The sequence below is a fragment of the Kitasatospora sp. NPDC050543 genome, from assembly GCF_044457565.1.
Lineage (GTDB): Bacteria > Actinomycetota > Actinomycetes > Streptomycetales > Streptomycetaceae > Kitasatospora.
The window spans coordinates 1-55,449 of record NZ_JBITGZ010000004.1; the positions used below are offsets into that span (position 1 = coordinate 1).

At 71.9% G+C, this 55,449-nt stretch carries 54 protein-coding genes and 1 pseudogene (1 of these 55 only partly in view); 23 read left to right on the plus strand and 32 right to left on the minus strand.

Translation table 11 applies throughout. The features are described from left to right. The 3 genes and pseudogenes from ACIBH3_RS06010 to ACIBH3_RS06020 all read right to left on the minus strand — a co-directional run. Positions 1-221, minus strand: a pseudogene (locus tag ACIBH3_RS06010) (serine/threonine-protein phosphatase); the annotation flags it as partial. Between the two features lie 918 nt (positions 222-1,139). Then, positions 1,140-1,436, minus strand: a complete 297-nt coding sequence (locus ACIBH3_RS06015; RefSeq protein WP_396310675.1) for a hypothetical protein — start codon at positions 1,434-1,436, stop codon at positions 1,140-1,142. A 50-nt stretch (positions 1,437-1,486) separates the two neighbouring features. After that, complete coding sequence (locus tag ACIBH3_RS06020; protein WP_396310676.1) at positions 1,487-1,909, minus strand: transposase; 423 nt, start codon at positions 1,907-1,909, stop codon at positions 1,487-1,489. Positions 1,910-2,279: 370 nt separating this feature from the next. Here ACIBH3_RS06020 and ACIBH3_RS06025 point away from each other — a divergent pair, with 370 nt between their 5' ends. Continuing rightward, positions 2,280-2,420 (plus strand): hypothetical protein, encoded by a 141-nt coding sequence (locus tag ACIBH3_RS06025; protein ID WP_396310677.1) that lies wholly within the window; start codon positions 2,280-2,282, stop codon positions 2,418-2,420. A 112-nt stretch (positions 2,421-2,532) separates the two neighbouring features. Further along, complete coding sequence (locus tag ACIBH3_RS06030; protein WP_396310678.1) at positions 2,533-3,129, plus strand: dihydrofolate reductase family protein; 597 nt, start codon at positions 2,533-2,535, stop codon at positions 3,127-3,129. An 89-nt stretch (positions 3,130-3,218) separates the two neighbouring features. Here ACIBH3_RS06030 and ACIBH3_RS06035 read toward each other — a convergent pair whose 3' ends face one another. Continuing rightward, positions 3,219-3,974, minus strand: a complete 756-nt coding sequence (locus ACIBH3_RS06035; RefSeq protein ID WP_396310679.1) for a TetR/AcrR family transcriptional regulator C-terminal domain-containing protein — start codon at positions 3,972-3,974, stop codon at positions 3,219-3,221. A gap of 144 nt (positions 3,975-4,118) precedes the next feature. Here ACIBH3_RS06035 and ACIBH3_RS06040 point away from each other — a divergent pair, with 144 nt between their 5' ends. Then, entirely contained in the window at positions 4,119-4,847 is a 729-nt protein-coding gene (locus tag ACIBH3_RS06040; protein ID WP_396310680.1) for a DUF4386 domain-containing protein, read from the plus strand. A gap of 86 nt (positions 4,848-4,933) precedes the next feature. Here ACIBH3_RS06040 and ACIBH3_RS06045 read toward each other — a convergent pair whose 3' ends face one another. The 12 genes from ACIBH3_RS06045 to ACIBH3_RS06100 all read right to left on the minus strand — a co-directional run bounded on the left by ACIBH3_RS06045 (position 4,934) and on the right by ACIBH3_RS06100 (position 18,439). Next, on the minus strand, positions 4,934-6,211 hold the full coding sequence (locus tag ACIBH3_RS06045; protein WP_396310681.1) for a BTAD domain-containing putative transcriptional regulator: 1,278 nt from the start codon (positions 6,209-6,211) through the stop codon (positions 4,934-4,936). 261 nt (positions 6,212-6,472) lie between these two features. After that, positions 6,473-7,321, minus strand: coding sequence for an aldo/keto reductase (locus ACIBH3_RS06050; RefSeq protein ID WP_396310682.1), 849 nt, complete (start codon positions 7,319-7,321; stop codon positions 6,473-6,475). Positions 7,322-7,430: 109 nt separating this feature from the next. Then, complete coding sequence (locus ACIBH3_RS06055) at positions 7,431-8,225, minus strand: amidohydrolase family protein (protein WP_396310683.1); 795 nt, start codon at positions 8,223-8,225, stop codon at positions 7,431-7,433. Between the two features lie 158 nt (positions 8,226-8,383). Continuing rightward, positions 8,384-10,585, minus strand: a complete 2,202-nt coding sequence (locus ACIBH3_RS06060) for a prenyltransferase/squalene oxidase repeat-containing protein (protein ID WP_396310684.1) — start codon at positions 10,583-10,585, stop codon at positions 8,384-8,386. A gap of 106 nt (positions 10,586-10,691) precedes the next feature. Further along, positions 10,692-11,264: a hypothetical protein gene (locus ACIBH3_RS06065; RefSeq protein ID WP_396310685.1), complete on the minus strand. Its 573-nt coding sequence runs from the start codon at positions 11,262-11,264 to the stop codon at positions 10,692-10,694. A gap of 8 nt (positions 11,265-11,272) precedes the next feature. Continuing rightward, positions 11,273-12,574, minus strand: coding sequence for a hypothetical protein (locus tag ACIBH3_RS06070; protein WP_396310686.1), 1,302 nt, complete (start codon positions 12,572-12,574; stop codon positions 11,273-11,275). A 94-nt stretch (positions 12,575-12,668) separates the two neighbouring features. Further along, the gene (locus tag ACIBH3_RS06075; protein ID WP_396310687.1) at positions 12,669-13,712 is read right to left on the minus strand and encodes an acyltransferase; all 1,044 of its coding nucleotides are present in this window, start codon (positions 13,710-13,712) and stop codon (positions 12,669-12,671) included. Positions 13,713-13,763: 51 nt separating this feature from the next. Beyond that, on the minus strand, positions 13,764-14,633 hold the full coding sequence (gene rfbA / locus ACIBH3_RS06080) for a glucose-1-phosphate thymidylyltransferase RfbA (RefSeq protein WP_396310688.1): 870 nt from the start codon (positions 14,631-14,633) through the stop codon (positions 13,764-13,766). A 102-nt stretch (positions 14,634-14,735) separates the two neighbouring features. Continuing rightward, complete coding sequence (gene rfbB, locus ACIBH3_RS06085; RefSeq protein WP_396310689.1) at positions 14,736-15,710, minus strand: dTDP-glucose 4,6-dehydratase; 975 nt, start codon at positions 15,708-15,710, stop codon at positions 14,736-14,738. A 721-nt stretch (positions 15,711-16,431) separates the two neighbouring features. Then, the gene (locus ACIBH3_RS06090) at positions 16,432-16,674 is read right to left on the minus strand and encodes a chorismate mutase (protein WP_396310690.1); all 243 of its coding nucleotides are present in this window, start codon (positions 16,672-16,674) and stop codon (positions 16,432-16,434) included. Positions 16,675-16,704: 30 nt separating this feature from the next. Next, entirely contained in the window at positions 16,705-17,298 is a 594-nt protein-coding gene (locus ACIBH3_RS06095) for a nuclear transport factor 2 family protein (protein ID WP_396310691.1), read from the minus strand. A 556-nt stretch (positions 17,299-17,854) separates the two neighbouring features. Then, positions 17,855-18,439: a TetR family transcriptional regulator gene (locus ACIBH3_RS06100; protein WP_396310692.1), complete on the minus strand. Its 585-nt coding sequence runs from the start codon at positions 18,437-18,439 to the stop codon at positions 17,855-17,857. 288 nt (positions 18,440-18,727) lie between these two features. Here ACIBH3_RS06100 and ACIBH3_RS06105 point away from each other — a divergent pair, with 288 nt between their 5' ends. The 4 genes from ACIBH3_RS06105 (at position 18,728) to ACIBH3_RS06120 (ending at position 22,404) form a co-directional block, all read left to right on the plus strand. After that, entirely contained in the window at positions 18,728-19,966 is a 1,239-nt protein-coding gene (locus tag ACIBH3_RS06105; protein WP_396310693.1) for an MFS transporter, read from the plus strand. A 35-nt stretch (positions 19,967-20,001) separates the two neighbouring features. After that, complete coding sequence (locus ACIBH3_RS06110) at positions 20,002-20,475, plus strand: ArsR/SmtB family transcription factor (protein ID WP_396310694.1); 474 nt, start codon at positions 20,002-20,004, stop codon at positions 20,473-20,475. A gap of 193 nt (positions 20,476-20,668) precedes the next feature. Next, positions 20,669-21,061, plus strand: coding sequence for a nuclear transport factor 2 family protein (locus ACIBH3_RS06115; protein WP_396310695.1), 393 nt, complete (start codon positions 20,669-20,671; stop codon positions 21,059-21,061). Between the two features lie 305 nt (positions 21,062-21,366). After that, a complete protein-coding gene (locus tag ACIBH3_RS06120) occupies positions 21,367-22,404 on the plus strand; it encodes a zinc-dependent alcohol dehydrogenase family protein (protein ID WP_396310696.1) in 1,038 nt (345 codons plus the stop codon). 33 nt (positions 22,405-22,437) lie between these two features. Here ACIBH3_RS06120 and ACIBH3_RS06125 read toward each other — a convergent pair whose 3' ends face one another. Genes ACIBH3_RS06125 through ACIBH3_RS06135 form a run of 3 tightly spaced genes read right to left on the minus strand, consistent with a single transcriptional unit; the run spans position 22,438 to position 24,104 of the window. Continuing rightward, positions 22,438-23,409 carry an NAD(P)-dependent alcohol dehydrogenase gene (locus tag ACIBH3_RS06125; protein ID WP_396310697.1) on the minus strand — a complete coding sequence of 324 codons (972 nt, stop codon included), beginning with the start codon at positions 23,407-23,409 and terminating at the stop codon, positions 22,438-22,440. A 36-nt stretch (positions 23,410-23,445) separates the two neighbouring features. Beyond that, positions 23,446-23,679 carry a helix-turn-helix transcriptional regulator gene (locus ACIBH3_RS06130; RefSeq protein WP_396310970.1) on the minus strand — a complete coding sequence of 78 codons (234 nt, stop codon included), beginning with the start codon at positions 23,677-23,679 and terminating at the stop codon, positions 23,446-23,448. Continuing rightward, positions 23,676-24,104, minus strand: coding sequence for a hypothetical protein (locus ACIBH3_RS06135; RefSeq protein WP_396310698.1), 429 nt, complete (start codon positions 24,102-24,104; stop codon positions 23,676-23,678). The genes ACIBH3_RS06130 and ACIBH3_RS06135 overlap by 4 nt, the downstream gene beginning before the upstream one ends. A 233-nt stretch (positions 24,105-24,337) precedes the next feature. Here ACIBH3_RS06135 and ACIBH3_RS06140 point away from each other — a divergent pair, with 233 nt between their 5' ends. Beyond that, on the plus strand, positions 24,338-24,787 hold the full coding sequence (locus ACIBH3_RS06140; protein ID WP_396310699.1) for a DUF5954 family protein: 450 nt from the start codon (positions 24,338-24,340) through the stop codon (positions 24,785-24,787). 200 nt (positions 24,788-24,987) lie between these two features. Continuing rightward, the gene (locus ACIBH3_RS06145; RefSeq protein WP_396310700.1) at positions 24,988-26,067 is read left to right on the plus strand and encodes a CAP domain-containing protein; all 1,080 of its coding nucleotides are present in this window, start codon (positions 24,988-24,990) and stop codon (positions 26,065-26,067) included. Between the two features lie 246 nt (positions 26,068-26,313). Here ACIBH3_RS06145 and ACIBH3_RS06150 read toward each other — a convergent pair whose 3' ends face one another. The 5 genes from ACIBH3_RS06150 to ACIBH3_RS06170 all read right to left on the minus strand — a co-directional run bounded on the left by ACIBH3_RS06150 (position 26,314) and on the right by ACIBH3_RS06170 (position 32,847). Then, positions 26,314-28,155: a hypothetical protein gene (locus tag ACIBH3_RS06150; protein ID WP_396310701.1), complete on the minus strand. Its 1,842-nt coding sequence runs from the start codon at positions 28,153-28,155 to the stop codon at positions 26,314-26,316. Between the two features lie 323 nt (positions 28,156-28,478). Then, positions 28,479-29,342, minus strand: a complete 864-nt coding sequence (locus ACIBH3_RS06155) for a leishmanolysin-related zinc metalloendopeptidase (RefSeq protein ID WP_396310702.1) — start codon at positions 29,340-29,342, stop codon at positions 28,479-28,481. Positions 29,343-29,474: 132 nt separating this feature from the next. Continuing rightward, the gene (locus ACIBH3_RS06160; protein WP_396310703.1) at positions 29,475-30,197 is read right to left on the minus strand and encodes a hypothetical protein; all 723 of its coding nucleotides are present in this window, start codon (positions 30,195-30,197) and stop codon (positions 29,475-29,477) included. Next, positions 30,194-31,327, minus strand: a complete 1,134-nt coding sequence (locus ACIBH3_RS06165; RefSeq protein ID WP_396310704.1) for a hypothetical protein — start codon at positions 31,325-31,327, stop codon at positions 30,194-30,196. Before ACIBH3_RS06165 ends, ACIBH3_RS06160 begins: the two co-directional genes overlap by 4 nt. Positions 31,328-31,902: 575 nt before the next feature. Continuing rightward, a complete protein-coding gene (locus tag ACIBH3_RS06170) occupies positions 31,903-32,847 on the minus strand; it encodes a DUF5996 family protein (protein WP_396310705.1) in 945 nt (314 codons plus the stop codon). 505 nt (positions 32,848-33,352) lie between these two features. On the opposite strand from ACIBH3_RS06170, the gene ACIBH3_RS06175 reads away from it, so the two are divergent. The 3 genes from ACIBH3_RS06175 to ACIBH3_RS06185 all read left to right on the plus strand — a co-directional run bounded on the left by ACIBH3_RS06175 (position 33,353) and on the right by ACIBH3_RS06185 (position 38,674). Then, positions 33,353-34,258, plus strand: a complete 906-nt coding sequence (locus tag ACIBH3_RS06175; protein ID WP_396310706.1) for an EamA family transporter — start codon at positions 33,353-33,355, stop codon at positions 34,256-34,258. 30 nt (positions 34,259-34,288) lie between these two features. Next, positions 34,289-38,293 (plus strand): amino acid adenylation domain-containing protein, encoded by a 4,005-nt coding sequence (locus ACIBH3_RS06180; RefSeq protein WP_396310707.1) that lies wholly within the window; start codon positions 34,289-34,291, stop codon positions 38,291-38,293. Positions 38,294-38,440: 147 nt separating this feature from the next. Then, positions 38,441-38,674, plus strand: a complete 234-nt coding sequence (locus ACIBH3_RS06185) for a tautomerase family protein (RefSeq protein ID WP_396310708.1) — start codon at positions 38,441-38,443, stop codon at positions 38,672-38,674. Positions 38,675-38,730: 56 nt separating this feature from the next. On the opposite strand, the gene ACIBH3_RS06190 is transcribed toward ACIBH3_RS06185, so the two are convergent. Both ACIBH3_RS06190 and ACIBH3_RS06195 read right to left on the minus strand, forming a co-directional pair. Beyond that, positions 38,731-39,564 carry a ZIP family metal transporter gene (locus ACIBH3_RS06190; protein WP_396310709.1) on the minus strand — a complete coding sequence of 278 codons (834 nt, stop codon included), beginning with the start codon at positions 39,562-39,564 and terminating at the stop codon, positions 38,731-38,733. 223 nt (positions 39,565-39,787) lie between these two features. Further along, the gene (locus ACIBH3_RS06195) at positions 39,788-40,363 is read right to left on the minus strand and encodes a hypothetical protein (RefSeq protein ID WP_396310710.1); all 576 of its coding nucleotides are present in this window, start codon (positions 40,361-40,363) and stop codon (positions 39,788-39,790) included. A gap of 261 nt (positions 40,364-40,624) precedes the next feature. On the opposite strand from ACIBH3_RS06195, the gene ACIBH3_RS06200 reads away from it, so the two are divergent. Next, complete coding sequence (locus tag ACIBH3_RS06200; RefSeq protein WP_396310711.1) at positions 40,625-40,756, plus strand: hypothetical protein; 132 nt, start codon at positions 40,625-40,627, stop codon at positions 40,754-40,756. 168 nt (positions 40,757-40,924) lie between these two features. On the opposite strand, the gene ACIBH3_RS06205 is transcribed toward ACIBH3_RS06200, so the two are convergent. Beyond that, on the minus strand, positions 40,925-41,410 hold the full coding sequence (locus tag ACIBH3_RS06205) for a MarR family winged helix-turn-helix transcriptional regulator (protein ID WP_396310712.1): 486 nt from the start codon (positions 41,408-41,410) through the stop codon (positions 40,925-40,927). A 259-nt stretch (positions 41,411-41,669) separates the two neighbouring features. On the opposite strand from ACIBH3_RS06205, the gene ACIBH3_RS06210 reads away from it, so the two are divergent. The 6 genes from ACIBH3_RS06210 to ACIBH3_RS06235 all read left to right on the plus strand — a co-directional run bounded on the left by ACIBH3_RS06210 (position 41,670) and on the right by ACIBH3_RS06235 (position 46,798). Beyond that, positions 41,670-42,152 (plus strand): SgcJ/EcaC family oxidoreductase, encoded by a 483-nt coding sequence (locus tag ACIBH3_RS06210; protein WP_396310713.1) that lies wholly within the window; start codon positions 41,670-41,672, stop codon positions 42,150-42,152. Between the two features lie 203 nt (positions 42,153-42,355). After that, positions 42,356-43,003, plus strand: a complete 648-nt coding sequence (locus ACIBH3_RS06215; protein ID WP_396310714.1) for a hypothetical protein — start codon at positions 42,356-42,358, stop codon at positions 43,001-43,003. 273 nt (positions 43,004-43,276) lie between these two features. Beyond that, positions 43,277-43,981 carry a DUF6368 family protein gene (locus tag ACIBH3_RS06220; protein ID WP_396310715.1) on the plus strand — a complete coding sequence of 235 codons (705 nt, stop codon included), beginning with the start codon at positions 43,277-43,279 and terminating at the stop codon, positions 43,979-43,981. A 263-nt stretch (positions 43,982-44,244) separates the two neighbouring features. Next, on the plus strand, positions 44,245-45,351 hold the full coding sequence (locus ACIBH3_RS06225) for a M4 family metallopeptidase (protein WP_396310716.1): 1,107 nt from the start codon (positions 44,245-44,247) through the stop codon (positions 45,349-45,351). A 266-nt stretch (positions 45,352-45,617) separates the two neighbouring features. Continuing rightward, positions 45,618-46,472 (plus strand): IclR family transcriptional regulator, encoded by an 855-nt coding sequence (locus ACIBH3_RS06230; protein ID WP_396310717.1) that lies wholly within the window; start codon positions 45,618-45,620, stop codon positions 46,470-46,472. Beyond that, on the plus strand, positions 46,469-46,798 hold the full coding sequence (locus tag ACIBH3_RS06235; protein WP_396310718.1) for a putative quinol monooxygenase: 330 nt from the start codon (positions 46,469-46,471) through the stop codon (positions 46,796-46,798). Before ACIBH3_RS06230 ends, ACIBH3_RS06235 begins: the two co-directional genes overlap by 4 nt. A gap of 135 nt (positions 46,799-46,933) precedes the next feature. Here the strand turns inward: ACIBH3_RS06235 and ACIBH3_RS06240 are convergent, their stop codons facing one another. From ACIBH3_RS06240 to ACIBH3_RS06250, 3 genes are read right to left on the minus strand one after another with little or no spacing between them, the layout of a single operon-like run. Further along, the gene (locus ACIBH3_RS06240; protein ID WP_396310719.1) at positions 46,934-48,172 is read right to left on the minus strand and encodes a serine hydrolase domain-containing protein; all 1,239 of its coding nucleotides are present in this window, start codon (positions 48,170-48,172) and stop codon (positions 46,934-46,936) included. Then, positions 48,172-48,537 (minus strand): DUF1048 domain-containing protein, encoded by a 366-nt coding sequence (locus ACIBH3_RS06245; protein WP_396310720.1) that lies wholly within the window; start codon positions 48,535-48,537, stop codon positions 48,172-48,174. The genes ACIBH3_RS06240 and ACIBH3_RS06245 overlap by 1 nt, the downstream gene beginning before the upstream one ends. Before the next feature lie 2 nt (positions 48,538-48,539). Beyond that, positions 48,540-48,869: a PadR family transcriptional regulator gene (locus ACIBH3_RS06250; protein WP_396310721.1), complete on the minus strand. Its 330-nt coding sequence runs from the start codon at positions 48,867-48,869 to the stop codon at positions 48,540-48,542. A gap of 222 nt (positions 48,870-49,091) precedes the next feature. On the opposite strand from ACIBH3_RS06250, the gene ACIBH3_RS06255 reads away from it, so the two are divergent. The 4 genes from ACIBH3_RS06255 (at position 49,092) to ACIBH3_RS06270 (ending at position 54,563) form a co-directional block, all read left to right on the plus strand. Further along, positions 49,092-50,480 carry a TolB family protein gene (locus ACIBH3_RS06255; RefSeq protein WP_396310722.1) on the plus strand — a complete coding sequence of 463 codons (1,389 nt, stop codon included), beginning with the start codon at positions 49,092-49,094 and terminating at the stop codon, positions 50,478-50,480. A 359-nt stretch (positions 50,481-50,839) separates the two neighbouring features. Beyond that, a complete protein-coding gene (locus ACIBH3_RS06260) occupies positions 50,840-52,375 on the plus strand; it encodes a M20/M25/M40 family metallo-hydrolase (protein WP_396310723.1) in 1,536 nt (511 codons plus the stop codon). A gap of 668 nt (positions 52,376-53,043) precedes the next feature. After that, on the plus strand, positions 53,044-53,826 hold the full coding sequence (nagB, locus tag ACIBH3_RS06265) for a glucosamine-6-phosphate deaminase (RefSeq protein ID WP_396310724.1): 783 nt from the start codon (positions 53,044-53,046) through the stop codon (positions 53,824-53,826). A 170-nt stretch (positions 53,827-53,996) separates the two neighbouring features. Beyond that, entirely contained in the window at positions 53,997-54,563 is a 567-nt protein-coding gene (locus ACIBH3_RS06270) for a DUF2231 domain-containing protein (protein ID WP_396310725.1), read from the plus strand. 16 nt (positions 54,564-54,579) lie between these two features. On the opposite strand, the gene ACIBH3_RS06275 is transcribed toward ACIBH3_RS06270, so the two are convergent. Next, complete coding sequence (locus ACIBH3_RS06275) at positions 54,580-54,858, minus strand: DUF2087 domain-containing protein (protein ID WP_396310726.1); 279 nt, start codon at positions 54,856-54,858, stop codon at positions 54,580-54,582. 43 nt (positions 54,859-54,901) lie between these two features. After that, positions 54,902-55,449, minus strand: partial view of a xanthine dehydrogenase family protein molybdopterin-binding subunit gene (locus tag ACIBH3_RS06280; protein WP_396310727.1) — the end only. 1,624 nt of this gene lie beyond the right edge of the window; only the last 548 of its 2,172 coding nucleotides appear in the window; its start codon lies beyond the right edge, outside the window; it ends in the stop codon at positions 54,902-54,904.

The following is a 55,449-nucleotide window of genomic DNA, read 5'->3' on the forward strand; positions in this document are numbered from 1 at the left end:
CCCCTGCCCGGGAGGGGCACCAGCAGGAGTTGACCGTAGTCCTGAAGGAGGATCGAGACGTCCCGGCCACCGATCGTACGCACCTCCTCCGCCACGAGCGGGGCGATGAGCTGCGGCGGCATCTCGTGAGCCCGGTCCAGCAGCTGGCCCAGCAGCCGCTCACCGAAGCCCTCCGACCGGTCGGCCGCAGCCCTGCGGTTCTCCCGTGCGGACTCCGCCATGGGTACCTCGGTTCCCGCAGCAGCCCCTGTTCCTCTGAGGGCGCCTCGCCCCGGGCCCGCAAGGGTCCGCGAGCGCCTCAGCTGCGTCTTCTCCGTCCCAGGATCGCACCGGCCCGCGCCCTGCGATACCCGGAGCAGGACGGATCTCGTCAGTCGTCCGGCTACAGCCGCGGCGGACCATGCGGTGGTATTCGTGCGCCCGGCGGGCCCGAATACGATATTCGCGGAGTATCCTGGAATGTACCGGGACAAACTCCCGGGAAGGACGATCACGAGGAGGTACATATGCAGATCGGCGAAGCAGGAGCCCTGATTCTGCGAATCGTGATCGCGAAATTCTCTCCCCGCCTTTTCGGTAGGGAATGAAACGTGCCACGTAAGGGGTGGGGGCGCAGGTACAAATCCTGTTGTTCAGATCAGCGTTTACGCAGGGCGTAGGTCGTTTCCGCAGCAATGCGGAGGCGGCCTTTTTGTTGTTCCTTCGGCGCGCCGTGAGGCCCTTCGAGAGATCGACCACGGCGCACACTCCGCGGCCGGACGTCCAGGTGATTCCATCCTCGGGAACGGGTGGTCGGAGCGGTACGGGAGTTCCGTAGAAGCAGTCAGCGTCACCTTCGAGTACGACCTGCATCCGAGCGGAGCACTGCGGATCCTGCGTGTCTCGGAGAACGGCCCCCATGTCGAACGGTTCTTCGGGCCCGGAGCATGGCTTTCAGCTCGCGGGCGCGTACCGCCGAAAGCGGCTCCGAGTCCCGAGGCCCCGGCCGGGCGAACAGATGTCCGAAGCCCTCTCGTGAGAGCCGCCAACTCCTCGGCCCACTCGCCTATCTGCTCGGACGTCACATGAGCCAGCGTGACCACTCAACGACAGACCCGATCACACGTCACGCGATCTCAGGCTGTAGTACGAGCATGCCGCTACGGAGCCGAATTGTCGACGATCTCGGCGATCTCCACGAACTCGATGGCTGGCGCGACGCCGTACAGACCGGTCACTCGCTCGCGCAACTCCTCGGAGAAGAACTGTTCCGCCTGCTCTTTCGAGTCCCAGACGTAGAAGTTGACCACCTGCCGCTGCTTCTCATCGAAGGTAAAGAACTTGAACCGCAAGCCTGGCATGCCTTCGAACATGCCCCGGGCGTTCTCGGCCACATTGGTTATCCGTGAGCGATCGAAGTCGCCGGTGTAGGAGAAGGTGACGGTGGCGCCGATCATGGGTGCTCCCCGTGTCGATGGGTAAGATCACCTTGCCTCACCTAGAGACGCTACGCCCTTGCGCTCCGAACGGCCAGCTCGATCGGGTCTGTCGAGCCAACGTCACCGGTCACCCCGCAGTGCTGGTGGGCCATGCCCACCAACCTGGTCCCCTTCTTCTGTGCCTGGGTGTCGTCCAGTACCAGCGAGGACCGAGCGTCCCCGAGATGCTCGGCGACATACGCCCTGAGCTCGGACGACAGCTCCTCGACATCCCAGGACGCCTCACCCAGGAACCTCTGGATCCGGTGCGGGGTCGCATGGCCGGCCCGGGTCGACATCGTCCACGCGTTCTTGCGGCCCAGATCCGACAGCAGGCCCTCGGCCAGCTCGGCGAACACCTCCCGAGGCCCCGGCCGGGCGAACAGATGCCCGAGCCCTCTCGTGAGAGCCGCCAACTCCTCGGCCCACTCGCCTATCTGCTCGGACGTCACATCAACCAGCATGACCACTCAATGACAGACCCGATCACACGTCACGTGATCTGAGGCCGTAGTACGAGTACTGACTGCAGGGCGCGATGCCCACAGGTGCCCGGGCCGGCCGGATCCGGCGCGCTCTACTCCAGGCACCGCCGGAGCTGACCACCCGCGCCGCCCGGGGCGTGGCGGTGCTGTCCCCGCCGCCATGCCCCGGCGCTCCGGACGGTCGGGTGGCGCGGACGGGGGCGGATCCGCCGGGTCGGCGTGCCCGTTCGGCCGTACGGTCGTTGGACCGGATGTGCTCACGACTTCCCAGGCCGTGATCGGCCTCCCCGCGCCCCGGTCCCATGCGGAAACGGTTCCGCCGACGCTGCATCCACCGTTGTACGCCGAGCTGGTCCGGGACTGGCAGGCGTTCGGCCGCACCGCGCCCGGTGTGCCCGACCCGGAGTGGGATGCCCTGACCGGCACCCCGCAGGGTCGCAGTCCCGACACCGTGCGGCCCGCCGCGCACCGGACCTGAACCGCATTGTCGGTACCGGGCTCTATGTTCTCCTCCATCACCACCGCGGGGCGGTGACAGGTCCTCAGGGCCATGGCCGTGCTGCCGGAACGACGAAGAGGAACAGATCCCCATGCGCATCGTAGTCAGCGAGTTCATCAGCCTGGACGGCGTCGTACAGGCACCGGGCGGGCCGGAGGAGGACACCGACGGTGGCTTCGCGCACGGTGGCTGGTCGCACCCCTTCTTCGATCCCGAGGTGGTGGGCGGTGCCTTCAACGAGGCGATGACGAAGGCCGAGGCGCTGCTGTTCGGGCGCCGCACCTGGCAGACGATGGCCGCTGCCTGGCCCGAGCGGGCGGGGGACCCGTTCGCCGACCGGATGAACGCCATCCCGAAGTACGTCGTGTCCCGGACCTTGGGTGATGACGAGCTGGCATGGGACAACACCACGCGCATCCCCGGCGACGAGGCCGTCGCCCGTATCCGCGGCCTGCGCGAGAGCGACGGCGGCGACCTGCTGGTGATGGGGAGCCCCACGCTGGTGCGCGGCCTCCTCGGCGAGGGCCTGGTCGACGAACTCCGGCTCATCGTCATGCCGGTGCTGCTCGGCGGCGGCAAGACGATCTTCCCGGAGGACGGTGCGCTGCGCACGCTCGAACTGGTCTCGGTGGTCACCGGCAGCACGGGCGCGCAGGTGTGCACCTACCGGCCGGTCGCCAAGGGGTAGGCCGGGCAGGCACCGGGCCGGCGTGCCCTGCGCATGGTTCGAGTGACGATCCCGACGGCCGGCCAGGGCGGTGGCGGCGGAGCGTCAGGTCAGGCTGACGCCCGGGGAGGCCGGTCCGTGGACGACCACCCCTGTTGCCGGAGCCGCTCGAAGCCGTCCAGGAGCAGGTCCAGCGCGAACTCGAACTCGAACTGGTCGTCGCAGCTGCGGCCCACCGTGGACTCCTGGTCGTGGGCCGCGGACAGGGCCAGCTCCGCGATGTGGGGGTACCTCGCGGCCATCTGACGGAGCATGGCGGCCTCGGCGTCCGGGACGGCTTCGGCGTCCGGGTCGGCGTCACGGTCGGCCTCGGCTGTGCCGGGGCTCGGTGAGTCGTCGAACAGTTCCTGGGTGAACCCCAGCAGTCGGCTGCCCAGGGCATGCATGACGTGATGCGTGAGGTCGACGGAGAGCCCGCCGGCCCGGAACGCTCCGATCATCGAGTCCAGGTACTCCAGTACGGCCGGCGTGGGGCTGGTCCGCGACTCGATCACCTGGGATGCCCAGCGGTGACGAAGGAGCACCTGCCGGGCCGAGAGGATCCGCCGACGTACGACGCCGTGCCAGTCGCTGTCGCGTACCGGAGGATCGATCTCACCGATGACGACGTCCACCATGCCGTCCAGGAGTTCTTCCTTGTTGGCCACGTGCTTGTAGAGCGCCATCGGCACGACGCCCAGCTCCTGGGCGAGCCTGCGCATACTGAGCGACTCGATGCCGCCCGCGTCGGCGAGCTCCACGGCCGCCCGCAGCACCCGCTCCCTGTTCAGGGGGATCCGGCGCGCGGCCTCCACCTGCCGAGTCATCTCGCTCCTCTCCTGCCGGTCCCCGTGATCAGGCGACGACTGCGCTCCCACCTTGACGAGTGTACGGCGTACGCCTAGGGTAGCCGCAAGGTGTACGCCGTACACCTTGCGTGTGGGTGCGGGTGGGGTCGAGAGGATCCGAGGATGAGTTCGGAGAGAAGGACCGCGATCGTCGCGGGCGTGTTGTTCCTGGTGACCGAGATCGCGGCGATCGCCGGGCTCGCTCTCTACCGCCCCGTGCTCGGCGGGGCGGTGGGCGTCCTTGCTCCCGGCGCCGACAGTCGGGCGTTCCTGGGCGCGTTGTGCGAGGTCGTCCTGGCGGCCGCGGTCGCCGGTACCGGGGTGGCGCTGTACCCGGTCGTCAAGCGACAGGGCGAGGGGATCGCGCTCGGGTACGTCTGCGGGCGGCTGCTGGAAGCGGCCGTGATCGCGGTGGGCATCCTCAGCGTCCTGTCGGTCGTGACGCTGCGACAGGACCTGGCGGGAGCCGCGGGCGTCGACGCCGCCTCCTTCGCAGCCGCCGACCGGAGCCTGGTGGCCCTGCACGACTGGACGTTCCTGCTCGGCCCCAACATCGCCCTGGGCCTGAACACCGTGCTGCTGGCGTACCTGATGTACCGTTCGCGGCTGGTGCCGCGCTTCATCGCCGTGCTGGGTCTGGTCGGCGGGCCGCTGATCTGCGCTTCGGCGGTGGCCGTGATGTTCGGGCTCTACCGCCAGGTCTCCGTGCCGGGGTCGGCCGCGGCCCTTCCGGTGTTCGCGTGGGAGGTCTCGCTCGCCGTCTGGCTCCTGGCCAAGGGCTTCAAGCGGGCGCCGGCCGGCTCCGGAGCCGTCGCGCCGGCCGGTGGCCACCCCAGCCTCGCGGGGGCGTGACGATCCGGTGGGCCTGCCCCCCGCTGAGCTCGGCCCGGCGGTCCGGCGGCCCACGCCGCCGGCCCGCCGGGGGCTCCCGGGCTCCGTCACCAGTCGGGGCGGCTCTCACCCTGCGGGGGCGTGAGAATCACCACGCGCAGATCGCGGTTCCCGTTGGGGGTCAGGATGTGCGAGACCACCTGGACGGGCGCGGGGGTGATGTGGGGGAGATTCAGGATGTAATGATGACTCTCCCGGGATTCCACCTCGATAGCGTCCTCCAGCAGGATGGAGGACGCCGCCGAGCTTTCGTTGAACGACGCCAGAATCGGATTCAGCACCGAATCCCCGGGGTTCTTCGACAGGGCCATCTTCAGCATTCCGAGATACACCAGCGCGTGACTCTCCCAGTCGTGCAGGACGACCCGGGCGCTGGTGTCCGTCAGGGCCCACCGGAGCAGATTGGCGTCCTCGCCGAGGAGATCCGGGAACCAGCGCTCCATCGCGTGGTTGCGGGAGAGGATGTTCCAGCGGGAGTCCGTCACATAGGCGGGATTCGGCTCGTGCCCGCGCAGCAGTTCCCTGATCCACGCCGGTACGGCGGGGCGGGCACGGTCCGGCGGCCGGGGTGTGGCGGCGGAGCCGCGCGGCAGCGCCGGGGAGGCGGTGGTGCTGGTGGCTCTCGTCTCCAGTCTCCGGTAGAGCGCCTGCAGGTGTTCGGAGGGGCGCACCCCCAGCAGGTCGGAGAGGATCTTGCGGAGGTTGTTGTACTCGTCGAGGGCCTCCAGGATGCGGCCCGAGGAGGCGAGCGTGGTCATCAGGATCTCCCAGAGGCGCTCCTGCAGGGGGTTCTGCGAGAGCTCGCGGCGGAGTCTGACGATCACGGACGGCGTGCCGAGCTCCTTCACGGCCAGCCGGCACCAGGCTTCGAGCGCGGTGCCCCGTTCTTCCCGCAGGGAGACGGACTCGTTGGTGAAGGGGTGCCCTTCGAGTCCGTCCAGCGCCGGGCCCTGCCACAGGTCCAGCGCGGCGGAGAGGGTCTCCAGCGCGGCGTGTTCGTCGCCGTTCTGCAGCAGGGTGCGCGACTTGCCGATCGCGCTGCGCCAGGCCCCGAGATCGGTCTGCTGCGACCCCAAGATGATTCGATATCCTCCCGGCTCGGTGCGGATGAGGTCCTTTCCGCCCGGGAGCCCCTGGCGGAGTTTCGAGATGATCTTGCGGATCTGGTCGATCGCGCTCTCCGGTTCACTGCCGCCCCAGGTCGATTCGATCAGGCGGTGATTGGGAATCACGTGGGGGGAGGCGAGTACCAGGTGCACGAGGACGCGTCTGGTGGCCTCTCCCCGGACGTGCACCGGTTTCCCGTTGACCCAGATGCTCGGCACTCCGAGAAGTCTGACGTAGATCTTCGATGCCGCTGAAGGTGCGGTGTCGGCTTCTCTTGCGATCGATTCGATCACTTACCCCTGACCCTCCGAGTGGATGGTAATGCAGGCATATTGATCCCCTAGTGGTTGATTCATCTTGCCTGCAGCACCCGGGGCGAGGAAAGCGGATAACGAGAGGCTGAGAATTCCTCCACTGGCGGAGCATGTGGAACATTCGGAACTGGCGGAGCCGGCGGAGCGGGTGGAACCGGTGGATCGTCAGGCGAACAGGGCGGCGATCGCGTCCCGCTGGTCGGTGGTGAGCGGCGGTGCCGCGCCCGCGGCGACGTTGGCCGCCAGATGCGCGAGGTTCAGGGTGGCGGGAAGCGCGACCTGGACCCGCGTGTCGGACAGCGCCCAGCGGAGCAGCGCCTCGGGGGCGCTCGAACACCCCGTGGCGCGCAGTCTGCCCGGATCGGGGCTCCGGGAGAGCAGGCCGCCCTCGGCGAAGGGGCGCATCACCAGGACGCCGAGGCCCAACTCCTGGGCCAGCGGGAGGATGCGCGCCTCGACGGCGCGTTCGGCCGGGTTCAGCGGGATCTGGACGGTGTCGAGGACGCCGGTGCGCATGGCCGCCTCCAGGTCGGCGGCCGTGCCGCCGCCGAAGGCGTGATCGCGCCAGAAGGTGGCGCCGATCCGGCCGATCCGCCCGCGGTCGCGTTCGCGCCGGAGCCACTCCAGGTTGGCCCGCCAGCCGATCACATGGTGGAGCTGGAGGAGGTCGACCCGGCCGTCGAACAGGCGGAGTTGGGTCTCGAACTGGCGCCGTCCGCCGGAGGCGTCCTCGGACCAGATCTTCGTCGCGACGAAGGCGCGGGAGCGGTCGGCGCCGAGGGCGCGGCTGAGCACCGCCTCGGCGCGGCCGTACACGGGGGCGGTGTCGAAGACTCGGATCCCGCTCTCCAGGGCGAGTTGCACCACCTCGCGGGCGAGGTGCTCGCGCTGCGGTGGCAGGTCGAACCGGCGCCAGGTGCCAAGTCCGACGCACGGGAGTTCGGGGCCGGAGGTCCCGAGCTGGCGAGCATCTAAGCTTGTTGTGTGCTCCTGTGATGATTCGGTAAAGTCCATGGTCAAGTTCTACATCAACCGGTTAGTTTAATGCAACTGGTTGGTTTAGCGACGGGGGGCGGACGGGGTGACTCCCCGTCCGCCCCCTCGTCCGCCTCCTCGCGGTGCGTCAGCCGGCCAGCCCGAGCAGCTCGGCGAGGTTCTCGCCCATGACCCGGTCACGCGCCGCGCGGTCCGGCACCATCCGCTCGATCAGGACGCGGTTGCTGTACATGTCGGCGAACGGCGTGTTGGAGCCGAACAGGCAGCGCTCCGGGATCTCGGCGGCGGCCAGCCGCGGCGCCAGTGAGACGAACGACGAGGCCAGGTCGAGGTAGAGGTTGGGGATCTCCTTCACCAGCTCGATGGTCTCCAGCCAGTTCAGCCCGCCCAGGACGCCCACCACGACCGGCACCGACGGGAACCTGCGGGCCAGATCCGCCGTCACCCGGATGTCACCCGCGGTCTGCGGCGCGAAGCCGTGCACCAGCAGTGGCAGCGCCCGGGAGCCGACGGCCGCCTCGGCCACGGCACGGAAGACCGGCTCCAGCCCGGCCGCCTCGTCGGCGCCGAAGGTCAGCTCACCCACACCGGCGTAACCCGGGTCCAGTACCTCCTGCTGAAGTGCCTTCACCGTGTCCTCGTACGGCAGGCCCACCGGGACCTTGCCGAAGGCCACGAAGCGCTCGCCCCCCTCGGCGAGGGCCTCGCGCAGCTCCGCGGAGGGCTTCTCACGGCCGTCGGCCTCGCCCTGGAGCACCCGGCCCAGCACCGACATCTCCTGCTTGAACGAGGCGATGTCCCCGGCCCGCTCGATGTGCGGAAGGGTGGACAGCAGGACGGTCCGGTCGATACCGGCCTCGTCCATGGCGGCGATCTGGGCCGACGTCGGCAGGATGACGTGCTGGTGGCAGTCGAAGATCATGATGGCTCCTCAGAAGGGACAGCTGGATCACACGGGTCACACGGATCACGCGGATCAGGTGGATCGGATGGGACGGGTGGAACTGATGGGACGGACAGGACGGACAGGACGGAGGAGGCCGGCCGGCAGGGCCGCCCGGCCGGGGCCCGCCGCCCGGCTCACGTCATGATCACGGCCCAGTACGGGTTGAGCTTGCCTTCCAACATGTGCAGCGCCTGGATGGCGATGAACCCCTCGTCCGTGGTCTCGGACGGCCCGCCGGGCAGCCGCCCGAACCCGCCGTCCGAACTCTGCCGGGCCGCGATCCACGCACGGCACGCGGCGGCGTCGGCCGGCTCCGAACCCATCACGTAGAGCGAGGCGATGGCGTGGTACGAGCCGACGAAGCTCTCCGGGCCCGACTCCCGGTACCGGAAGCCGCCCGCCTCGGTCTGCAGCCCGCGCAGCCAGGCCGTGGTCTCCGCCAGCCGCGGGGGCTCCAGCCCGAGCGCGATGAGCGTGTCGACGACGCGGAAGGTCGCGAAGGTGTCCGACGGGTGCCCGGGCTGGTTGCCGTAGCCCCCGTCCGCGTTCTGGCAGCTGACCAGGTAGGAGACGAGGTCGCTCTCCCGGGCCGGCCGCCGCCCGAGGGCGAGCAGCGCCAGGGTGGCGAGGTTGGAGTGCCAGGCGTCGCCCGGGTAGCCGGGGGCGTTGCCGAACGCACCCTCGGTGTGCTGGCAGGCCTGGAGGAAGGCGACGCACTGCTCGGTGTCGTACCCCTCACCGCCGAGAACGGCGGCGGTCAACACGGCGCAGTAGGTGGTGAACGCCTCGGAGAGCAGGCCGGGCTGCTCCCCGAAGCCACCGTCCGGGTTCTGGGTGGCGTAGATGCCGGTGAGCACCCCCTCCCGGTTGGGGACCGGTTCGTTGAGCGCCATCAGGTCGGAGACCACGTGCAGCACCGAGAAGGTCTGCGCGGTGGCGTCCGAGCGCAGGCCCATCGGGGCGCGGTAGGGGGTCAGCCCGTAGCCGAGGCCGGAGGCGGTGGAGCGCAGCCAGGCCAGGTAGGCGGGCAGGTCGATGATCCCCTCGGAGAGCGGCTCCCGGGATACGTAGCTGAGGTCGTGCTCGATGGGCCGGGCCTTCAGCTCGGCCACCGCGGCGGGGGCGGCGGGAGCGGGCTGCTCGCGGTCGCCCAGCGCCAGCAGGGCCAGCAGCTGGGTCTCCGCGTGCTTCTCGTGGAACGGGACGTAGGCCGTGTTGCCGACCGAGAAGGCCCCGGCCGAGCGCGGCGGCACCATCACATGGCGGGCCAGCGGGACGGTCGGGTCGACCGGCGTGGAGAACCAGCTGCCCTGCCCCTGGAAGACGCCGCCGACCGCCGTGTCCGTGTAGCGCCGCAGCTCAGCCTCGGCGAGTGCCGACAGCTCCTTGGCCTGCACGTCGTCCGCCAGCGCGGCCACCCGGTCGGCGGCCAGGACGAGCAGTGCGTGATCACCCATCAGCTTGGCGGGGAAGGGCGAGTCCGGCCGGCCGTACTGCGCCGTCAGCGCGTCAACCCGCGGCTGGGAGTTGGCGTCCGCGCGGTCCCAGAAGCCGCGGCCCCGGGTGTGCCGGTGGGCGGCGACGTGGTGCAGGGCCTTGCGGGCGTGGTCGATGGCCGGGCCGCCCGCCACGTCCCCGGCCGGGCCGCGCTCGTGCAGGTCGGCCCAGGCCAGGGCGGCGAGCGCGCTGGCGCGCAGCCGGTAGCCGTGGAAGGTGTCCACCTCGCCCCGCGCGGTGAGCGCGGCGAACGCGCCGTCGGCGGACTCGAACCGCGCCAACTGGCGGGCGGCGGCGTCGAGGAAGGTGTCCCAGAAGCCGCTGCCGTCGTGCACGGCGCCGGCCGCCAGGGTCAGCACCGCGACCTGGCCGAGCAGGCTCGCGCCGTCCAGCACCGTGACGCCGTCCCGGTGGAAGCGGGCCGGCCAGCTCTCGGCGAGGACCGCCTCGGCCAGCGGGCGCAGCCCGGCCCGGGCCTGCCCGGTCAGCTCGGCGTCCTCCAGCAGGGTGCCGGCGCGGTGGTACGCCCACCAGGCGAGGGCCTGCGCCCCGGGGGTGCGGACGTCGCCGACCGGGTGCGGGGTGCCGGTGACGTCCAGGAGCTCGTGGAAGCCTGCGGCCTGCTGGTCGGCGAAGCCGCGCAGGGCCTCCAGCAGGGCGCGGGTGAGCGCGGCGTCACCGGCCTGCGGCACGGCCAGTAGGGCGAGGGCGGCGTCGCGCAGGGTGCGGTCCGGGGTGACCACGTCGCCGGCGTCCCGGCCGAGGACGGCGGCTGTGCGGTGGCCGTCGTCGAGGAAGTTGTCGGTGAAGAACGTGCGCAGGGACGGGGGGTGTGTCATCGGGACTCCATGGTGATCCGGGATTTCGGTGGTCGTGGGTACGCCGCAGTAGAGGTCGCTGCTACTGGAGCTGTTGGTGTTGGTGTTGCTCGCGCGCTCGCGGCGGTCAGCGGGCGGCCGCGTGGGCCGGGCCAGCCGCCGCCGTCGGGGCCGGTCGCGGGTGGACGCCCTGGCGCGGCGCCGGCACGTAGCAGGGGTTGAAGACCTCGTGCACGTACAGGCGCCCGCCGTCCTCGCAGTGGATGAGGTACTCCTTGTACGCGCACGGCTCCCCCTCGCCGTCCTCGTGCGCCCACCAGGTGGTGCCGCTGGAGAGGAGGGAACGGTGCTGCAGGGTGTGGGCGTCGCGCAGCCGGCGGCCCAGCGGGACGGTGTCCTCGGACGTCCCGGACCAGCCGCGCGGGGGAGCGGTGAAGACGACCGTGTTCCGGCTCACCACCTCCCCGGTGACGGTGACGAGCGCCGAGGCGCGGTCGACCACCCGGTGCTCGGGGTCGAGCCCCAGGGCCGCCAGGGCACGCGGGGGTGCCTCGGCCGCGGTGACGGTGCGCTGGGCGGCCACCCGGACCGTCAGCCGGCGGTCGAGCAGTGATTCGAGCAGGAGCGTGGTGGATCCGTCGCTCGCCAGCAGCATCCGGGTCGCCCCGGAGAGGTCGGCGGCGATCGAGAGCGGAGTCATGTTCGCTCTCACCGACCACCGCGGTGACCGGCGGCGGCGCCGCCCGCCGTCGCGCTGCGGGCCGCGGCCGCCAGCAGGTGCCGGGCGGCGAGGGCCGTACCGGCGCCGTCCGGGGCCACCGCGAGCTGCGCCGGTGTGGCCTGCCCGCCGTCCGGCCGCTGCCCGAGCATCGGCGCCAGCGAACCGGCGAGCTCCTCGGCGCTCGGCGCGACGAAGGTGGGGAAGCCGAGCAGTTCGAGCCTGCGGGCGGCCTCGACCTCGTGGTATTCGCTGAGGCTGCCCAGCACGAAGACGGTCGGGATCCGCATGGCGGCGACCTCGGTCACGGTGATCCACCCCGGCGCGGAGAGCAGGACGTCGGCCTCCTGGAGCAGGGGCATCCAGTCCGGCAGGTAGTCCAGCTGGATCACCTCCTCGGGAGCGTCGACCTGCTCCCGCCCGAGCAGGACGAACCGCAGGTCCGGCCGGGTCTCGCGGAGGATCCGGTACGCCTCCAGGTAGCAGTCGATGACCCGCTGCTTGTTCTCCAGGAACATCGTGGTGCCGCCGACCGAGCCGACCATCAGGGGACCGGCCGGGATCCCGAGCTCGGCCCGGATCTCGGCGCCGTCGCGCCGCTCCGGGAAGCGGCGCACCATCGGGCCGGTGAACACCGCGTGGCCGCCCTCGCCGAGGGCGCGGGCCACCGGCGTGCCCTCGTCGAGTTCCCCGACCGGCGGCTTGTCGGTGAGGACCACCTCGGCGCTGTTCACGATCCACTCGAAGCAGGCGTGCAGCGCGCCGCGGCCGCGCCGCAGGTCCTCCTTGTCGATGTCGAACCCGCCGGCGACGAGGGTCTCGTCGTCGAGCTGGCACAGCGTGAAGTCGTACCGCTCGGTGACCAGGGCGTGCGGGGTGCCCAGGATGCTCGCGGCCATGCTGGCGGACATGTTGTAGTCGCTGACCACCAGGTCGGGGCGGTGCTCCTGGATCAGGGCCAGGTAGTGCAGGATGCGCTCGCCGTTGACGAACGCGGGGGCGAGATAGCCGCCGATGTAGCCGGGCCAGTCCATTCGCCGGCCCAGGTTGCTTCTGGTGGCGTAGTCCACCGGCTTGCCGCCGGCCAGGTCCACCACCTTGACGCCGGCCTGGGTGAACAGCGGGGTGAACGTGGACTGCAGGGAGGCGAGGAGCACCGTGAGTTCGGCGTCCGGTTGCTGGGCGAGGATCTCCCGCGCCAGGGCGAGCACCCGCATGTTGTGTCCCGAGCCGGTGGCGGCGGGAGCGAGGAGGATCTTCATCCGCGTCATCCTGATTCGATCGTCGTTCATGAGTACTGGCTGGTTCGTTGCGCGACCCGTCGCAGCCCGCGGTGCGGTGCCGGCGGTCCGGCTGCGGGCGGTGCCCGGCCGTCAGGGGCGCTCGCTACGCCGTCGTGGCGAGGGTGGTGCGGCCGGGCAGGACACCGGCGGTGGTGTGGCCGGCCGGCACGTCGGCGACCACGACGGCCCCGTCGGTGACGACCGCCCCGTCCCCGATCCGGCAGGGGCCGACGATCGTCACGCCCCGGCCGATCCGGACCCGGGCGCCGACGCTCACCGTCCCCACCCGCCACGGCAGGGAGCGGCGGTTCAGGTCGTGGCCGCTGGAGAGGATCTGGACGTCCGGCCCGATGACGGTCCCGGCGCCGATGCCGATCCCGCCGCCGGCCTCCAGGATCGCCCGCTCACCGATCCGTACGCCGTCACCGATCCGTACGCCGCCCAGCGGTGAGGGCCCGTCCGGGCGGCCCAGCGCGATGAGCCCGGCGCCGATGACCACGCTGCGGCCGCCGGAGAACTCCGCGTCGGGCAGGCCGTCCGGACCCACCCGCCAGCCGTCGGGCAGCACCGCCGGGCGCGGGGCGCGACCCCGGACGATGGACACCACCGGGGCGATGTCCGGCAGCCCGTCCTCGACCGGCTCCCGGCGGCGCAGGATGCGCGCCGGGGCGCCCACCACGATGGCGTCGCGCGGAACGTCCGAGGTGACGTGCGCGCCGGCGGCCACCACGGCCCCGTCGCCCACCCGGACACCCGGGGCGACCACCGCCCGGGCCGCGACCCAGGCGCCGCGCCCGATGACCGTACGGGCGGCTCCCGGCTCACCGATCCGCGCCAGCGAGGCGATGAGCGTGCCCGCGCCGATCCGGGCGGCGAAGACCTGGCTGCGGAAGCCGACGAACACGCCGGGACCGAGGTCGCTGTCGGTGACCGTGACGCCCCGTCTGATCCAGCTGCCCGGGCCCACCCTGGACGCGATCGCCCGGGCGGTGGACTCGATCAGCGGCGGGATCCCGCCCTGCGGTGCGGCGCCGGCCGGCGGCGGGGCACCGTCGTCGGCGGTGTGCGAGGCGGCGGTGTGCGAGGCGGCGGACGGATTCGACGGGTGCGAGGTGTACGGCGGGTGCGGCGGGTTCGGCAGGCTCATGCGGTTCTCCAGGAATTCGGCTCAACTGCGCTGCGACGAAGGGCAGTCGGGTCAGGCGCTCGCGAGCTCCATCACATAGCGCCCGTAGCTCGACGAGTCGGACAACTCCTTGCCGATGAGCATGAGTTGCTCCCGGTCGATGAAGCCCATCCGGTACGCCACCTCCTCCAGGCAGGAGATCCGGATGCCCTGGCGCTTCTCCAGGAGCTGGACGAACATCGACGCCTCCAGCAGGCTGTCGTGCGTGCCCGTGTCGAACCAGGCGGAGCCGCGGCCGAGGTTGACCAGCCGGGCCCGGCCCTCCCGGGCGAAGGTGAGGTTGAGATCGGTGATCTCCAACTCGCCCCGGGGCGAGGGGGCCAGCCCGGCCGCCCGGTCGACGGCCTCGTTGTCGTACATGTACAGGCCGGTCACCGCCAGGTTGGACTTCGGCCGGCTGGGCTTCTCCTCCAGGCTGAGGATGTTGCCCGCCTCGTCCGTCTCCGCGACGCCGTACCGCTCGGGATCACTGACCGGGTAGCCGAACAGCGTGCAGCCGTCCAGGCGTTCGGCCTCCTCGCGGAGCATGTCGGGCAGCCGGTGCCCGTAGAAGATGTTGTCGCCCAGCACCAGGCAGACGCTCTCGGAGCCGATGAACTCGCGGCTGATTAGCAGTGCCTGGGCGAGCCCCTTGGGCTCGTCCTGGACGGCGTACGCAAGGGTGATGCCGAGCTTGCTGCCGTCCCCCAGGAGCTCCCGGTAGATGCCCAGGTGGTTCGGCGTGGAGATGACGAGGATCTCCCGGATTCCCGCCTGCATCAGCACGGCGAGCGGGTAGTAGACCATCGGCTTGTCGTAGACGGGGAGCAACTGCTTGGAGTGGACGCTGGTCAGCGGCCGGAGCCGGGTGCCGGAGCCACCGGCGAGGATGATGCCGCGCATGGTTTTCCTTCTGCTGAGAAGTCTTCGGCGGGCGTTGCCGTGCCGGGGCCGGTGTGGAGCGGCGTCACGGCAGGGTCTTGTTTGAGGGCCGGGCGGGCGGCGTCAGGCCGCGCTCTCCAGCAGCGGCTGCCACCAGGACGCGTTCTCCCGGTACCAGGCGACCGTCTGCCGGATGCCCTCCTCGAAGCTGACCTGGGGCCGGTAGCCGAGCCGGCGCAGCTTGGAGTCGTCGAGCGAGTAACGGCGGTCGTGCCCCTTGCGGTCGGCCACCGCGCGGACCGAGCTCCAGTCCGCGCCGAACGCCTCCAGCAGGACGGAGGTGAGCTCCCGGTTGGTGAGCTCGCGGCCACCGCCGATGTTGTACACCTCGCCGGGCTCGCCCTTGGCGAGCACCAGGTCGATACCCCGGCAGTGGTCGTCGACGTGCAGCCAGTCCCGCACGTTCAGGCCGTCGCCGTACAGCGGCACCGTGCCGCCGCGCATCAGCGAGGTGACGAACAGCGGAATGACCTTCTCGGGGAACTGGTACGGCCCGTAGTTGTTGCTGCACCGCGTGATGCTGACGTTCAGCCCGTGGGTCCGGGCGTACGAGCGCACCAGCAGGTCCGCTCCGGCCTTCGCGGCGGCGTACGGAGAGTTGGGTTCGAGCGGCCACTCCTCGGTCCAGGAGCCCTCCTCGATGGAGCCGTAGACCTCGTCCGTCGAGACGTGCACGAATCGTGGCGTCCCCTCCTGCTGCGCTGCCCGCAGCAGGTTGTGGGTCCCGACGATGTTGGTGTGTACGAACTCGGTGGAGTTCCCGATCGAGCGGTCCACGTGGGATTCGGCGGCGAAATTGACCACCGCGTCGACCTCGGACAGCAGTTTCGGCACCAGGGTCTCGTCCGCGATGTCCCCTCGGACGAAGCGCAGCCGGCTGTCGTCGGACACCGGAGCCAGATTCTCCAGGTTTCCGGCATAGGTCAGTTTGTCGAGCACGGTGACACCGGAGACCTCGGTGTCGAGCCCGCCGGTGAGCAGCCGACGGACGTAGTTGCTGCCGATGAAGCCGGCTCCGCCGGTCACCAGAACGTGCATGGAAAGCCCCTTACTTCCTGTTGCTTCCTGGGGGTCGCGAAGAGAGCAGCGACAGGACCGCGAGCGATTGCGCAGGTCACCGCCGGTGCGGGCCGGGGCAGAGCCGGTGGCGCTGCGCCCGGTGATCCCCGGGCGGGGCACCGAGGTGCCCGGCCTGCCGGGGTTCCGGAGGGGAACGAGTCCGTCGGGCACCGGCCACACTGCCGGTTCCGGCGGATCTCATGAGCTCGAACTCGGTGGCGGCCGTCCTACCGTGCGGACAGCCGGACCACGTTCGTGTGCTGCCGTCCGCTCAGCTGCCGTGTGGCGTCGAACGGACGGGAAGGCTTTGGCGGGCGAGCGGAACCACCGGCGCGGTGAAGGCCGCGCCCTCGATGATCCGTGGCTGAGTAGCCATGTCCCCCCGCTCGATCAGTCGCTCAAGGCGGATTCCATGACAACAGTCGAACATTCTTCTCCCCTACCTCACACCTACCGTCTGCGTACCAAGCGTCGGTTGCTCCGGCCGCGCTGCGGACGTGCCGTGGGCTCAATGGGTGTGGGCTGGGCGTGGGCTGCCGGGCCGCCGGCCGGAAGGCGATCGCGGCGGTGGCCGGACAGCGCAAAAGCTCCAGGCGGCACGGTGGCCGCCTGGAGCGAGGTGGGATGGCCCCGGGCGCGACTGGGGCCTGGACAGGGCTCTCGGGCGTCGGGTCGGGCCTCGTCGGGCGTCGGTCGGGCTTCAGCGCGGGTCGAGCAGGAGCAGGGCGAGATCGGCGCCCTGCCGGCCGAGCGCGCGGGAGTAGCGGAGCAGCATCTCGTTCTCGCGGGCAAGGTCCACCTGCGGGAGCCGCAGCGCGCGGCGGTGCTCCTGGAGACCGGCCAGCAGCCGGGTACGTTCGCGGACCAGGTCGATGATGGCGTTGTCGAGTTCCGCGATCCGGCCGTAGTGCTCGGCGAGACCGCCACGGGCCGTGTCCGGCACGGCATACCCCCTGACTGTCCGTCGGCCGCACTACCTGCCGTCGAGCTGGGCCTGGAGGACGGACTGGTTGAAGTAGGCCTTCGCCTCGCGGATCAGGCCGTGGGAGTCCAGCTGGTAGATGTTGATCCCGGACCAGTTGACGGGGCGGTTCGACCTGGTGACCGCAGCGGCCCGCCAGGAGACCGCGACCAGGTCGCCCACGGTGTGCGCCTCGATCGGGGTGATCCCGATGAAGGGCCGGAACTGGGGGAGGACCGACCTGAGGCGCGCCCTGATCGCCTCCCGTCCGTGCAGCGGCGGTTGGCCCACCGGGTCGTGGAAGACGGCGTTGACGGCGAAGCTCTCGGCCCACGCGTCGGCGTCCGCCCGCTGGGAGGCGGCGAAGAACTGGAGCACCGAGTTGGGCATCGCGGGGAACCCGGCGTACTCGTTGGGGCGGTGGTGGGCCGTCAGCGGTGCCGGTTCCTGCACCTGTTCGGTGGAAGTGGGAGTGGGAGTGGGAGCGGGGGCTGCGGCGGCCGGCGTTGCGGAGGCGAGCGGGCCGGCCAGCGCCCCGAAGCCCAGCGCCGCCCCGATACCGAGGGCCTGCCGGCGTCCGATGGATGGTTGCTGTGCCGTGGTCACGAGGTGCTCACTTGTCTCTCGGGCGCGCGGTGGCGGAGGTGGCTCGGGGGGAATGTGGCGGGCAGCGCCCGGCCGTCGGGGCCGGCCGTCGGGCCGGACACCGGCGGTAGCGACGGCCGCCGACGGCCGGCGAGGCGGACGCCGAAGGTGAGGGCGCGGACCTGCCCGACGTCGGACTGGATGCGGCCGACGCCCAGCCGTGGCGTGGCTGCGGGTGCGGCGCTGATCGTGCCGGGTGCCCGCCGGGCGGTCCCCGGGGCGCTGCGCCGCCGCGCCGTGCGGCGAACATTGATTCGAAGGCTGCGGAATCAACCTAGGATCGGCGTCCGGCCGGGTTCAACCTTTTCGATGAACTTGGAAACCGGCCCGCCGCCGGCCCGCTGCGGCCCGCAGCTGGCCGCTTGTACGGGCTCGCACCGGACGGGGCCGGGCCTCGTGCGCGCATGCCGACGCACCGCCGGGCGGTGTCTGCCCGGCGGTGGATGCGGGTGAGCCGAGGGGGTGGCCGGCCCCGACGGAGTGTCAGGCCCCGGTGCAGGAGCCGGAGCCGGGCCCGCTAACCCTCCGCGATGGCCACGGCGGCGGCGATGGTGGCCGCTTTGACCCGGTCGAGCGCATCCGCGTCATCGCCCATGATCATGCGGCGCACCTGCGGGACGGCCAGCGGCCACCCCACCAGGGCCGTGAAGAGCAGCAGCATCGCGGGAGCGTCGATCGCCTTGATCCGCTCGGAAGCGTCCGACCGCACGCTGTTCAGCGCGGCCGCCTTCTCCTGGTAATGGGCCTTGCGCAGTTCCTCGTCCGGGACGGTGCGGTCGCCGTACTCCAGGGCCTCCCAGAGCAGCAGGCGGGTCACCTCCGGGTGGTCCTGGTGGTAGGTGAAGAGCCGGTCGACGTAGTCGGTGACGTCGGCCGCGTCCGTCGGTGCCGGTACCGCTGCGGCGAGTTCGCCCAGGGTCTGCTCCAGCACGGTGGCGAAGAGCTTCTCCTTGTCGCCGAAGTACAGGTAGATCGCCTGCTTGTTGGCCTGTGCGGCCTGGGCGATCCGGTCCACCCGGGCGCCGGCGACGCCGTACTGGGCGAACTCCGCCAAGGCGGCCTGGTAGAGCCGGTTCCGGGTCTGTTCGGAGCGTGAGGTCATCGTGGCCAAGGCCTCCTGTGTAAGGGATCCCTGGACAGGCTAACAAGAGACTGGTTAGTTTAAACCGTCCAGTTGAATAAACCATCTGGTTGGTGTAGAACTTTGGAACGTCAAGCCAGCGCCCCCGATCCCCCGGGGGCGAGCCTCCGAGCCCGGCCGGGCAGGCGCCGGCAGCGCCGCCCGGATCCGATGAGTGAGCCCCGAGCGAGTCCCTGAGCGAGCCCCGCGACGACGAAACCCGGCTCCTCGCCCACCCCCTTCCGTGTGACCTGTGACCAAGGATCTGTCATGACAGACGCCCCGTCCCCGCTGGTTCTCCCCCGTTCGGATCCCAAACCCGACTCCCCGTCCGTACGTCCCGTGCTGTTCCTGGTGATGGCGGTGTGCAGCGGGGCCACCGTCGCCAACGTCTACCTGGCACAGCCACTGCTCAAGCTGTTCGCCGACGGCCTCGGGGTCCCGCACTCCTCGGCCGGCGCCGTGGTCACCTGCGCCCAGTTCGGCTACGCCGCGGGCATCCTCTTCCTGGTGCCGATGGGAGACGTCCGCCGGCGCCGGCCGCTGCTCGCCGCGATGCTCACCGCCACCGTCGTCATGCTGCTCGCCGCGGCCGCGGCCCCTGGCCTCGCCGTGCTCGCGGCGGCCACCGCACTGGTCGGCACGGCCACGGTCATCCCGCAGGTGCTCGTACCGCTGGCCTCCGAGCTGGCGGCGCCCGACAAGCGGGCCGCCGTGGTGGCGAACGTCCAGATCGGCCTGATGACCGGGATCGTCGGCTCCCGCGTGATCGGCGGTACGGTCGGCGAGCTGCTCGGCTGGCGCGCCGTCTACATCCTGGCCGCGACGCTGACCGCACTCACCGGCGCGCTCACCCTCTGGCTGCTCCCCGGGGAGGGCAGCCGGCCCGCGATGAGCTACGGCAGTCTGCTCGCCTCGCTGCCGAGAATGGTGCGCGACGAGCCGTCCGTCCGGCACGCCTGCGTCCTGCACGGCACCCTGTTCGGTGCCTACAGTGCCACCTGGACCACCCTCGTGCTCGTCCTGACCGGCGATCACTACGGCTACAGCAGCGCCGTGGCCGGGCTGTTCGGGGTGCTCGGGCTGGCCGGAGCGCTCACCGCGCCCTGGGCGGGACGCTTCATCGACCGCCGCGGCGCGCTGCCGATCATCTTCTCCGCCCTCCTCATGACGCTCGCCTCGGCCGGTGCGTACGCGCTCGGCGGCAGCTCGCTGAGCGCCATGATCGTGGCCATCGTGCTCGCCAACGTCGCGGTGCAGTGGAGTCAGATCGCCAACCAGGCCCGGATCTTCGGCTATCTGCCGCAGGCCCGCAGCCGCGCCAACACGGTCTACATGGTGGCCGTCTTCCTCAGCGGAGCCATCGCCGCGGCCGTCGCCAGCGCCTGCTACGGCACCTGGGGTTGGGGCGGGGTGTGCGCCGTCCAGGCGACGCTGGCCCTGATCGGCCTGCTCACCCTGCCGCTGATGCGGCGGCACGACCGCCGACACCCCCTGGCCACCCGCTGAGCAGCTCTCGCCGTCGTGCCACGAGGAGCCCGAACATGACACACGACGTCCGCACGGCCCCGCGCGCCACCTCGCGCACGGCCCCGCGCACCACCCCACGCCCCGCCTCCCGCACCACCTCTCGGCCTGCCGAGGAGCGACCCGGCCGCCGGCCGGACGATATCTCCGACGCGGCCCTGGAAGACCACCTGACCATGCTCTTCAAGGCGCTGAGCGACCCGATCCGGCTGGGGATCGTGCGCATCCTGCTGCGCCGCGAGAGCCGCGAGGCCTGTGTCGGAGAGCTGCTGATCTCCTTCCACCAGACCGGCTCGACCGTCAGCCACCACCTGAAGATCCTGCTCGGCGCGGGGCTGGTGACCCGCCGCCGCCAGGGCACCCGGCTCTTCTACCGCCTGCGGGCGGAGGAACTGCGCAACGTCGACCTGCTGCTCACCCAGCTCGGCGACGTGTCGCAGCCGCGCCAGCACCACACCCTTCCGGGCCGGCCGCTGACCACCCGCGGCTGATCCTCCCCGCGCCCATGCCCGCCGGGCGCCGAGCCCGGGCGGCGGGCCGTACCACCGAGAACTCCGGCGCACCGGACACACCGGACGCGTCGGACCCACCCGCCGGACAGCACGCTCCGGCACGTCCGTCGGACCTGCTCACCGGCCACATCCGCCGGACAGGTCGGTCGACCCAACAGAGAGAGGCACATCCATGCCGAGCCCCGCCATGCCCAAGTCCGTCCTGCAGTTCTTCACCGCCTCGCAGCAGGGGGACGCCGACGCCTGGGCCGACGCGTTCGCCGAGGACGCCCTGTTCCACGACCCGGTGGGCCAGAAGCCGATCGAGGGCCGCGAGGCGATCCGGGCCTTCATCAAGTCCGTCCTGCCCAACTTCGACCCCTTCCTCGGCCTGACGCCGCTGGAGGCCCACACCGTCGGTCAGTTCGTCGCCGTGTCCTGGCACGGCTCGGCGGTGTCGACCACCGGACGTCCGGTCAACTGGTCGGGGATCAACGTCTACGAGCTCGACAGCGAGGGCCTGATCCACGAGGCCAAGGCCTTCTTCAACCACGCGATCTTCGCGGCGCAGCTCGCCGACGCCTGATCCGGCCCCGGCCCCACGACAGCCACCGGAGCCGCCCCGGCCTTGGACAGCACGGGGCGGCTCCGGTGGCGCCGGCCCGCCCGCACCGCGGGCGGGGGGATTCCCCCGTCCCGTCCCGTCCCGTTCCCATCCGGAACCCGGCCGCGGAGACGGGCACCGCGGTCCGACGCGGCGGCTGCGGCCGTCGCTCGGCCTCGCCCCACCCGGCCCGTGCACGCGCGCCGATCACGGCGCACCCTGGAAGGGACCGGGGCAGCGGTGACTACCCCCGCGAGCCCACCGGCGCATGCGACGGGAGCGACGGCATGACGGCGAGCGAGCGGCCGACGCCGACACCGGACGGCACCACGGCCTGGGTCGTCGACCACACCGCCCCGGCGGCGGAGCACCCGCTGCGGCTGGTGGAACGCCCGCTGCCGACGCTCGGACCGTCCGAGCTGCTCGTCGAGGTCGCCGCCTGCGGCGTCTGCCGCACCGACCTGCACCTGGCCGAGGGCGACCTGGCCCCGCACCTGCCGCACTGCACCCCCGGCCACGAGATCGTCGGACGAGTCGTACGCGCCGCCGGCGCCGAAGGCTTCGCCCCCGGTGACCGGGTCGGTGCCGCCTGGCTCGCCGGCACCTGCGGGCAGTGCCGGTACTGCCGGTCCGGCCGGGAGAACCTCTGCCCGCGCTCGCGCTACACCGGCTGGGACGTGCACGGCGGCTACGCCCGGCACACGGTGGTCGACGCCCGGTTCGCCTACCGCCTGCCTGAGGGCCCGCCGGACGAGCAGCTGGCCCCGCTGCTGTGCGCCGGCATCATCGGTTACCGGGCGCTGGAACGCGCCGAGCTGCCGTCCGGCGGCCGGCTGGGTATCTACGGCTTCGGCGCCTCCGCGCACCTCACCGCCCAGCTCGCGCTCTCCCGCGGCGCCACCGTCCACGTCCTCACCCGCGGCGAGGGCGCCCGCCGACTGGCCCTGGAGCTCGGCGCGGCCTCGGCCAGGGGTGCGTACGACGCCCCGGCCGAGCCCCTGGACGCCGCGATCCTCTTCGCCCCCGTCGGCGACCTCGTGCCCGTGGCCCTGTCGGCCCTCGCCCGGGGCGGCACCCTCGCGGTGGCCGGCATCCACCTGACCGACATCCCCACCCTGGACTACCAGCGGCACCTCTTCCAGGAGCGCACCCTGCGCAGCGTCACCGCCAACACCCGCGCCGACGGCCTCGCCTACCTCGCCGAGACCGCCCGCCACCGCCCAGCCGTCCACGCCCGGCCGTACCCCTTCGACGCGGCGCCGGCCGCACTGGCGGACCTGGCGGCCGGCCGGATCACCGGGGTGGCCGTCCTCCTCACCGGCTGAGGCGACGATCCGCCCGCGTGCCCGCCCGGCCCGCTACACGCGGACGGCGATCTTGCCACCGATATGATCCTCCCTCAGATGCCGGACAGCCTCCGGGACTTCGGCCAGCGGGTAGGTCCGGTCGATGACGGGCGTCACCGAACCGGCCTCGATCAGCTCCGTGAGCAGCCGCAGGTCCGCCTGGCGCGGGGTGGCGGCGAGGGCGCGCAGTCGGTGACCGACGAACGGCGACAGCAGCAGGGCCCGCAGCTGCCGGTCGTTGCCGCCGATCCACCTGCCGCCGCCCTCGCCGCCGACGATGACGAGGGTGCCGCGGGGGGTGAGGGCGCGGCGGAGCCCGGAGAGGCGGCGGTTGCCGGCGATGTCGAGGATGAGGTCATAGCGGCGGGTGCCGTCGACCGGGTCCTCGCGGGTGTAGTCGATGACCTCGTCGGCACCGGTCGAGCGGACCAGGTCCGCTCGACCGGTGCCGCAGACGCCAGTGACGTGGGCGCCGAGTGACTTGGCCAGCTGGACGGCGAAGGTGCCCACGCCGCCGGAGGCGCCGATGATCAGGACACGCTGGCCGGCCCGCAGGCGTCCGGCGTCGCGCAGGGCCTGGAGGGCGGTGCACGCGGAGATCGGGACGACGGCCGCCTGCTCGTGGGTGAGGTTCTCCGGCTTGGGCGCGAGCCTGTCCTGCTCGGCGCAGGCGTACTCGGCGAACGACCCGTGGCAGCTGCCGTACACCTCGTCACCCGGCCGGAACCCGGTGACGCCGGGGCCGACGGCCTCCACGTACCCCGCGACGTCCATGCCGCGGGTGCGGACCTTGGGAGCCCGCAGGCCGAAGCCCGCCGCCCGGATCAGGTACGGCTCTCCCGCCGTCAGGTGCCAGACACCCGGGTCGACACCGGCGGCCCGGACCCGGACGAGCACCTGGCCGTCGCCGGGCACCGGCCGGTCGATCTCCTCCAGCCGCAGAACGGAGGGCGGCCCGTAGACGTCGTGGACGATGGCCTTCATGTGCGGTCTCCCTCGGACTAGGACATGCGACTGCGACTACGACTCGGACTCGGGCTGGGATTCGGGGTACTGGAACACGTCGTCGAGCGGGACGGCGAACACCCGGGCGATCTGGAAGGCCATCTCCAGGGAGGGCGAGTAGCGCCCCTGCTCGATGGCGATGACGGTCTGGCGGGTGACGCCGATCCGGCGGGCGAGCTCGGCCTGGGTCATCTCGCCGTGGGCGAAGCGCAGGGCCCGGATCGTGTTGGTGACCCTGGTCGGCTTCACCACGGGTGGAATCCCAGCCGGTAGGCGGCGATCTTCGCCGTGGAGCCGAGGAGCGCCGAGAGCACGAAGGCCAGGTAGATGGCGTTGGCGATCCAGAACCGGTCGGCGCCGGCCATGGCCAGCACGAGCCCGGCCACGCCGCCGATCACCAGGAACGACTGCCCGATGTACTCGCCGAAGCGGTGGATCTCCCGGTCGCGCTGGTCCTTGGTGTCGGCCTCCCCCGGCGAGAGCAGGGCCACCGTGATGTTGAGCGCGATCGACGCGACGATCGCGGCGCCCACCGTCCACAGCAGCGCGGACACGTACGGCGCCTGCGCCAGCGGAACGCCGGCGGGCCGCCCGAGGACGACGACCAGGTACACGGCGTACGACGCGATCGTGACCAGCACCATGATCCAGGCGCGCTTCTCTTCGACTGCCACTCGCGCTCCTGATGTAAAGAAGACCTGACATCTGGAGTGTCAAGCAGTCTCGACATGATGTCAAGCTTTCTTGACATCGCTGCTCGGGGGCCAGCCGTCGGCCGACCCGTCGGCCGGCACCGGCGGACGCCGTCGATCGCAGGCTCGCGCGGAGCCCCCGGAATCACCCAACTCGGCGTGATTATGGGCGAATGTCTGCGCGCGGGGCCCGGCGTCGGCAAGGATGACGGGCTATGGAAGCTGATGACAGTGCGGTGAAGCGCCTGGTCGCTGACGCCGAGAAGGACGAGCGGCTGAGACGGCAGTATCCGTACAGCGCAGGCGGCCCGTACGGGGCCGACACGGTCACCGCGTACACCGCCTACTCCGGCTTCGCCCTGGAGGACCGGGGCTGGCGGATGCTCTTCCCCGCCCAGCCCACGCTGGCCGAGGCGCACGACGGGCTGGCCCGGGTGCTGCGCAACTGGGCGCCCGCCGCAGGCAAGGGCGCGCCCCGCTGGGAGCAGGCCGCCACCGACATCGAGGAGCAGCGCGAGGGGCAGGTCGTCCTGGACGGCGTGGTGCTGCGGGTGGCCCGGGTCGAACAACTGCTGGTGCTGACCGACCACGGCCCGCAGCCGCCGCTCCCCAGTGACCGGATCTTCCCGCAGACCTACGACGAGCGGCTGCCCGACGACGAGTAGCCGGCCACCGCAAGCCGGTCGGGTTGTCCGCCAGGTCGGGTCGGGCCTGGTAGGTGTCGCTTGCGACCGCGTCGGCGAAAGCCTTCGCCGCAAACACCTTCGCCGCAAACCTTCGGCGCAAAGCTGTTATCGCCGGTCGCCCGGCAGGTCTCCCATGTGTTGGGGCGCGACACCGCGCCGACCTGCACGGAGGTGGACCCATGAACCACGACCACGACCACGAACTCTTCGGCTCGGACTTCGACCCGGCGTTCCAGTCGAACGGGCAGCTCGACGCCCCCGCCGGCACCGCCCCGGGGCGCCCTGCGCCGGGTGAAGGCGCACGGCGTGCCGGGGGCCGACGCGGCGTCAAGCGAACCGACCACCGCGCGCGCACGATCGTGGCCGTCGCGGGGGCGGTTGCCCTGGTCACCGCAGGTACCGCGTACGGCATGCTGCGAGCCTCGGACACCGGGGCCACACCCGCGCTGATCGCCGTGGCTCCGCCCACGGAGGCGCCCTCGGCCCCGGCGGACCCGAGCGCCTCCCTCGCTGCCTCGCCGACGCTCAGGAGCCCCGGCGCCGAGGAGAGTTCGAGCCCGAGCGCGAGCCCGGCCGCGAGCGCGGGTGCGAGCCCGGGCGCCGGCCCGAGCGCGTCCGCCGCCCGGGCCGCCACTCCCGCAGCGTCGGAGGCCCGCACCTCGGGAAGCCCCCTCGCGGCGCCCCGGACCGCCGGCTCCGCCGCTGCTGCCAAGCCCGGTGGCGCCCAGACTCCCCCTGCGAAGAGCGCGGCCTCCGAAGGGGGCGGCAACGGCCAGGGCGGCGCGGGCGCCGGTGGCCAGGGCGGCCGACTGCCCGACGGAGCGCCGGTGAACGCCCCTACCGTCAGCGGTAGTTGGCCTGCCTCACAGTCCGTTGCCGACGCCGACGCGATCTCGCTCCAGCTGATCAACAAGGAGCGGGCGCTGGCCGGGGTGCCCGCCCTGCTGCCCAAGGAGGACCTCGCCGTCTCCGCCGCGCAGTGGGCGCAGCACATGCGGGAGACGGGCTTCGCCCATTCGGCCAACGCCTCGGGTGCCGGGCCCAACCTCACCAGCGAGCGGACCCTCACCGGAGAGTGCATCGTGATGTACAGCGACGCGTCGATGACCGCGGAGCAGGCCGCGGTGAAGTTCCAGGACATGTGGCGCAACCACGGCCCGCACTACCTGGCCCAGATCAACCCGAAGTACAAGGAGATCGGCGTCGGCATGTACCACGACACCAGTGGCTGGTGGGGCGTCCACGAGTTCGGCGGGTGAGTCCGACACAACCCCCGCCGTGCCCGGACACGGTCGCGAGGACGGCCGGGGGAGCCGGCGGCGGAGGAGGACCACGCCGTTGCCGAAGGTCCGGGTCTCGGCGAATTCCAGTGCGGTCCGGGCGTCCGACTCCGGGAACAGGCGCCGGCCCCGGCCAGGATCCCCGGACGGACGTAGAGGTGTCGCACGGCGGGACGCATTGAGCGGGTACCGCGTGGCCCGGGCAGGCCGGGGGCCGCGCCCGCGCTAGCCCGGGCTCGGCGTGGCCTGCACCCGGGACTGGAGAGCCTGGGAGAACGCGGCGATGCACGCCGCCAGCTGCGCCGTACTGAGCTGCCCGGTGTCACCACCGCAGGACCCGGCGGGCGTGGCCTGTCCCGGCGACGCTGCGGCGGGCGGGCTGGGCGCGCTGCTGGGGGCGGGCGAGGCGGAGGTGCTGGGGGCCGGGCCGGGCTGGTTGCCCGGGGGAGTGATGCTGCCGTTCACGGCCACCAGGTTGGGCTGCACCGTCGCGTCCCCGGACAGGTCGATGTAGTCCTGGGTCTGCCCCTGGATGTCCACGAACCCGCGCCACATGTCCCGCCCGAACGGGATGATCTCCTGGAGCTGGCCCCCGCTGCCGAACCTGATCGCCATCGAGGTCTGCTGCCCGAAGTAGGAGACCATCCGGCTGGCCAGCACGCCGATGTTGATGGTCGGACTGTCGTCGCCCCGTACGTAGACGTGCAGGTCGTTGAGACCGCCGCCGACCCGGTCCGCCTGCACCACCGCGAAGGCGACCACCAGCTGCGAGGAGCTGTCCCGCGGGACGAGCGGGGTGACGTAGTAGAGGTGGCCGTCGGTGGCGGAGCGCAGCAGGAACTCGCCCGGATTGCCGGCGTTGGTCGCGGCGGAGGTGTGCTCGTAGCCGAAGCTGCTCTCGTTCTTGGCGCCGCGCCCGCCCAGCCACTGGATCTCCGCGATCTGGGCGCGGACCACGGACGCCGGATAGGCGGCGCCCGGCAGTTCGCGCGGTGCGATCTCCGGTCGGTAGGTCAGCACGGGCTTGCCGTCGGGTGAGCCGGTGAGCAGCAGGACGCCTGCGGGCTGCAGTACCGTGCGCTCGGCCCAGCCGGTCTGCCGCTCCACCGAGATCACGATCACCGGCGCCGCCGTGCCGGGATCCGCGCCGTCGCAGTAGCCCCAGATGTCCTGGTCGCTGTAGACGAGGTCCGGGAAGCGTTCGGAGAGCAGGTTGCGCAGGCTGTTGTCCCCGGCGCCGCCGAAGGCGCGGTCGAAGGAGTGGTCGCCGCGGAACGAGCAGGTGCTGACCGTGTTGGAGCGCCCGTCCCAGATCGCCACGCCCTCGATCGGCTGTTCGCCCGAGCCGTCCAGGACGGCCGTCCAGACCTCCTGGTTCGGCCTGCCGGTCGGCAGGTAGTGGATGCTGTGCCGCATCAGCTGGACCCCGGAGGCCTGGCCCGCGCTGTTGGCGAGCGCGGTGCTCGCGCCGGTGAAGGAGGCGGTGCGGGGGTCGAAGTCGAAGTCGGGCATCGGCGCGACCTTCACACAGGCCGGCACGTCGCTCGTACCGACCAGGTCGCAGCGGGTGCCGTCGCCCTTGCGCGAGTGGGCGGCGACGGGAAGCACCGAGCGGGGTGTGCGGTTGTCGCCGGCCGGGATGTCCAGCACCGTCGCCCTGGCGTAGAACCGCCCCAGGTCCTTGTCGTTGTCCCAGAGCCCGGTGCCCACCCGCACCGCGGACCCGAGGGTGGCGAGCACGACGACGGCCAGCAGCAGGCGCACGGACTTGCCGCCGTAGCCCGCCCCGGACTCCTCGACGGCGAACGCGATGATCGCGAGCGTGCCCAGCAGCCCGACGGTGATCCAGAGCCAGAACAGCGCGGTCGCGCCCAGTACGCTGCTGTGGGGGAAGAACTCCTGCTGGAGCAGGAGCAGATAGCTCTGGTCCTGCTGGCCGAAGCCGCCGAACACGAAGTGCTTGACCACCCAGATCAGCAGGGCGCCGACCGGCATCCACAGCCACCAGACCGCGGCGCCCAGCAGGGCCGGCCCGGTCTTGCCCGGCCTCCGATCGCGTGAAGACATGCCCGCCCCCCTCCCGGACCCGGCGTGAGCCCGGTCTCGACGGTACGGGTCAACTGCCGCGGTCATCCAGGGATTTCACCATTCGGCGGGTGACGGTCCGGTCTCGCCGGCGCGGCCGACGGGACGGCGGGACCGGACCCGTGCCGGGAGCTCGGGGACGGCTGGACCGTCGAGGACCGCTTCCGGCCGCTCGACCAGCACCGCTCCGGCGGGCTCCCGGCAACCCCCTGACATTCCCTGACATTCCCTGGCATCCCCGGCCGTGCGCCGCCTGTCGGTGGTGTCGCTCGGGCGGTGCTTCTCCGGTGCCCTCGGGCGCCGGGTCAGGGCCGCCTGGCCGGCCTGCCGCTGGGGATCAGCGGGAGGACGATGCCACCGTTGGTCAGGCCGACGCGCGGCAGGGATGCGCCCGTCCTGGCGGCGGTGAGGAGATCGGGGATCTCGTACGGTTCTGCGGCGTCCACGTCGACCTCGTAGCCCAGGTCGCCCAGGCTCGCCGCCGTCATCCGGCTCAACGGATTACCGGCCGCGGCGATGCTGGGGGACATCAGCTCGTTGTGGAACACCGACTCCCGCCAGTGGCTGTCCCGGGAGCCGGGCCCACCGACGTTCGCGACCGGCACCGGAGTCGGCTCGCCCACACCGAGCAGCTTGCCGAACTCGCTCATCGCGCCGAAGCCGGTGAAGGTCGGGTTGTTGGTGCCGGCTCCCTGCAGGAGGTCGAAGTCGGTCCAGATGCTGCCGATGCCCAGCACATGCCCCATCTCGTGGGTGATGACGTCGACGAGCGTGCCGTCGGTCTCCATCTGCTCCAGGTCGGCGGAGTCGAACCGCATGACGCCCTTCGCGGGGAGCAAGGCTCCGGCGGTGGCCGAGCTCTCCCGGAAGTCGGTGGGCCCGGCCATGCCCAGAACGTTGCCGACGCCGTCGATGGCGACACCCTCGGCCTCGATCAGGAGGTCGTCGATGACGTCGTCGCCGACGACCGCGGTGTCCAGGTCGCCGACGATGACGCGCGTCCAGCGGTCGGCGGCCTGGGCGAAGGCGTCCTCCTGGGTGGCCGTCAGGCCGCCGAGGAAGCGCACCTCGATCGTGAACGGCGAGGTCGTCGCGGCGATCTGCTGAGCGCGGGCCAGATCGGCCACCGCGCGGTAGGTCTTGAACGTGCCCGTACTGTACTTACCCATGACCACTCCCGGTTGGGTGCGTTGCGTGTCGGACTGACCCCCCTCGGGCCCTCGCGGGTGCGGACCCGCGGGGGCGCAGGTCGATGTGCCGGCGGCCCGGCAGCGGGCCCCCGATCCCACGCGGCGCGTACGTCATGCCGGCTGCCCTCCCGTCCAGACCGTGTCCTGCCGCGCGCGGTCGCCACGCTCGCTGCGGCGGTCACCGTGATCGTGGCCGGCGCCGGCGGCGGGTGGTGGCGGCGGCGCCTGCGGCGGAGGTGGTGGCTCGGGCAGCAGCCGGATCCCGTGCCGCAGCTGCACCGCACCGGGCAGGGCGACCCGGCCCTGCCGCTGGGCCAGCACGATCCGCTGCGCCGCGATCCTGCCCGTCACCAGGCAGTGGCCGGACCGCACGGCCGTCAGCCGCGCGTCCCGCACCACCACGACCAGGCCCTCCAGGTCGAACACGAGCCGCAGGTCCAGGTCGAGCGTGCCGACCCGGGCGCCGTCCACGAGCACGTCCACGTGCGGCCGGTGGCTGGAGGTGATGCGGTGGGTCGCCAGCGCCACGACCTCCTCGCTGCCCGGTGCGTCGCGGGTGCGCCGCGCGGCCTCCCGGAGGGCGGTGTGCCTGCGCCAGCCTCCGGCCGCGAGGTCCACCAGGTCGAGGGCGAGTAAGCCCTCGATCACGGAGGCGACCTCCCGCTCGGCCGCCCGGCCCACCGGGGCGGTGAGTCCGTGGGCACCGCTGACGAGATCCCGTACCGTCCCGTGCTCGTGCAGGGCCTCCGCGAGCGCGTCGACAGCGCCGTCGTGCTCGGCGCCGAACAGGAACTCCCGTACGGTGCCGGGCTCATGAAGGATCGCCGTGGTCATGTCCCCGTCTCCTCGATGCTCTGGGTGCCGGGATCGGCACGGGGTTCGAGCCGTACGGTGCGGGTCGGCCGGCTGTCGCCCGCGGGTTCGGAGAGCTGGACCTCGGCGGGGCCGACCGGCAGGAGCGCGGCGCTCACGTGTGCGTGGGCGGCCCGCGGTGCTCGGGCGCGGTGCAGCAGGAACGCTGCGGCGGCCGCCAGCAGAACGGCTCCGCCGACCGTCGGCCCGACCACCAGCCCGACGGGTGTGCCGGCGGACCCGCCGTCGGCGTCGGTGGTGGTCCCCGGCCCGTTGCCGTTGCCGGGCCCCGCGCCGTTGCCGGTTCCGTTGCCCGACCCGTTGCCGGCTCCATTGCCCGACCCGTTGTCGGGGCTCGTCCCGCCGCCGTTGCTCCCCGGCCCGACGGGCGGGACGGTGAAGGAGGAGCTGTCCGTCATGCTGCTGTCGTCAGAACAGGTGGCCCGGAGCGTGTGCCCGCCGGAGGAGGCGTCCGACGGAACGACGATCGTCTCGCTGAACCCGGCCGTGTCGTCGACCGGCGTGCGGGCGAACACCTGCCCGTCCTCCCAGGACAGCTCCACGTCCGTGCCCGGCCCGCCGGGGCAGTAGAAACCGGTGCCGGTGGCCTGGACCTCGGCGCCCGCCCGCCCCCGATCTGGGGCCAGGCTCACCACCGTGGGCTCGGCCGGAGCGGTGGGCCCGGCATCGACGGTGAACCCGACGCTGCGCACGAGCGGCTCGGTCAGCGGAGCGCCCGGTGCCTCACCCACGGCGGCCGTCGGCGCGGGGACCTTGACCTGGCACTCGGCACGAACCTCGTGCCGGCCCTCGGTGGCGTCCGCCGGGACGGCGAAGGGCACGGTGAAGCCGCCCGACTTGAAGACCTGGGTGTCGTCGATCGCGGCGTCGTCGGAGTCGAAGCTGAGCACCACCGGCGTGACGCAGCCCCCGAAGCCCTCACCGTGGACGACGGCGTCGGTACCGGCCACGCCGTGATCAGGGGTGACCGAGACGGCCGGCTGTGCCCGGGCCGGGACCGGGGCCACGAGAACGGCGAAGGCCAGGCAGACCACGATGCCGATGAGCAGCGCGGCCAGACGTCGGCCGACGGGCCGGGCCCTGGTGGACATGATCGTCGGTCACCTGGCGGTGACCGGGGCGGCGGTACCCGCCCGGCCCGAGCGGTGGGGCGGGCGGTGGGGCGGGCCGGGCGCGGCAGCACGTCCGGACGATGAACAGTCAGTCAGGGAGTGAAGGTATTCGCACATGGCGCACCGTCCTTCAACGGTCGCTTCCATTCTCCTCTCCGGCGGGGCGTCAGTACAGCCTGTGACGCCGGCGACTTTCCGCGATCGACCGGTGGCAATTCGCGGGCGGTCCGCCGCTTTCCGGGGCAGTTCTACCCCTGCGGTGCAGGCCGTGGCGGGGCGTCATCTGCGGTGACCCGCGGGAGATCTGGCAGGCTGCGGCGATGTCCGAAGGGCGGGCCGGGCTGGATTTCGACATTGCGCCGCAATTCGCCGTCGCGGGTACTTCTACCTATTGCACCGTGGGTATTTCTGCCCCTTTGAGGGCCGGAGCCGGAGGAGAAGAATATCGAAGGAGAGGTGAGCGAACAGAACGTGCGGCCAGAACACCGTCATACCGACGATACGGCGTTCGGAACAGGGCGAGCGCGGCCCCGCGGGTGCCCGGGCTGCTCGGCTCAGAGCCGCGGAGCCGCCAGGAGCGGATCCGTGACGCCGCCCGGGCAGGCGAACCCGGCGACGTCCCAGCCGGCCCGTACGGCTCCGGCCTGGTACGCGCTCTCGTAGAAGGCCAGCACGGCCGCTCGCGGATCGGCCTGGGCGCGGGCCGCGTCGTAGGGCAACACGGCCAGGTGGGCGGCGTTGCGCGCGACCCACCGTGCCGAGGAGGGCGTGAGCGGCTCCTCGGCCAGCTGCGCGGGCTCGGGAGCCGTGTAGGAGTAGAAGGCCGGCTCGCCGAGGGACGCGTCCCCGAACCAGAACCCGAAGCTGATCAGCTCCCGCGAGTACGCCTCCCTGGTCACCGGGTCGATCTGTGGCGACTGGTCGACGGACCGCCCGGAGAACCGGCTGTGCGCGATGTCGAAGGAGTGCCAGAACTGGTGGACGGGGCTCGCCTTGCCGCAGAAGCCTGACGCGAACTCCTCCAGCAGCAGGGCGACCTGACTGAGCACCAGCCAGTGCCGGTACGCCCAGGCGGGGTCGTAGCTCGCATGCTCGTGGTCCTCGGCGAACGGCCGGGCCTTGTCGGGCAGGTCGTACGGCCGGGGGACGGCGATCTCCGCACGGACACCGAGCGCGGACAGGGCCTCCAGGATGTCGTGATGGAACGACGCCACGGACTGCCCGAGCAGGGGGAAGGACGTCGCCCTGCCGTCCGCCGCCGCGACGACCAGCCGGTGATCGACGAAGTCGAAGTCGATGGTGAAGACCGGACCGCCGTCGAGCCGGCCGGTCGGACGGGTGGTGACGCCGCGCCCGGTGAGGTGGAACGGGACGTTCCACCAGTGGTTGCGCCGCGGGCTGGAGGCCAGGCGGATCTTGCCCACGATCTGCGCGAAGCGGTGCAGCGTCTCCTTGGTGTCCTGCCACTCGGCGAGCGGCATGGGCGGGAACAGGTCCATCGCGTGTCCCTTCGGGCGCTCCGCTCCGGCGGCAGCCGGGCGTGGTGGGGCTCGGGTGCTCGCTCCCCTCGGAACTGCCCACGCTAACGCCCGGCCGCCCGCGCGCCGCAGATCCCCGCTGCCTCGCCGTGTCGCCCTCCTGTGGCCTGATCGCTCCCTCGTGGCCCGTCGGCCCCCCTCGGGGTCGGCGGGGCGGCGGTTCGTGATCCCGGGGCGGGCTTGTTGTGGGCCCAACAACCGTTCGGGAACGGTGTTATGAGTGATCGTCACAAGGTCGCGAGATGAGTTGGTCTGCGACCGACGCAGGCCCCACAAGCGGCCCACGGATGACGCTTGTTAGGTAAGGCTTCCCGCCCTATGGTCTGCTGGGCCAGGGGGGACATCTGGCTTCAGCGCACAGTCATGCCCGGGGGAGAGTCATCGTGCCCAGAACCAGACAGCCCGTCATCACGACTGCCGTCCGTCGTCTCGCGCGCCTCGCGCCGTACGCCGGGGCGGGAGCCAGGTGAAGGGCAACCGGCTGGTACTCGACTCGGCCCTGACGGCTCTGGCGCCCGCGGTCTGGGGCAGTACCTACCTGGTGACCACCGAGCTGCTGCCACCCGACCGGCCGCTGCTGGCCTCCACCGTGCGGGCCCTGCCCGCGGGCCTGGTGCTGCTCGCCATCGGCCGGGTGCTGCCGCGCGGGGTCTGGTGGTGGCGTGCCCTGGTCCTGGGGGTGCTGAACATCGGCGCCTTCTTCTACCTGCTGTTCGTCGCCGCCTACCACCTGCCCGGCGGCGTGGCGGCCCTGGTCGTGGCGGTCCAGCCGATGCTGGTGCTGCTGCTGGCGGCCCTGCTGCTGAAGGACCGGATCCAGCCGTTGCAGGTGACGGCGTGCGTGCTCGGCGTGCTGGGGGTGGCGCTGCTGGTGCTGCGACCTCAGGCCGGACTGGACGCGGTCGGGGTGCTGGCCGGGCTGGCGGGCGCGGTGTGCATGGCGTCCGGCATCGTGCTCACCAAGCGCTGGGGGCGTCCGCCGGGAGTCAGCGTGCTGACGTTCACCGGCTGGCAGCTGAGCGTCGGGGGTCTGGTCCTGGTACCGGCCATGCTGTTCGCCGAGGGCCTGCCGGGCCGGATCACCGGTACGAACATCGCGGGGTTCGTGTACCTGAGCGTGATCGGGGCCCTGATCGCCTACGCGATCTGGTTCCGCGGCATCGAGCGGCTGCCCGCGCTCGGGGTGTCGATCCTGGGATTCGGCAGCCCGCTGGCCGCGACGGTACTCGGGTACCTGGTGCTGGGCCAGGCCCTGTCGCCGGTCCAGCTGGCCGGCGCGGTGGCCGTGGTCGGTGCCGTCGTCCTGGCCCAGCCCAGAAGGAAGCCGGAGGTCGACCTGGCGGTTGAGGAGCCCGTCACACAAGCGTCGTAACGAATCCTGTAGGCCATTCAGGGGGGAACCATGAAGACCGCACAGATCAGCACACGCATACGTACCAGGCTGGGGAGCTGCCTGCCCGGCCTGCTGAGGGAGCAGGCGCAGGCGCGGCCCCGGGCCGTCGCGGTCGTCTGCGGCGAGCGGAACCTCAGCTACCGGGAACTCGAACAGGCCGCCCGGCGGCTGGCCGCCGGCCTGCGCCGGCTGGGCGCGGGCGCCGACGACTGCGTCGGACTCTACGTCGAACCGTCCCTGGACCTGGTGGCCGGGGCGTGGGGCATCCTGTTCGCCGGGGCCGCCTACCTGCCACTGTCCCCGGAGTACCCCGAGGACCGGCTGCGCTACATGATCGAGGACAGCCGCACCCGCGTCATCGTCACCCAGGACCACCTGCGGGCCCGCCTCGCCGAGCTCGCCCCGCGGGGGACGCGCATCCTCAGCCTCGCCGACGCCGGGCCGGAGGCCGGCGCGGAGGCCCGGATGCTGCTCGGGGCCACGACCCGGATCGCCGACGGCACGGGGGAGAGCCCGGGCGAGGCCGGCGCCGCCGGCACGGGGAGCGCGCCGGAGCCGACGCCGGCGGGCCCGGGGCCGGACGACCTGGCATACGTCATCTACACCTCGGGCAGCACCGGCCGGCCGAAGGGCGTGATGATCGAGCACCGCAGCGTCGTCTCGCAGATGCGGTGGATGCACGCCTGCGGGCACCTGGGCGCCGGCGTGTCGGTGCTCCAGAAGACCCCGATGAGCTTCGACGCGGCGCAGTGGGAGATCCTCGCCCCCGCCGTCGGCGCCCGGGTGGTCCTGAGCCCGCCGGGCAGCTACCGCGACCCCCAGGCACTGATCGACACGATCGTCGAGCACGAGGTGACGGTGCTCCAGTGCGTGCCGACGCTTCTCCAGGCGCTCCTGGACACCGAGGAGTTCCAGCGCTGCAGATCGCTGCGAAGAGTGTTCTCCGGAGGCGAGGCGCTCTCGCGCCAGCTCGCGCGGGCCTTCGCCGACGCGCTGCCGTGGGCGTCGCTGGTCAACCTGTACGGGCCGACCGAGTGCACCATCAACGCCACGGCGTACCTGGTCGACCCGGAGGCCATCGGCGAGGGCGCCGGGTCGATCCCGATCGGCGTCCCGGTCGACAACACCCAGTGCTTCATCCTGGACGACGACCGCGCGCCGGTGGACATCGGCGAGGTCGGCGAACTGTACGTGGGCGGTGTCCAGCTGGCGCGCGGCTACCTGCACCGGCCCGACCAGACGCGCGAGCGCTTCGTCCCCTCGCCGTTCGTGCCGACCGAGCGGCTGTACCGGACCGGTGACCTGGCGTACTGGAACCCGGACGGCACCATCCAGTTCTCCGGCCGGACGGACAACCAGGTCAAGCTGCGCGGCTACCGCGTCGAGCTGGACGAGATCGCGCTCGCCGTCGAGGAGCACAGCTGGGTGCGGCGGGCGGCGGCGATCGTCACCGACGACACCAGGACGGGATTCCAGCACCTGGTGGCGTGCATCGAGCTCAACCCCAAGGAAGCCGCCCTGATGGACCAGGGCAACCACGGCGGCCACCACCAGTCCAAGGCGAGCAAGCTCCAGGTGAAGGCGCAGTTGTCCAGCCCGGGGCTGCGCGAGGCCGAGGAGCTGGCGGGCCGGCCCACGCTCGAACTGCCCGGCCGGCTGGAGACGCCGCGCCAGCGGCGGGAGACCTTCGCCCGCAAGACGTACCGCTTCTTCGAGGGCGGCAAGGTCACCCGTGAGGACTTGCTGGAGCTGCTCGCGCCGCGCCAGGCCGGCGCCCACTCGCGCGCGCCCGGCGAGCCGACCCGCCCCGAGCCGACCCTGGCCGACCTGACCCTCGCCGACCTGGGCGAGATCCTGCGCTGGTTCGGCCTGTACCGCAGCGATGAGCGGCTGCTGCCCAAGTACGCGTACGCCTCGCCCGGCGCGCTCTACGCGACGCAGCTGTACCTGGAGACGGGCGGCGTCTGCGGCCTGGACGCGGGGGTGTACTACTACCACCCCGGCGAGCACCGGTTGGTGCGGACGGGGCCGGCGGCAGCCGGCTCCGGGGCCTACCTCTCGGTGCACTTCGCCGGCCGGCGGCGGGCGATCGAGCCGGTGTACCGGAACAACATCCAGGAGGTGCTGGAGTTCGAGACCGGGCACATGGTCGGGCTGTTCGAGGAGGTGCTGCCGGAGTACGGGCTGAACATCCGCCCGCTGGCGTACCGCCCGGCCCTGCGCGCCGGCCTGGACATCGCCGATGAGGACCACTACCTCGGCACCTTCGAGATCCACCCCGACGACGGGCTGCCCCGGCAGGACACCACCGAGCTCTACCTCCAGGCCCACCCCGGCGCGGTGATCGGCCTGCCCGCCGGCCAGTACCGGTACCTGGACGGCGCGTTGGAGCACCTCTCGGACGAGCTGGTGCTGCGCAAGCACGTCATCGCCATCAACCAGCAGGTGTACGAGCGGGCGAGCTTCGGCATCACCGCCGTCGCCAGGGCCGGCCAGGAGTGGCTGGAGTACGTCAGCCTCGGGACGAAGCTGCACCACCTCCAGCGCAACGGCCTCGGGCTGGGCTTCATGTCCTCCGGCTACAGCTCGAAGACGGGCCACCCGCTGCCGGCCGCGCGCCGTGTGGACGACATCCTGGCCGGCCGCGGGATCGAGCCCGGCGCGTCGTACTTCTTCCTCGGCGGCCGGGTCAGCGAGGAACAGATCCGCAGCGAGGGCATGTACGAGGACACCGTCCACATGAAGGGCCCGGCGGAGATCATCAGGGACGAGCTGGCCGGCCTGCTGCCCGACTACATGATCCCCAACCGGGTGCTGGTGCTGGACGAACTGCCGCTGACGGCCAACGGCAAGGTGGACCTGAAGGCGCTCGCGGCCTGCGAACAGGTGAGGTCCGCCGACACCGGCGGCGCCTTCGTCGCCCCCGCCACGGCGGCCGAACAGTGGCTCGCCGAGGCGTGGGGGAAGGCGCTGAAGTACGAGAACGTCTCCGTGGAGGACGAGTTCTTCGCCGCCGGTGGCAACTCGCTGATCGCCGTCGCGCTGATCAACCGGATCAACCGGGAGTTCGGCACCAAGCTGCCGCTCCAGGTGGTCTTCGAGTGCCCGAGGCTGGCGGACCTGGCCGCCCGGATCGACAGCGGCGCGGGCGGGCCCTCCTCGCGGCTGGTCCTGCTGCACGACGAGGCGGCCGAGGGCTTGGACGGCTCGGACCGGGGCCCCGGGGCCGACGCGGGGAAGCCGGCGACACCGGTGTTCTGCTGGCCGGGACTGGGCGGCTATCCGATGAACCTGCGCCTGCTGGGGCGCGAGAGCGCGGCCGGCCGGCCGTTCTACGGTGTACAGGCCCACGGCATCAACGCGGGTGAGGCGCCGTACCCGACGATCCGGCAGATGGCCGCCGCCGACGTGGCCGAGATCCGGCGCGTCCAGCCCGCGGGGCCGTACACCCTGTGGGGCTACTCCTTCGGCGCCCGCGTCGCGTTCGAGAGTGCCTGGCAGCTGGAGCAGTCCGGCGAGCGGGTGGAGCACCTGCTGCTGATCTGCCCCGGCAACCCCAAGGTCCGCACGGCCGACGCTGAGCGGCGCGGACGCGAGACCTCGTACGCCGACGCGGCGTACGTGACGATCCTGTTCTCCGTCTTCGCCGGCACCACCAGGGGGCCCGAGCTGGAGCAGTGCCTGCGGGTCACCCGCGACGAGGACGGCTTCGTCGCCTGTGTCCACGACCTGTTCCCCGCGCTGGACGAGCAGCTGATCCGCAGGATCACGCGGATCGTCGCGGCCACCTACGAGTTCGAGTACAGCTTCCGCGAGCTCGCCGAGCGCCGGCTGGAGGCACCGGTGACGATCTTCCGGGCGGTGGGGGACGACTACTCGTTCATCGAGGGCAGCTCCGGTTACTCGGCCGCACCCCCGACCATGGTCGACCTGGCCGGCGACCACTACGCCGTGCTCAGGGAGCACGGCGTCGGCGAACTCGCGGCGGCCGTCCGCAGGCGGCTCGGCAGCTGAACCACCATCCTCGCCCCCGCAGGCCCGGTGACCCGGCCGACGGGGGCGAGCCCCGGCCGGCGGGAGCCGGACACCCGACGGGCCTGCCGCCCGTTCGCCCGGGCCCCGCCCTCATTGGGAGCCACCACCAGGACGAAGGAGCACCCGGTGCCGCACGTCACCATCCAACACTTCCCCCGGGACTTCACCGACGAGCAGCAGGAGCGCCTGGCCGAGGCACTCACCACGGTCGTCATGGAGCACTTCGACGTCTACGAGGGCGCCGTCTCGATCGCCCTGGAGCCGGTCGCCGCGCCCGACTGGGACGCCGTCGTCGTCACCCCGGAGATCACGGCCCGACCGGACCTGCTGATCAAGGCCCCGCACTATCGCGACGCCTGACGATCCCGAGGCGCCCACGGGGCCATGCGCCTGGGGGCAACACGCGCCTGGGGGCTTCACACGCCGGCGGCGACGAGGACGCCGTCGGTGGCGAAGCCGAGCAGGAGACCCACCAGGATCATCCAGCTGGTCAGCTCCTTGAGGCCGGCCCGCCGGGCCACCGCGAGCAGCTCGATCACCACGTAGAGGATGGAGCCCGCGGCGAGCCCGAGGAACGCGATGCTCACGGTCTCGTCGACCACCTGTTGGCCGATCAGGGTGCCCACGAAGGTGGGGCCGCCGCCGATCAGGCCGAGCAGCACGAGGAACCCCCAGGACGGGCGTTCGCCGGCGGCGGCCAGCGGCGCGACGATGCCGAAGCCCTCGGTCGCGTTGTGCAGGCCGAATCCGATGACCAGCAGCAGGGCGAGGGAGATCTCACCCGCTGCGGCGGAGTTGCCGATGGCCAGGCCCTCCGCGAAGTTGTGCAGGCCGATGCCGGTGGCGATCATCAGGGCCAGCGCGGCGGCGCGGGAGCGGGCCCGGGGCGTCAGCTCCTCGCTCAGGGCCGCCGCACCCGGCCCCCGGGACAGCGGCGGCGGCGCGGCCCGGCGGCGGGCGATCCACCGGTCGTAGTACACCAGGCCGAGCAGCCCGCAGGTCAGAGCGGCGGCGAGCACCGCGCCGTCGTCGGCGGCGGTGGCCCAGTGCTGGGCGGCCAGCGCCGCGTCGGTCGGTTCCCAGGCGGCGCCGAGGACGTCCCAGAGCAGGAAGATCAAGATGCCGACGGCGAGCGCGTTGAGCCCGGCGCTCAGGCGCGGGGCGGGGTTGCGCAGCCGGCCGATCGGCAGGCCCAGGTAGATGGTGAGGCCGGCGACGGCACCGAGCAGGGCGATCTGCGGGCTGGACATGGGGGCTCCGGGAGGACGCGGCAGGAGGCCGGCGGGCGACCAATGGTTAGGCTTACCTAACACTTACCCGCTCAAGTGCCGTCCGCATCTCGGAGTGACGGGCGGGCGCTCGCTCGGTGGATCTGCACGCCCGCCGGGCGCCTACGCCCGGCGGCCCCGACCGGCCGGGCCCGCTCGCTGCGCGCCGCGTCCCGGCTGCGTCCTGGGCTGGTCCCCGGCGCGGTCAGTGCTGGCTGTTGCGGAAGCCGATCACCACGGCGCCCCACCAGCAGATCTGGGAGATCAGCGCGGTGCCGGCGCCCCAGGCCAGCAGGCGCCCGGTCAGCGGGGTGGGCCCGTGCTGCGCCATCCGTCTGTTGAGCAGCCCGGCCTGGAGGCCGTTCACCGTGAGGACCAGGACCAGCGCCAGCTTGACGCGGGTGATGGGGGAGGCCAGCTCGGGTTCGAGCATCATTCCGCTGACGACGAGTCCGGCGAGCCCGGCCCAGATCGGGGTGTGCAGGCGGGTGGTGGTGCCGAGCGTCTCATGCAGGGTGCACCGCCGGGTCATCCACGGCATCCCGTAGTAGTCGGCCACCAGGACGGCGCCGAACCCGAGGACCAGCGAGGCCAGATGGACGAACAGGGCCGCCGTGTGCAGAGCGGGGTCCGCCTGGATGTGTGCGGAGATCCAGGCGCAGGCCGTCAGGCCGGCGCAGGCCAGCAGAGCCGCGGTGGCGACGGTCCACCAGCCGTCGTGCAGGCCCAGCGGTCGGGCGGCCTCGTCGGCGGAGCGCGCGGACGCGGGAGGGATGGACACCGACGGCTCCGACGGCAGAGCGGACACGGACGCCTCCAGGATGATCACGATAAAGTCAGGTAAGGCTTACCTATATGTCGGGGCCGTGGTCAATCGGAGAGCCCGGCAATCGGCCCCCCTGGTCGAAGCGTGGCCGCACCGATGCGGAGTCGAGATCTGACGGTGTGAAACGTTGTAAGGCAAGGCTTACTTGCCCTAGTCTCTGCGCGCCGAAGACCGGTGCGGCGACGGGGCTGGCGCAGGCGCCGCCGGACGACACGGGTGCAGAAGTCGCTCGCGGCCCGCGACGTGCTGCACGACGAGTACACCCAGCACGTCGGCTCCGGCCACGTCGCGTGTCCGGCGAGTGTGCGCAAGCCCGGTGAGTGGTGGGGGCAGGCCCTGTTCGGCTGAGTCCTGTCCGTCTGGTCCGTCGCCCACCCTCTTCCCCCTGTGTGCTTGGGAGTTCCCACGCCACCGTCCCGAGTGCGCCCCGCTCTCGGCCTCCTCGGCCGACGGCGGGGCGCATCGTCGTCGGCGGGACCGGATGTCTCCCGGCCGCCCGCGCCCTCAGCCGCCGCCTCAGTCGCCGCCATCGCCGGCCAGGTCGTCGCCGGCGCCGGCGCGCAGACCCTCGGCGGCTTCCTGGTAGGCGTGGGTGGCCCGGGTGAAGTAGTCGAAGAGCACGTCGAGTTGTTCAGGGGAGTACCCGCCGAGAATCTCGCCGATCTTCTGCCGGGCAGGTGCCATGACCCTGTCCAGATCGGCGGGTCTGCCGAGCGGCTCGACGGTGACCTTGCGCCGGTCGGTGGGCGAGGGGACGCGACGGACGTAGCCGGCCTGCTCCAGCCGGTCGATGAGCCGGGTGGTGGGTCCGGTGGTCAGCCCGGTCCGGGTGCCGAGCTCCCCGGGGGTCATCGCCCCTTCCAGCTCCAGGATGTTGAGGGCGTACAGGTCGGTGGCGCCCAGCTCGCACGCCTTGGCACCGGCATGGCCGTGCAGCATGACCGCGCTCAGGTAGCGGCGGTAGATCCGGCCGGCGTCCGACGGCACCTGTGGTGTTGACACGGTCTTCCCCGCTTCCTAGTCTCTTCTCTAGAGAAGAGACTTCTTTGAAGAAGTAACTTCTCTGGAGAAGTTACCACAGGAGGGGGTGACATGAGCGTCACAAGGAGCGAGCGCGCAGACCGATGCCGACGCTCCGTACAACACCGCCGACCTCGGCACCTGGCGGCAGGCCGCCGCGACCTCGCCGAGCCCCGCTCGGCGCCGTAGAGCCCCGCTCCGTAGAGCCCGCCGATCACCCGTCAAGAGAGGACCCACCCCCGTGAACACCGTCTCCCCGACCCCCGCCGCCACGGCCCAGGACGACATCGCCGCCATCCGTGCCCTGCTGGCGCAGGCCTGCGAGGCCTGGAACCGCGGGGACGGCGCCGCCTACGGCGAGCTGTTCACCGCCGACGCCACCGACGTCACCTATGTCGGCACCGTCTACACCGGCGGTGAGGAGATCGGCCGCGCGCACCAGGCGCTGTTCGACAGCTTCCTGAAGGGCAGCCGGCTGACCGTCGAGATCCTGGAGATCCGCCGCTACGGCAGCGATGCCGCCGTCGTCGTCACCCGGGGTGACGCCCACAAGGGCGAGCCGAAGAGGCTCGGCAAGCTCGCGACCTACACGCTCGTCCGCGAGTCCGGCGGGCGGTGGCGGATCGCCGCAGTCCAGAAGACCAAGCGCAACGGCCTGATGGAGGCCTTCTCGTTCAGGGCCCAGCCCGCCACCCGTCCCGCCTCGCGCGCCGGGTGGAGCTGATGGGCGCCCCGGCGCCGAACCCGGGTGCGGCGTCCGAGCATCGACGTCAACTGACCAGCTGCTAGCGGCGAGTGACGAACGGTCGGAACCATGCGCCGGCGATGCAGGTCCGGTGTGCCGGTGCGGGGGGCGGTCGAAGGACTGTCACCGGGGTGTTGGAGAATCGAACGAATCATTGCGGCGTATCGAAACGGAGCACTCTGGTGAAGCGTCTGCTGTTGGCTGTCGCCGCGGCCCTGTTGGTGACGACCGGCTGCGGCACGGTGCACACCGCCGGCTCCGGCTCCGGCTCCGGCTCCGGCGCCGAGGCCTCGCCGGCCGTCGAGTCGTCCCCGGCCGATCAGCGTACGAAGGCTCAGGCGCAGGCCGCCGCTCGGCACGACCAGCTGTTCCCGGACGTGGCGGCCCGCTGCGCAGGCGTCATCCCCAGTCCCTCCGGCCCGTCCGGCCCGTCCGGCTCGGCCACTCCGTCCAGCGGTACGGCGGACGGCGCCGACCCGGCGGCTAAGAAGTACGCCGAGAACCACGCCTTCAAGATGACCGTGAACCTCGACGCGCCCGCGCAGTGCCGCGGGGACGCCCACGCCGCACGCATCGCGGCCGCGCTGGAGCGGCAGAAGCCCGGTAAGGCGTCCACGCTCACCGAGCAGGAGCTCCAGAGCGCCCTGGAGGCGCTCGGGTACCCGAAGGACTCCACCCAGGTCTACCGTTCGGGCGGCGCCGTCACCTTCTCCCTGTTCGTCCCCGCCACCGGGCCGTGTGTCACGGGCCGGCTGGACTCGCCCCTGAACGTCAAGGGGCACGGCCCGTACATGGAGGGCGGCTGCACGGAACCCAAGGGCGGTCACTGACACGGCCGTCCGGCGCGGGGCCCCGCCGCCACTCGCCGCCACCGGGCCGCGCCGAGCGGCCTACGGGTGCACCTCCGGGTGGGCCGGCGGCCGGCCCGCCGGGCACCAGCGGCCTGCTCTCGTACGCGGCGGATCTCGTCGTTGGAGCGGGCCGCGCCGATGAGGGCGAGCACCTCCCGTTCCCGGGGGTCAGCCCGTCCAGGTCCGTCGGGCCCTTCGCCTCGGCGGCAAATTCGATGGGACCGGTGAGTTCGGCCCGGCTACGCTCCCGGCATGAGTGGACCCGTTCTGGTGATCGAGTTGGCGCAAACCGTTCCCCCGGCCAAGGTGGGGGAGCTTCGCGAGCTGCTGCTCGGCATCTGCACGCACTTCGAGGAGCCCAGCCCCGGCACGTTCGACCTCCAGGTGTCCGCCCAGCGACTCGGAGCCGCGGACACCCGCAGCCAGGACCCGTACGCGCCGTTCCCGCTCCCACTCCTGACGTCCGGCGCCGGGGACGCCGGGCGGGCCGAGGCCGGGCCCCAAGCAGGGCCCGAGGACCGCGCCGCGCTCGCCTCCCTGATCGGCTTCAACCCGTTCCGCGAGGACTGGCGCCGCCCGCTCATGGTCTCCTTGCGGGGGCTCGGCTTCTCGGACCTGGCGAGCGCGGAGAGCTACGAGGCCGGGTACGAGACCCGGTACGAGGACGACGATCCCGAGCTGGCGGCCCTGATCGGCTTCACGCCGGTGAACACCGTCGACGTCATCGCCTTCTGCAGCCGCCCGCTCGACCACACCACCACCGCCCTGCTGACGGCTGCCGTGATGGACGTGGTGGGAGGTGTCGCCGTCATCGAGCTGCCCGAGGACCAGGTGCCGCTCGTGGCCGGCCTGCCCGGCGTGCTCGCGAGCTCGACCCACGACCGGCCGACGGTGATCGGTACGTCGCGGTTCCTGCGGGCCTGGGCCGGGCAGCCCGGCTTCCGGCTCCTCAAGTAGGCCTCCGCCCGGGCCGCAGCGCGGGCCCGCACCGTCCGCCAACCGGGGCTGCGGCGGCAGCAGTTCGGATCCCCCGGTGGGCGGCCGACGGTTAGTTCTACCCCGTGCCGTGGGTGTTCCTACCCCTTGGAAACGTGACCGGCGAGGAGAAGAATGTCCCGCGAGGGGTGAGAGATGAGCCGGGGGCTCAATGCGGCAACAGGCAGTAGGGGCGCGGTGAATGTGCGCCCGAAGCATGGTGAGCGTCAATCGAGGAATCCGCCATGAAACAGTTCCACTCGAAGCAATGCCACTCCGAACTGGTCCACTCGTTCATTCCGCCTCACGTGCTCGACCACATCGCGCGGGTGCAGGGCCGCGAGACCCTGGAGCCGTCCGCGGCGCAGCGTTCGGCCGTGGTGTCGGCGCAGTTCCGCCGGGTCCGCCGGAACCAGACCCCCGACGTCCCCGGGACGACGGCCCTGCTGGCCGCGCCGGGCGCGGCCGGCCTCAAGGGTCTGACGACCCCGGGCGTGGGCACCGCCGGCCGGCTCATCTACGACGACGAGACGCAGGCCAACTACAACGTCAAACTGATCCGCGGCGAGGGCGACCCGGCCGTCGCCGGGCAGAACGCCGACCAGGCGTACGACAGCCTCGGCGCGGTCCGGGACTTCTACAAGCGCCAGCTCGGCCGGAACTCGATCGACAACGCGGGCCTCAACCTGGTCGCCAACGTCAACTTCGGCGAGCAGTTCGACAACGCGTTCTGGGATCCCGACGCGCAGGTCATGGTCTTCGGGAACGGCGACAACGTCATCTTCAAGGACCTCACCGGTGACATCGACGTCGCCGCGCACGAACTCACCCACGGGGTCACCCAGTTCACCGCCGGCCTGAACTACACCCCCGACCAGACCGGCGCACTCAACGAGTCGTTCAGCGACATGATCGGCTCGGCCGTCGACGCCTGGCTCAACCAGCGGGACGCGGACACCCACAACTGGCTCATCGGCGACGAGGTGATGGCCGACGACCTGGCCGGCGAGGCACTGCGCAGCATGGCCGAGCCCGGATCCGCCTACGACAACCCGGTCATGGGCCGCGATCCGCAACCCCGGGACATGAGCGGCTACTCCGAGCCCGCCGACCCGCACCTGATGTCGGGGATCCCCAACCGGTGGTTCTACCTGGTCTGCAAGGAGATCGGGATCGACGCGGGCACGGTGATCATGTACCAGACGCTGCAGAACCTGTGGCCGACCGCCGTGTTCGGCGACGCGGCCGTCGTCGCCGCCTCGCAGGCGCGCATCCTGGCCGAGACCAAGCGCGTCCCCCCGGAGGCCGCCCAGGTGGTCCGTGCGGCCGCCCGCCAGCAGGGCTTCTGGTAGCCGACGACGGGCCCATCGAGAGGGAGCAGCGGGGCCGCATCCCGTGCGGCCCCGCTGCTGCCCGCCTGCCTGCCCGCCCGCCCGAGCTTCGCGGCGCTCTGTCGTGCCGGGCGCCCACCGCCCGGGCGGCCGCCGGTGCGTCGGTTTCCGGCAGGGCTGGAATCCGGGCCCGGCGATTTCCGCTCCGCGGGGTGGTCGGGCAGGCTGGGGCCCGGCCGCCGGCTCCCAGCCGCAGGCCGCCGGCCCGCCCTGGAAGGAATCCCGTCATGCCCGCCGCCGCGCCCGGTCCGCAGTCGCTCGACCGCGGGCTGGACCTCCTCGACGCCGTCGCCGGAGCCGCCGGTCCCGTCACGGCCAAGGTGCTCGCCGAGTACCTGGACTGCTCGCTGTCCACCGTCTACAACCTGCTCGGGCCGCTCACCACTCGCGGTCATCTGGCCCGTACGGGCGGTGGCTACGTGCTCGGCCACCGGATCCCGGCGCTGCACCGCGGCTACCAGCGCCAGCTACGGGCCGACCGGGACGTGCGCGAGCTGCTGGTCCGGGTCCGCCACGAGGCGGGCGCGGACGCGTACTTCAGCGCCTACCGTGACGGGCTGATCACCGTGGTCGACAGCACCGCACCCGTCGCGGCGGAGCGCGAGCCCTTCGCCGTCGGGGCCGACCAGCGGGCGCACGCCACCGCGCACGGCAAGGTGCTGCTCGCCGGCCTGCCGCGGGCCGCCCGCCGCAGGTACCTCGCAGACCACGGGCTGCCCCGGATGACGCAGAACACGATCACCTGCCCCGAGCGGTTCGAGTCCGAGCTGCACCGGGTCCGCGCCCAGGGCTTCGCGGTGTCCGTCGGCGAGTACGACCTCGCGTTCACCTGTGTAGCCGTGCCGCTGCCCGGCGGCCGGCCGGACCGGCGGGCCGACCAGGCCCTGTCGGTGTCGCTGCCGACCGCGGACTACCGGCGCCGGCATCGTCAGATCGCCGCCGTCCTCACCGACCTGGCCCGGCACGCCGGGCCGGCCACCGCGAGCACCCGGACCGGCACCACCCGGACCGCCGGTGCCACCCGGGGCAGAGGTACCACCCTCACCACCCTGACCGACCCCACCACCCGAGGAGTGTCATGATCTTCATCGCCGTCAAGTTCACCGTCCGGTCCGACCGCAGCGACGACTGGCTCTCGCTGGTCCAGGAGTTCACCGAGGCGACCCGGCAGGAGCCGGGAAACATCTCCTTCGAGTGGTCGCGGAGCGTGGACGACCCGCACCGCTTCGTCCTCCTGGAGTCGTTCGCGTCGCCGCAGGCCGGCGAGGAGCACGTGCGGTCGGAGCACTTCAGGAAGGCGATGGCCTGGATGCCCGACGTGATCGCGACGACCCCGGAGATCGTCAACGTCGAGCTCCCGGACGAGGGTTGGTCGCGGATGGCCGAGCTCTCCCCGCGCGGCGAGTAGGCGCCTACCCCCCATCGAGGGTGGCGTCAGCGACTGTCCTGAGCCGGTCGTGCAGCTGATCGCAGCACGTGGAGGCGCCGAAGGCCGGAGCCTGGTCGAGGTCCTCCGCCGGACGATCTCGACCAGGCAGGCAGATCAGTCGTCGATTGCCTGGTACAGGGTGGTCCAGAAGTCGTGGATGGCCCGCGCCGAGTCCGGGGTGGACATCCCGGTCTGGGTGAGCAGAATGCCGATGAGCTGGTTGTCCGGGTCGGCGTACGTGGTGGTGCCGGCTCCGCCGTCCCAGCCGAACTGGCCGATGGGCGCGAAGTCACCACGGTAGGTGCGCACCGCCGTGCCGAAGCCCCAGCCGCCGTGCTGCCCCAGGCCGTGTGACAGATGGACGACGTTGCGGGCCAAGGCTTCTCGGGCGGCCAGCTGCTCGGGCGTGAGGCGGTTGGTGGTCATCAGCTCAACGGCGGGCCGGGACAGGATCCGTTGAGTACCGTGCATCCCGTGGTCCAACAGCATGCGGAAGTAGGCGTGGTAGTCGTCGACGGTCGAGTCGAGTCCGCCGCCGCCCGACTGGAACGCCGGGGGTCGGCTGTGGTGTCCCCCTTCGGCCTCGTCCTCCACGATGAACTCTCCGGTCTGCGGATCGGGGGCGTACAGGGGAGGCAGCCGGGCGATCTTGTCTGCGGGCACGTGGAAACCGGTGTCCTTCATGCCCAGCGGATCGAAGACGCGTTCGCGCAGAAACGTCTCGAACGGCTGGCCGGTGACCCTGGCGACGAGCACCCCGAGCACGTCGTCGCCGACGTTGTACAGCCACCGCTCTCCGGGCTGGTACATCAGCGGGAGCGTGCCCAGGCGGCGCATCCACTCATCCGGCCCCGGTTCGGGCAACAGCCATCCGTCCTCCTGGCCGTAGATCTTCTGCTCGAAGAACGCGCCCATGATCGGAGAGGTCCGTGCCGTCATATCCAGTCCGAGCCCGAACGTGGAGGTGAGCAGGTCCCGCACCGTGATCGGACGCCGCGCCGGCACGGTGTCCTCCAGCGGGCCGTCGGCCCGCTTGAGCACCCGTCGGTCGGCGAGCTCGGGCAGCCACCGATCTGTCGGCTCGTCCAGCCGCAGCCGGCACTCATCCAGCAGGATCGTCGCCGCCGCCACCGCGACCGGCTTGGTCGTCGAGGCCATCCGGAAGATGGTGTCCCGGCGCATCGGTAAGCCACCGTCATGGCGCATCGTCCCGATCGCTTCGACGTGTGTCTCATCCCCCCGGCCGACCAGGGCGACGAGCCCGGGAATCCTCCCGGACTCCACATGTCGTGCCAGCACCTCGCGCAGTCTGCGCAGCCCTGCTTCGGAGAAGCCGCTGTTGCCATTTCCCATCATGAATCTCCTTGCCTGCGCTCGATGGCATCGGTCAGCCGCTTCCGCTCACGGGTGGGGACGTAGCCGCCCTCCGAGTAGTTCTGGACGAACGCCTCGACGAACTCCACCGGGTCCTCCCCGACGATCTCGCGGATCGGCGTTCCGTTCGCCGCGGCCTGCTCGAAAAGGTCGGCGAGGTCTTCGAACATCGACGCATTGCTGTCGCCGTCGATCGGCACGAAGTACATGAGGTACCGCTCGATCGCCTCGACCGCCGCGCGGTAGTTCTCGGGAAGCCGACGGGAGCGCGCCTTGTACGCCCTCCAGCGCTTCTTGGGCCCGATCACCTTCGAGATGAAGCCGCTCTTCTCGACATCGGACATGGTTACCTGCCCCCTTCGTGGAGCTGTTCCAGTCGTTCCGCGAGGAAGCTCCACGTCCTCCAGAACTCTTCGAGGTACTCCTGTCCCTGAGCGTTGAGGGAGTGCACCTTGCGTGGCGGCCCCTTCTCGGAGGGGACCTTCTCCACGTCGACGAGACCGCGCTTCTCGATCCTGATGAGCAGCGCGTAGATGGTCCCTTCGGCGATGTCGGAGAAACCCTGCTCCCGCAGTCGCGCCGTGATCTCGTAGCCGTACGCGGGCCGGCCGGACAGGGACGCGAGAATGATGCCCTCCAGCGTGCCCTTGAGCATCTCCGTCAGCAGCTTGGCCATGGAACACCTCCTCCCTGAGCTATTCAGCGCTACTGAGTACCGGTATACCGTAACGCTGACTACTGGTACTTAGCAAGACCGAATAGCGGAGATGCAAGCGGGCACCGTGTGGCGTGTTATCGCCTCCGCCGCGTACCCGCCGTTGACCGTGGCCCGTCGGCCGGGATTGGCTCGGCCGAGCTCCCGGCCGACGGGGCCGGCGGGTGACCCAGGGGAGGAACCATGGACGGACTCGGGCGGGCCCGGACACCGGTCGTGCTGGCCGCGTGTGCCGTGATCGCACTCGTGACGGGGGCGCCCGCCGCGGTGGCACTAGCCGTGCCGCGGACCGAGCTGGTGAGCGGCGCGCCGGGCGGGGTGCCGGCGAACGGCGGCTCCTCGGACGACGCGATCAGCGCCGACGGCCGCTTCGCCGTGTTCACCTCCGATGCGAGCAACCTCGTGCCGGGCGACACCAACGGCACCACCGACGTGTTCGTCCGGGACCTGCGCACCGGCCGTACCGAGCGGGTCAGCGTCGCGAGCGACGGCACCCAGGGCAGCTCGTACTCGACGGAGGCGGCGATCAGTGCCGACGGCCGTTTCGTCGCCTTCGCCTCCGCCGCACCGGAGTTCGCATCCGGCGACACCAACGCCACCACCGACGTCTTCGTGCACGACCGGCGGACCGGGCGCACCGAACGCATCACCACGGGCGACCCCGGGCAGCAGCAGCCGGGCGGTTCGGACATGCCGGCGATCAGCGCGGACGGCCACCTGGTGGCGTACATGTCCGGCCGCAGCGACCTGGTGCCCGGCGACACCAACGGCGTCACGGACGTCTTCGTGTTCGACCGCCGGACGGGGGAGACCAGGCGCGTCACGGTGGCGGACGACGGGACGCAGGCGGACCGGGCCTCCACCCGGCCGGTGATGAGCGCCGACGGGCAGCTGGTCGGGTACATCTCGCGGGCGGGCAACCTCGATCCGGCGCAGCGGCCGGCGGCGCAGGGCGCGAGCACGGCGTCGGACGAGGAGTCCGGCGAGGAGTCCGCTGACGGGCAGCTCTTCAAGCCCCGCACCTACCCGTTCTACGTGCACGATCTGCGGACCGGCCGCACCCGTGTCGCGAGCCTCGGGGTGGACGGCGCCGCCCGGGGCACGGCCACCGCCTCGCTCAGCCCGGACGGCCGCTATGCCGTCTTCTCCTCCCGGATGGACGACGTGGTGCCCGGCGACGCCAACGGCACCACCGACGTGTTCCTGCGCGACCTGCGCCAGGGCACCACGCGGCTGGTCAGCTACGCGCCGAGCGGGGTGCAGGCCAACGGCGACTCGGACCTCGGCGTGCTCAGCGCGGACAACCGCCGGCTGTTCTTCTCCTCCTCGGCCGACAACCTGGTGCCCGGGGACACCAACGGCGTGTCGGACGTCTTCGTCCGCGACCTGCGCGCCGGCACGGTGGAGCGGGTGAGTGTGGCCTCCGACGGCGGTCAGTCGGCCGGCTACGCGGGCGGACCACTCATCGACGCGGCGGGCCGTACCGCGCTGTTCACGGCCGAGGACGGCTCGCTCGTCTCCGGGGACACCAATGCGCAGCCGGACGTCTTCGTCCGCCGCCTCGTGGGGTGACCCACCCGCCAGGGGAGGGCCTGCCGGCCTCCGGGAGGGCGATTGAACGGAATCGGAGTGGCGGCCATGGCAAATCTGACATATGCATGTTCACTTGACGGGTAGACAGATAGCTTCTCCACCTGGCATCTGTACCGCGGCGAGGGCCGGCAGCAGCCTCAGGGGCTGTCCTGCCGGCCCTCGCCGCTGCGACCCCGCATGATGCCGCATCACCCCGCATCACCCCGCATCACCCCCGCATGACCCCCGCATGACCCCGCGCCACCCCCCGTTCGCCTCTTCGGCCGACCGATCAGCCGACCGGCCCGGCCCGAGCGGGGGCCGAGCCTGTCCGCATGGATCGACGGAAGGACTTCGTAGTGAACACACGGACCCGTCACACCGCTGCCGCCGCCTTGGCGGTCGCCGCACTCACCACCCCGCTGCTGCTCGCCGGGGCCGGGAGCGCCTCGGCAGCCCCGGACCCGGCCAGGAAGGCCGCCAAGCTGGCCGAGAAGCTCGTGGACCGGAGCGAGGGCGAGAACGCGTACGAGACCCTGGAAGCGCTCCAGCGCTTCGCGGACCGCGACGGCGGCACCCGGGTCGCGGGTTCCAAGGGGCATGCCGACTCCGCCGGGTACATCTACGAGCAGGCACGCGAGGCCGGACTCAAGGTCACCAAGCAGGAGTTCGAGTACCCGTTCACCGAGACGCTGGCGCAGACCCTGAAGGTGCTCGCGCCGCAGTCCGAGGACATCCCGATCTCCGCGATGACGTACTCGGCCAGCGGTCCGGACGGCGGCACCACGGCCGAGGTCGCGGTCGTGCCGGTGGACGACACCACCGGCTGCGAGGCCGGCGACTACGCCGCGGGCGCCTTCGGCGGGAAGATCGCGCTGATCCGGCGCGGTGGCTGCACGTTCGCCGCCAAGCAGGCGGCCGCCGCCGGGGCGGGCGCGGTCGGCGCGATCATCTACAACAACGCCGACGGCGACCTCGGCGGCACGCTCGGCTCACCGGCCGAGGCCAGGATCCCGACCGGAGGTGTCTCCAAGGCGCGCGGCGAGACGCTGGTGGCTCGGGTGGCCGGCGGCCCCGTCAGCGTGAACCTGGACATCCGCACCCACACGGAGACCCGCAAGACCTGGAACGTCATCGCCGAGACCAAGGGCGGGGATCCGGACAACACCGTCTTCATCGGCGCACACCTCGACTCGGTGCTGGCCGGCCCCGGCATCAACGACAACGGCTCCGGCTCGGCCGGCATCCTGGAGGTGGCCAGGAACCTCGGTGAGCGCGAGGTGAAGAACAAGGTGAAGTTCGCCTGGTGGTCGGCCGAGGAGTACGGACTGCTGGGCTCCGAGGCCTACGTCGCCTCGCTGTCCGAGGCCGAGCGGAAGAAGATCAGGCTCTACCTGAACTTCGACATGATCGCCTCGCCCAACTCCGTCCAGTTCGTCTATGACGGCGACGACTCGGACCATGCCGGCTCGGGCCCGGGCCCGGCCGGCTCGGCGCAGCTGGAGCGTCAGATCAACCGGTACCTCGACGGACGTGGTGCGCCGCACGAGGGCGCCGACTTCACCGGCCGCTCCGACTACGGCCCGTTCATCAAGGCGGGCATCCCCGCCGGCGGCACGGCCACCGGTGCCGAGGGCATCAAGACCGCCGCGCAGGCGGCCACCTACGGCGGCACGGCCGGCGTCGCGTACGACAAGTGCTACCACCAGGCCTGCGACGACCTCGACAACCTCGACATCGACGCCTTCGAGCTCAACATCGACGTCATCGCCAACGCGGTGGGCGCCTATGCCTGGGACCTGTCCTCGCTGTCGGCCCCGGTGACCCCGGAGAACACCGGCGGATCGGCGGGCGGTGGCGGTGGCCTGCACGACGACCACGAGCTGACCCGCTAGCGGCGAGCCGGCTCCGCCCGGGGCGGCGCGGGGCCGCCCTGGGCGGAGCCGCCCGAGGAGGCGGCCGCGAGGAGGGCGGCCCCGAGGAGGGCGATCGGCTGGACGAACGTGAACAGAACCGTTCAGGGTGAAGACACTTGTCATGAGCGCAGCCCTGATCCCTCGGGTATATAGCTGGCAGGCCCGGTCGGCACTCCCCCCACGGAGCGGCAACCGGGCCTCAGCTGGGCAGCAGGGTCCGTCCGACGCTCCCCCCACGGGGCGGCGGCCGGGCCCGCGCGCCGTTTCCGACGCCAGCACCACGCAGCGTACATGTCACATCTACGCATGGCTACCGCATGGCGTGTCGAACGTCAGTCTGCGTTGTCGCGCGCGCCTTCGACGCGCGCCCCCGGCGGGCGCTCGGCCGGGGTGCCCGTGCGTTCGCGCCCCCAGGTGCGCCCCATTCTCCGGCGCCCCCATTCCCCATCCCGCGTCCGCCGTCGACTGCCGGTGGGTGCCACGCTGTCGTGGCTCATTGCGTCGCGGCGCAATGGCGTTCCTGCGTGGCGTTCCTGGATGGGCCCTTGCGGTCGGCCTCGGACCCCTGGCGTGCGCCCGGGTGGAGGCGGGGTACACTCCTCTCAAAATGGTCTAGACCACGATGTGTATCAGAACGGTGGATCAGCATGGAAATCGTGATCGTTCCCGACGCCGCCACAGGTGGCGAGCTCATCGCCAGGGCGATCGCGGAGCTGTTGACCGACAAGCCGGACGCCCTGCTGGGCGTGGCCACCGGTTCCACGCCGTTGCCCGTCTACCGCGCGCTGAAGTCCCGGGTCGAGGCGGGCACCCTGGATGCCTCGCGCGCCCGGATCTGCCAGCTCGACGAGTACGTCGGCCTGCCCGAGGGGCACCCCGAGTCCTACCGCGCGGTGGTCCTGCGTGAGGTCGTCGAGCCGCTCGGCCTCACCGAGGCGTCCTTCCTGGGCCCCGACGGCGCCGCCGCCGACATCGCCGCCGCCTGCGCCGCCTACGACCGCGCGCTGGCCGAGGCCGGCGGCGTCGACCTCCAACTGCTCGGGATCGGCACCGACGGCCACATCGGCTTCAACGAGCCGTGCTCCTCGCTGGCCTCCCGGACCCGGATCAAGACCCTCACCCACCAGACCCGCGAGGACAACGCCCGCTTCTTCGACAACCTGGACGAGGTCCCGCACCACGTCATCACCCAGGGCATCGGCACCATCCTGGAGGCACGTCACCTGGTGCTGCTGGCCACCGGGGAGGCCAAGGCCGAGGCGGTGGCACTCGCCGTCGAGGGCCCGGTCGCCGCCGTGGTCCCCGCCTCGGCGCTCCAGCTGCACCCGCACGCCACGGTCGTCGTGGACGAGGCCGCCGCCTCCCGCCTGCGGCTCGCCGGCTACTTCCGCGAGACCTACGCCGCCAAGCCCGCCTGGCAGTCGATCTAGCGGATCCCGCCCCGGACGAGCGGCCGGTGGCCGGCCTTGGCCGGGGCCGGCGGCAGGGGCCGGCGGCAGGGGGGAGGGGCAGGGGCAGGAGCACACGGGACAGACCCGGCTCGATTCGTCCCCGGTTTCGGTTTGCCGCCCGGGATGGTGGACAACCGCGCCTCATGAGCATGAGGCTGACACGGAACACTCTCCTGCCGCCGCCCGGCGAGGCACCGCTGCCCCGAGCCCTGAACGGCATCGAGGAGCAACACTGGCTGGACCCGGCGGTCAACCGGATACAGCACGCCGTCCGGGTGCTGCCGCCCGGTGACACCCGGGACCTGCTGCGCGGGACATGGCTCGGCCACCCGCTGCACCCCACACTGGTCCAGCTGCCCGTCGGCTGCTGGCTCAGCGCCGCCGTACTGGATCTCGTACCGGGTGAGCAGCCCGCCGCGACCGGTCTGGTGGCGCTCGGCCTGGCCGGCGCCCTGCCCGCCGCCGTGGCGGGCTGGGTCGACTGGGCGGAGCTGGACGAGCGGCGGCTGCGGCTCGGACTCGTCCATGTGGTCGCCAACACCACCGGCATCGCCCTGTACACGGCGTCGCTCACCTCCCGCCTGCGCGGCAAGCGCGCCGCAGGCAGGCTGCTGGCCTACCTCGGACTGTCGGCCGTGGCAGTCGGCGGCGTGCTCGGCGGCCACCTGGCGTACCGGCAGGTGGTGGGCGCCGACGCCGGCGGATTCCCGTGGTGAGGCCTCCCGGCCTGCGCTACCCGGCCGCCCGCAGGTAGCTGCTGCCGTCCCTGGTGCGCGTCAGCAGGCCGGCGATGACCAGATAGCGGCGCAGCGCGGCGCAGTCCTCGTGCACCGTACGCAGCGCCTCGTTGACCTCGCGCTCGCTGTAGGCCCGGTCAGGCTCGAAGAGCGTCTGTGAGAGGTGGACGAGCACCTGCTCGCGGCGGGCCGCCTTCCGCGGGATCGCCGTCAGCCGCCCGTGCGAGAAGAGCGCGGCGAGCCCCTGTGAACTGGTGGAACCGTTGTCCGACATGACGGGAAGCCTTCCATTCGGCCCGCCGCCCGGCAACGCGATTTCACCGGCGCAGCCCCCCGCCCCCGCCCCCGCCCCCGCCCCCGCCGTCGCGCTCGCCCTCGCCCTCGCTCTCCTCCCCGCCGGAGCCGGAGCCGTCCTGCCCGGCCACGCACGCCCCCAGGCCCAGCAGCCTGCGCGAGGTGATCGGCAGTTCGCGCACGCGCACCCCCGTGGCGTGGTGCACCGCGTTGGCGACGGCCGCCGCGGTGCCCACGATGCCGATCTCCCCGATGCCCTTCGAGCCCATCGGGCTGACCTGCGAGTCCACCTCCTCGATCCACTCGGCCTGTACGTCCCGGACATCCGCGTGCACGGCGACGTGGTACGAGGCGAGATCCCGCTCCGCGTGGTCGCCGAACTCCGGGTCCATCGTGCTCTCCTCCAGCAGCGCCATCGAGGCACCCATGATCATGCCGCCGACGAGCTGGGAGCGGGCGGTCAGCGGGCTGAGGATGCGGCCGGCGGCGAAGACCCCGAGCAGCCGCCGCACCCGTACCTCTCCGGTGTCCACGTCCACCTGCACCTCGGCGAACTGCGCACCGAAGGCGT

What these genes read in the sequence shown, in the direction of transcription:
- ACIBH3_RS06220 (WP_396310715.1), top strand. Translation starts at nt 43,277, where the DNA reads ATGAGTGGACCCGTTCTGGTGATCGAGTTGGCGCAAACCGTTCCCCCG.
- ACIBH3_RS06100 (WP_396310692.1), bottom strand. Translation starts at nt 18,439, where the DNA reads ATGACCTCACGCTCCGAACAGACCCGGAACCGGCTCTACCAGGCCGCC.
- nagB (WP_396310724.1), top strand. Translation starts at nt 53,044, where the DNA reads ATGGAAATCGTGATCGTTCCCGACGCCGCCACAGGTGGCGAGCTCATC.
- ACIBH3_RS06120 (WP_396310696.1), top strand. Translation starts at nt 21,367, where the DNA reads ATGACGGCGAGCGAGCGGCCGACGCCGACACCGGACGGCACCACGGCC.
- ACIBH3_RS06165 (WP_396310704.1), bottom strand. Translation starts at nt 31,327, where the DNA reads ATGTCCACCAGGGCCCGGCCCGTCGGCCGACGTCTGGCCGCGCTGCTC.
- ACIBH3_RS06250 (WP_396310721.1), bottom strand. Translation starts at nt 48,869, where the DNA reads ATGGCCAAGCTGCTGACGGAGATGCTCAAGGGCACGCTGGAGGGCATC.
- ACIBH3_RS06105 (WP_396310693.1), top strand. Translation starts at nt 18,728, where the DNA reads ATGACAGACGCCCCGTCCCCGCTGGTTCTCCCCCGTTCGGATCCCAAA.
- ACIBH3_RS06110 (WP_396310694.1), top strand. Translation starts at nt 20,002, where the DNA reads ATGACACACGACGTCCGCACGGCCCCGCGCGCCACCTCGCGCACGGCC.
- ACIBH3_RS06115 (WP_396310695.1), top strand. Translation starts at nt 20,669, where the DNA reads ATGCCGAGCCCCGCCATGCCCAAGTCCGTCCTGCAGTTCTTCACCGCC.
- ACIBH3_RS06235 (WP_396310718.1), top strand. Translation starts at nt 46,469, where the DNA reads ATGATCTTCATCGCCGTCAAGTTCACCGTCCGGTCCGACCGCAGCGAC.
- ACIBH3_RS06030 (WP_396310678.1), top strand. Translation starts at nt 2,533, where the DNA reads ATGCGCATCGTAGTCAGCGAGTTCATCAGCCTGGACGGCGTCGTACAG.
- rfbB (WP_396310689.1), bottom strand. Translation starts at nt 15,710, where the DNA reads ATGCACGTTCTGGTGACCGGCGGAGCCGGCTTCATCGGCAGCAACTAC.
- ACIBH3_RS06245 (WP_396310720.1), bottom strand. Translation starts at nt 48,537, where the DNA reads ATGTCCGATGTCGAGAAGAGCGGCTTCATCTCGAAGGTGATCGGGCCC.
- ACIBH3_RS06155 (WP_396310702.1), bottom strand. Translation starts at nt 29,342, where the DNA reads ATGGGTAAGTACAGTACGGGCACGTTCAAGACCTACCGCGCGGTGGCC.
- ACIBH3_RS06255 (WP_396310722.1), top strand. Translation starts at nt 49,092, where the DNA reads ATGGACGGACTCGGGCGGGCCCGGACACCGGTCGTGCTGGCCGCGTGT.
- ACIBH3_RS06060 (WP_396310684.1), bottom strand. Translation starts at nt 10,585, where the DNA reads ATGACACACCCCCCGTCCCTGCGCACGTTCTTCACCGACAACTTCCTC.
- ACIBH3_RS06070 (WP_396310686.1), bottom strand. Translation starts at nt 12,574, where the DNA reads ATGAACGACGATCGAATCAGGATGACGCGGATGAAGATCCTCCTCGCT.
- ACIBH3_RS06125 (WP_396310697.1), bottom strand. Translation starts at nt 23,409, where the DNA reads ATGAAGGCCATCGTCCACGACGTCTACGGGCCGCCCTCCGTTCTGCGG.
- ACIBH3_RS06055 (WP_396310683.1), bottom strand. Translation starts at nt 8,225, where the DNA reads ATGATCTTCGACTGCCACCAGCACGTCATCCTGCCGACGTCGGCCCAG.
- ACIBH3_RS06040 (WP_396310680.1), top strand. Translation starts at nt 4,119, where the DNA reads ATGAGTTCGGAGAGAAGGACCGCGATCGTCGCGGGCGTGTTGTTCCTG.
- ACIBH3_RS06065 (WP_396310685.1), bottom strand. Translation starts at nt 11,264, where the DNA reads ATGACTCCGCTCTCGATCGCCGCCGACCTCTCCGGGGCGACCCGGATG.
- ACIBH3_RS06015 (WP_396310675.1), bottom strand. Translation starts at nt 1,436, where the DNA reads ATGATCGGCGCCACCGTCACCTTCTCCTACACCGGCGACTTCGATCGC.
- ACIBH3_RS06170 (WP_396310705.1), bottom strand. Translation starts at nt 32,847, where the DNA reads ATGGACCTGTTCCCGCCCATGCCGCTCGCCGAGTGGCAGGACACCAAG.
- ACIBH3_RS06050 (WP_396310682.1), bottom strand. Translation starts at nt 7,321, where the DNA reads ATGGACTTTACCGAATCATCACAGGAGCACACAACAAGCTTAGATGCT.
- ACIBH3_RS06145 (WP_396310700.1), top strand. Translation starts at nt 24,988, where the DNA reads ATGAACCACGACCACGACCACGAACTCTTCGGCTCGGACTTCGACCCG.
- ACIBH3_RS06190 (WP_396310709.1), bottom strand. Translation starts at nt 39,564, where the DNA reads ATGTCCAGCCCGCAGATCGCCCTGCTCGGTGCCGTCGCCGGCCTCACC.
- ACIBH3_RS06140 (WP_396310699.1), top strand. Translation starts at nt 24,338, where the DNA reads ATGGAAGCTGATGACAGTGCGGTGAAGCGCCTGGTCGCTGACGCCGAG.
- rfbA (WP_396310688.1), bottom strand. Translation starts at nt 14,633, where the DNA reads ATGCGCGGCATCATCCTCGCCGGTGGCTCCGGCACCCGGCTCCGGCCG.
- ACIBH3_RS06075 (WP_396310687.1), bottom strand. Translation starts at nt 13,712, where the DNA reads ATGAGCCTGCCGAACCCGCCGCACCCGCCGTACACCTCGCACCCGTCG.
- ACIBH3_RS06230 (WP_396310717.1), top strand. Translation starts at nt 45,618, where the DNA reads ATGCCCGCCGCCGCGCCCGGTCCGCAGTCGCTCGACCGCGGGCTGGAC.
- ACIBH3_RS06225 (WP_396310716.1), top strand. Translation starts at nt 44,245, where the DNA reads ATGAAACAGTTCCACTCGAAGCAATGCCACTCCGAACTGGTCCACTCG.
- ACIBH3_RS06240 (WP_396310719.1), bottom strand. Translation starts at nt 48,172, where the DNA reads ATGGGAAATGGCAACAGCGGCTTCTCCGAAGCAGGGCTGCGCAGACTG.
- ACIBH3_RS06275 (WP_396310726.1), bottom strand. Translation starts at nt 54,858, where the DNA reads ATGTCGGACAACGGTTCCACCAGTTCACAGGGGCTCGCCGCGCTCTTC.
- ACIBH3_RS06035 (WP_396310679.1), bottom strand. Translation starts at nt 3,974, where the DNA reads ATGACTCGGCAGGTGGAGGCCGCGCGCCGGATCCCCCTGAACAGGGAG.
- ACIBH3_RS06270 (WP_396310725.1), top strand. Translation starts at nt 53,997, where the DNA reads ATGAGGCTGACACGGAACACTCTCCTGCCGCCGCCCGGCGAGGCACCG.
- ACIBH3_RS06160 (WP_396310703.1), bottom strand. Translation starts at nt 30,197, where the DNA reads ATGACCACGGCGATCCTTCATGAGCCCGGCACCGTACGGGAGTTCCTG.
- ACIBH3_RS06150 (WP_396310701.1), bottom strand. Translation starts at nt 28,155, where the DNA reads ATGTCTTCACGCGATCGGAGGCCGGGCAAGACCGGGCCGGCCCTGCTG.
- ACIBH3_RS06180 (WP_396310707.1), top strand. Translation starts at nt 34,289, where the DNA reads ATGAAGACCGCACAGATCAGCACACGCATACGTACCAGGCTGGGGAGC.